Origin of the sequence: Nocardia ignorata NBRC 108230, from assembly GCF_001612905.1 — a bacterium.
In the GTDB taxonomy this organism is placed as follows: domain Bacteria; phylum Actinomycetota; class Actinomycetes; order Mycobacteriales; family Mycobacteriaceae; genus Nocardia; species Nocardia ignorata.
In genome coordinates, this window is the sequence record NZ_BDBI01000031.1 from 57672 (window position 1) to 115342 (window position 57671).

General features: G+C 68.0%; 51 protein-coding genes and 3 tRNA genes (2 of these 54 cut by a window edge). 27 read left to right on the forward strand and 27 right to left on the reverse strand.

Annotated elements, in window-relative coordinates:
* The 12 genes from dnaN to NI2_RS24975 all read left to right on the forward strand — a co-directional run.
* Nucleotides 1-1073: the 3' portion of a DNA polymerase III subunit beta gene (dnaN, locus tag NI2_RS24925; protein WP_067495127.1), read on the forward strand. It extends 103 nt beyond the left edge of the window; the window shows 1073 of its 1176 coding nt (coding positions 104-1176); its start codon lies beyond the left edge, outside the window; its stop codon occupies nucleotides 1071-1073.
* Between the two features lie 17 nt (nucleotides 1074-1090).
* Nucleotides 1091-2275 (forward strand): DNA replication/repair protein RecF, encoded by a 1185-nt coding sequence (gene recF / locus NI2_RS24930; protein ID WP_067495130.1) that lies wholly within the window; start codon nucleotides 1091-1093, stop codon nucleotides 2273-2275.
* Nucleotides 2276-2377: 102 nt separating this feature from the next.
* A complete protein-coding gene (locus NI2_RS24935) occupies nucleotides 2378-2944 on the forward strand; it encodes a DUF721 family protein (RefSeq protein WP_067495133.1) in 567 nt (188 codons plus the stop codon).
* A 397-nt stretch (nucleotides 2945-3341) separates the two neighbouring features.
* Nucleotides 3342-5375 carry a DNA topoisomerase (ATP-hydrolyzing) subunit B gene (gene gyrB / locus NI2_RS24940; protein ID WP_067495136.1) on the forward strand — a complete coding sequence of 678 codons (2034 nt, stop codon included), beginning with the start codon at nucleotides 3342-3344 and terminating at the stop codon, nucleotides 5373-5375.
* Nucleotides 5376-5429: 54 nt separating this feature from the next.
* A complete protein-coding gene (gene gyrA / locus NI2_RS24945) occupies nucleotides 5430-7940 on the forward strand; it encodes a DNA gyrase subunit A (protein WP_067495139.1) in 2511 nt (836 codons plus the stop codon).
* A 39-nt stretch (nucleotides 7941-7979) separates the two neighbouring features.
* On the forward strand, nucleotides 7980-9002 hold the full coding sequence (locus NI2_RS24950) for a DUF3566 domain-containing protein (RefSeq protein ID WP_067495142.1): 1023 nt from the start codon (nucleotides 7980-7982) through the stop codon (nucleotides 9000-9002).
* A gap of 137 nt (nucleotides 9003-9139) precedes the next feature.
* Nucleotides 9140-9213 (forward strand) — tRNA-Ile (locus tag NI2_RS24955).
* 29 nt (nucleotides 9214-9242) lie between these two features.
* Entirely contained in the window at nucleotides 9243-9350 is a 108-nt protein-coding gene (locus tag NI2_RS34785) for a DLW-39 family protein (protein ID WP_210740150.1), read from the forward strand.
* 31 nt (nucleotides 9351-9381) lie between these two features.
* Nucleotides 9382-9454, forward strand: a tRNA-Ala gene (locus NI2_RS24960).
* 5 nt (nucleotides 9455-9459) lie between these two features.
* Complete coding sequence (locus NI2_RS24965; RefSeq protein WP_067495145.1) at nucleotides 9460-10398, forward strand: acyl-CoA dehydrogenase middle domain-containing protein; 939 nt, start codon at nucleotides 9460-9462, stop codon at nucleotides 10396-10398.
* A 572-nt stretch (nucleotides 10399-10970) separates the two neighbouring features.
* Nucleotides 10971-11966 (forward strand): ATP-binding cassette domain-containing protein, encoded by a 996-nt coding sequence (locus NI2_RS24970; protein ID WP_067495148.1) that lies wholly within the window; start codon nucleotides 10971-10973, stop codon nucleotides 11964-11966.
* Nucleotides 11967-12025: 59 nt separating this feature from the next.
* Nucleotides 12026-12820: an ABC transporter permease gene (locus NI2_RS24975; RefSeq protein ID WP_067495430.1), complete on the forward strand. Its 795-nt coding sequence runs from the start codon at nucleotides 12026-12028 to the stop codon at nucleotides 12818-12820.
* Nucleotides 12821-12824: 4 nt separating this feature from the next.
* On the opposite strand, the gene NI2_RS34525 is transcribed toward NI2_RS24975, so the two are convergent.
* Nucleotides 12825-13001: a hypothetical protein gene (locus NI2_RS34525; protein WP_166655808.1), complete on the reverse strand. Its 177-nt coding sequence runs from the start codon at nucleotides 12999-13001 to the stop codon at nucleotides 12825-12827.
* A 99-nt stretch (nucleotides 13002-13100) separates the two neighbouring features.
* Here NI2_RS34525 and NI2_RS24980 point away from each other — a divergent pair, with 99 nt between their 5' ends.
* Complete coding sequence (locus NI2_RS24980; RefSeq protein WP_067495441.1) at nucleotides 13101-13628, forward strand: peptidylprolyl isomerase; 528 nt, start codon at nucleotides 13101-13103, stop codon at nucleotides 13626-13628.
* A gap of 76 nt (nucleotides 13629-13704) precedes the next feature.
* On the opposite strand, the gene NI2_RS24985 is transcribed toward NI2_RS24980, so the two are convergent.
* Together NI2_RS24985 and crgA are read right to left on the reverse strand one after the other, a co-directional pair.
* A complete protein-coding gene (locus NI2_RS24985) occupies nucleotides 13705-14163 on the reverse strand; it encodes a PH domain-containing protein (RefSeq protein ID WP_067495151.1) in 459 nt (152 codons plus the stop codon).
* 76 nt (nucleotides 14164-14239) lie between these two features.
* Complete coding sequence (gene crgA, locus NI2_RS24990; RefSeq protein ID WP_067495154.1) at nucleotides 14240-14503, reverse strand: cell division protein CrgA; 264 nt, start codon at nucleotides 14501-14503, stop codon at nucleotides 14240-14242.
* A gap of 95 nt (nucleotides 14504-14598) precedes the next feature.
* Here crgA and NI2_RS24995 point away from each other — a divergent pair, with 95 nt between their 5' ends.
* The 3 genes from NI2_RS24995 (at nucleotide 14599) to NI2_RS25005 (ending at nucleotide 16600) form a co-directional block, all read left to right on the forward strand.
* Nucleotides 14599-15261 (forward strand): aminodeoxychorismate/anthranilate synthase component II, encoded by a 663-nt coding sequence (locus NI2_RS24995; RefSeq protein WP_067495158.1) that lies wholly within the window; start codon nucleotides 14599-14601, stop codon nucleotides 15259-15261.
* Nucleotides 15258-16010, forward strand: a complete 753-nt coding sequence (locus tag NI2_RS25000; RefSeq protein WP_243750039.1) for a RibD family protein — start codon at nucleotides 15258-15260, stop codon at nucleotides 16008-16010. The genes NI2_RS24995 and NI2_RS25000 overlap by 4 nt, the downstream gene beginning before the upstream one ends.
* A 131-nt stretch (nucleotides 16011-16141) precedes the next feature.
* Nucleotides 16142-16600: a deaminase gene (locus NI2_RS25005; RefSeq protein ID WP_243750038.1), complete on the forward strand. Its 459-nt coding sequence runs from the start codon at nucleotides 16142-16144 to the stop codon at nucleotides 16598-16600.
* A gap of 6 nt (nucleotides 16601-16606) precedes the next feature.
* On the opposite strand, the gene NI2_RS25010 is transcribed toward NI2_RS25005, so the two are convergent.
* The 8 genes from NI2_RS25010 to NI2_RS25045 form a co-directional block, all read right to left on the reverse strand.
* Nucleotides 16607-17026, reverse strand: a complete 420-nt coding sequence (locus tag NI2_RS25010) for a CBS domain-containing protein (protein ID WP_067495164.1) — start codon at nucleotides 17024-17026, stop codon at nucleotides 16607-16609.
* A 65-nt stretch (nucleotides 17027-17091) separates the two neighbouring features.
* Nucleotides 17092-18981 (reverse strand): Stk1 family PASTA domain-containing Ser/Thr kinase, encoded by a 1890-nt coding sequence (pknB, locus tag NI2_RS25015; RefSeq protein ID WP_067495166.1) that lies wholly within the window; start codon nucleotides 18979-18981, stop codon nucleotides 17092-17094.
* On the reverse strand, nucleotides 18978-20465 hold the full coding sequence (locus NI2_RS25020; protein WP_067495169.1) for a serine/threonine-protein kinase: 1488 nt from the start codon (nucleotides 20463-20465) through the stop codon (nucleotides 18978-18980). Before NI2_RS25020 ends, pknB begins: the two co-directional genes overlap by 4 nt.
* 37 nt (nucleotides 20466-20502) lie before the next feature.
* Nucleotides 20503-21966 carry a peptidoglycan D,D-transpeptidase FtsI family protein gene (locus tag NI2_RS25025; RefSeq protein ID WP_067495172.1) on the reverse strand — a complete coding sequence of 488 codons (1464 nt, stop codon included), beginning with the start codon at nucleotides 21964-21966 and terminating at the stop codon, nucleotides 20503-20505.
* A complete protein-coding gene (locus NI2_RS25030) occupies nucleotides 21963-23435 on the reverse strand; it encodes an FtsW/RodA/SpoVE family cell cycle protein (RefSeq protein ID WP_067495175.1) in 1473 nt (490 codons plus the stop codon). The genes NI2_RS25025 and NI2_RS25030 overlap by 4 nt, the downstream gene beginning before the upstream one ends.
* Entirely contained in the window at nucleotides 23435-24877 is a 1443-nt protein-coding gene (locus NI2_RS25035) for a PP2C family protein-serine/threonine phosphatase (RefSeq protein WP_067495178.1), read from the reverse strand. Before NI2_RS25035 ends, NI2_RS25030 begins: the two co-directional genes overlap by 1 nt.
* The gene (locus NI2_RS25040; RefSeq protein WP_067495180.1) at nucleotides 24874-25350 is read right to left on the reverse strand and encodes an FHA domain-containing protein FhaB/FipA; all 477 of its coding nucleotides are present in this window, start codon (nucleotides 25348-25350) and stop codon (nucleotides 24874-24876) included. The genes NI2_RS25035 and NI2_RS25040 overlap by 4 nt, the downstream gene beginning before the upstream one ends.
* A gap of 165 nt (nucleotides 25351-25515) precedes the next feature.
* A complete protein-coding gene (locus NI2_RS25045) occupies nucleotides 25516-26907 on the reverse strand; it encodes an FHA domain-containing protein (protein ID WP_067495183.1) in 1392 nt (463 codons plus the stop codon).
* 218 nt (nucleotides 26908-27125) lie between these two features.
* On the opposite strand from NI2_RS25045, the gene NI2_RS25050 reads away from it, so the two are divergent.
* Nucleotides 27126-27208, forward strand: a tRNA-Leu gene (locus NI2_RS25050).
* 57 nt (nucleotides 27209-27265) lie between these two features.
* Here NI2_RS25050 and NI2_RS25055 read toward each other — a convergent pair.
* Nucleotides 27266-27904 carry a class I SAM-dependent methyltransferase gene (locus NI2_RS25055; protein ID WP_067495445.1) on the reverse strand — a complete coding sequence of 213 codons (639 nt, stop codon included), beginning with the start codon at nucleotides 27902-27904 and terminating at the stop codon, nucleotides 27266-27268.
* A gap of 702 nt (nucleotides 27905-28606) precedes the next feature.
* Entirely contained in the window at nucleotides 28607-29632 is a 1026-nt protein-coding gene (locus tag NI2_RS25060; protein ID WP_067495186.1) for a stage II sporulation protein M, read from the reverse strand.
* 18 nt (nucleotides 29633-29650) lie between these two features.
* Here NI2_RS25060 and NI2_RS25065 point away from each other — a divergent pair, with 18 nt between their 5' ends.
* Nucleotides 29651-30397, forward strand: coding sequence for an RDD family protein (locus NI2_RS25065; protein ID WP_067495189.1), 747 nt, complete (start codon nucleotides 29651-29653; stop codon nucleotides 30395-30397).
* Nucleotides 30398-30488: 91 nt separating this feature from the next.
* On the opposite strand, the gene NI2_RS25070 is transcribed toward NI2_RS25065, so the two are convergent.
* The 6 genes from NI2_RS25070 to NI2_RS25095 all read right to left on the reverse strand — a co-directional run bounded on the left by NI2_RS25070 (nucleotide 30489) and on the right by NI2_RS25095 (nucleotide 38170).
* Entirely contained in the window at nucleotides 30489-31784 is a 1296-nt protein-coding gene (locus NI2_RS25070; protein WP_067495192.1) for a DUF58 domain-containing protein, read from the reverse strand.
* A 2-nt stretch (nucleotides 31785-31786) separates the two neighbouring features.
* Entirely contained in the window at nucleotides 31787-32773 is a 987-nt protein-coding gene (locus NI2_RS25075; RefSeq protein WP_067495195.1) for an AAA family ATPase, read from the reverse strand.
* Nucleotides 32770-33786, reverse strand: a complete 1017-nt coding sequence (locus NI2_RS25080) for a DUF4129 domain-containing protein (protein ID WP_067495198.1) — start codon at nucleotides 33784-33786, stop codon at nucleotides 32770-32772. Before NI2_RS25080 ends, NI2_RS25075 begins: the two co-directional genes overlap by 4 nt.
* Nucleotides 33783-34643 (reverse strand): hypothetical protein, encoded by an 861-nt coding sequence (locus tag NI2_RS25085; protein WP_067495201.1) that lies wholly within the window; start codon nucleotides 34641-34643, stop codon nucleotides 33783-33785. The genes NI2_RS25080 and NI2_RS25085 overlap by 4 nt, the downstream gene beginning before the upstream one ends.
* Nucleotides 34644-34680: 37 nt before the next feature.
* Nucleotides 34681-36234 (reverse strand): adenylate/guanylate cyclase domain-containing protein, encoded by a 1554-nt coding sequence (locus NI2_RS25090; protein WP_243750037.1) that lies wholly within the window; start codon nucleotides 36232-36234, stop codon nucleotides 34681-34683.
* A 166-nt stretch (nucleotides 36235-36400) separates the two neighbouring features.
* Nucleotides 36401-38170, reverse strand: a complete 1770-nt coding sequence (locus tag NI2_RS25095; RefSeq protein WP_067495204.1) for a DUF4407 domain-containing protein — start codon at nucleotides 38168-38170, stop codon at nucleotides 36401-36403.
* 936 nt (nucleotides 38171-39106) lie between these two features.
* Here NI2_RS25095 and gltB point away from each other — a divergent pair.
* The 8 genes from gltB to NI2_RS25135 all read left to right on the forward strand — a co-directional run bounded on the left by gltB (nucleotide 39107) and on the right by NI2_RS25135 (nucleotide 49793).
* Nucleotides 39107-43759: a glutamate synthase large subunit gene (gltB, locus tag NI2_RS25100; RefSeq protein ID WP_067495207.1), complete on the forward strand. Its 4653-nt coding sequence runs from the start codon at nucleotides 39107-39109 to the stop codon at nucleotides 43757-43759.
* A complete protein-coding gene (locus NI2_RS25105) occupies nucleotides 43752-45221 on the forward strand; it encodes a glutamate synthase subunit beta (protein WP_067495211.1) in 1470 nt (489 codons plus the stop codon). Before gltB ends, NI2_RS25105 begins: the two co-directional genes overlap by 8 nt.
* 279 nt (nucleotides 45222-45500) lie before the next feature.
* Nucleotides 45501-46061, forward strand: a complete 561-nt coding sequence (locus NI2_RS25110; RefSeq protein WP_067495214.1) for a tetratricopeptide repeat protein — start codon at nucleotides 45501-45503, stop codon at nucleotides 46059-46061.
* 362 nt (nucleotides 46062-46423) lie between these two features.
* Nucleotides 46424-46810, forward strand: coding sequence for a hypothetical protein (locus NI2_RS25115; protein WP_243750036.1), 387 nt, complete (start codon nucleotides 46424-46426; stop codon nucleotides 46808-46810).
* Nucleotides 46807-47811 (forward strand): MarR family transcriptional regulator, encoded by a 1005-nt coding sequence (locus NI2_RS25120; protein WP_067495216.1) that lies wholly within the window; start codon nucleotides 46807-46809, stop codon nucleotides 47809-47811. The genes NI2_RS25115 and NI2_RS25120 overlap by 4 nt, the downstream gene beginning before the upstream one ends.
* On the forward strand, nucleotides 47808-48320 hold the full coding sequence (locus tag NI2_RS25125; RefSeq protein ID WP_243750035.1) for a roadblock/LC7 domain-containing protein: 513 nt from the start codon (nucleotides 47808-47810) through the stop codon (nucleotides 48318-48320). Before NI2_RS25120 ends, NI2_RS25125 begins: the two co-directional genes overlap by 4 nt.
* Nucleotides 48321-48330: 10 nt before the next feature.
* On the forward strand, nucleotides 48331-48702 hold the full coding sequence (locus tag NI2_RS25130; protein WP_067495219.1) for a hypothetical protein: 372 nt from the start codon (nucleotides 48331-48333) through the stop codon (nucleotides 48700-48702).
* 191 nt (nucleotides 48703-48893) lie between these two features.
* Complete coding sequence (locus NI2_RS25135; protein ID WP_084457544.1) at nucleotides 48894-49793, forward strand: cutinase family protein; 900 nt, start codon at nucleotides 48894-48896, stop codon at nucleotides 49791-49793.
* A 48-nt stretch (nucleotides 49794-49841) separates the two neighbouring features.
* On the opposite strand, the gene NI2_RS25140 is transcribed toward NI2_RS25135, so the two are convergent.
* From NI2_RS25140 to lysX, 3 genes are all read right to left on the reverse strand, one after another.
* Nucleotides 49842-50459 carry a histidine phosphatase family protein gene (locus tag NI2_RS25140; RefSeq protein ID WP_067495466.1) on the reverse strand — a complete coding sequence of 206 codons (618 nt, stop codon included), beginning with the start codon at nucleotides 50457-50459 and terminating at the stop codon, nucleotides 49842-49844.
* A 103-nt stretch (nucleotides 50460-50562) separates the two neighbouring features.
* Entirely contained in the window at nucleotides 50563-50883 is a 321-nt protein-coding gene (locus NI2_RS25145) for a hypothetical protein (RefSeq protein WP_133734150.1), read from the reverse strand.
* A 150-nt stretch (nucleotides 50884-51033) separates the two neighbouring features.
* A complete protein-coding gene (lysX, locus tag NI2_RS25150) occupies nucleotides 51034-54273 on the reverse strand; it encodes a bifunctional lysylphosphatidylglycerol synthetase/lysine--tRNA ligase LysX (protein ID WP_243750050.1) in 3240 nt (1079 codons plus the stop codon).
* A gap of 159 nt (nucleotides 54274-54432) precedes the next feature.
* On the opposite strand from lysX, the gene NI2_RS25155 reads away from it, so the two are divergent.
* Nucleotides 54433-54654 carry an RNA-binding S4 domain-containing protein gene (locus tag NI2_RS25155; protein WP_067495227.1) on the forward strand — a complete coding sequence of 74 codons (222 nt, stop codon included), beginning with the start codon at nucleotides 54433-54435 and terminating at the stop codon, nucleotides 54652-54654.
* 20 nt (nucleotides 54655-54674) lie between these two features.
* Here NI2_RS25155 and rraA read toward each other — a convergent pair whose 3' ends face one another.
* The 5 genes in view from rraA to NI2_RS25180 are tightly spaced (at most 30 nt apart) and all read right to left on the reverse strand, a layout consistent with a single transcriptional unit that may run on beyond the window.
* Nucleotides 54675-55163, reverse strand: a complete 489-nt coding sequence (gene rraA, locus NI2_RS25160; protein WP_067495230.1) for a ribonuclease E activity regulator RraA — start codon at nucleotides 55161-55163, stop codon at nucleotides 54675-54677.
* Between the two features lie 13 nt (nucleotides 55164-55176).
* Complete coding sequence (locus NI2_RS25165) at nucleotides 55177-55632, reverse strand: SRPBCC family protein (protein WP_067495233.1); 456 nt, start codon at nucleotides 55630-55632, stop codon at nucleotides 55177-55179.
* A gap of 30 nt (nucleotides 55633-55662) precedes the next feature.
* Nucleotides 55663-56583, reverse strand: coding sequence for a CopD family protein (locus NI2_RS25170; RefSeq protein ID WP_067495236.1), 921 nt, complete (start codon nucleotides 56581-56583; stop codon nucleotides 55663-55665).
* Nucleotides 56584-56589: 6 nt separating this feature from the next.
* Nucleotides 56590-57225 carry a copper resistance CopC family protein gene (locus NI2_RS25175; protein WP_084476743.1) on the reverse strand — a complete coding sequence of 212 codons (636 nt, stop codon included), beginning with the start codon at nucleotides 57223-57225 and terminating at the stop codon, nucleotides 56590-56592.
* Nucleotides 57225-57671, reverse strand: the 3' portion of a protein-coding gene (locus tag NI2_RS25180; protein ID WP_067495239.1) for a YcnI family copper-binding membrane protein. The gene runs 204 nt beyond the window's last position; 447 of the gene's 651 nt are visible here — the last part of the coding sequence; its start codon lies beyond the right edge, outside the window — the gene reads right to left on this strand; it ends in the stop codon at nucleotides 57225-57227. The genes NI2_RS25175 and NI2_RS25180 overlap by 1 nt, the downstream gene beginning before the upstream one ends.

A 57671-nucleotide genomic window follows, 5' to 3' on the forward strand; every position in this document is an offset into this window, starting at 1 on the left:
TCGGTGGCGTCCTGCTGGTGGCCGACGAGAACGGCCTGACGGTCTCCGGCTTCGACTACGAGGTGTCCGCGCAGATGCGCGTCGCGGCCGAGGTCGCCGGTCCGGGTCAGGTCCTGGTCTCGGGTCGTCTGCTGGCCGACATCACCAAGGCCCTGTCGAACAAGCCGGTGGACGTGTCCGTCGACGGCACCCGTGTCCTCATCGCCTGTGGCAGCGCCAAGTTCTCCCTACCGACCATGCCGGTCGAGGACTATCCCCAGCTGCCCGAGGTGCCCCAGCAGACCGGTGAACTCACCGTCGACGTGTTCGCCGAGGCCGTCGGTCAGGTCGCCGTCGCCGCCGGCCGTGACGACACGCTGCCCATGCTCACCGGTATCCGCGTGGAGATCGAGGGCAACGACGTGGTGCTCGCCGCCACCGACCGCTTCCGCCTCGCCGTGCGCCACCTGCAGTGGCAGCCAACCCGCCCCGACATCGAGACCGCGGTGCTCATCCCCGCGCGCACGCTCTCCGAGGCCGCCAAGACGCTCGGTACCGCCTCGGCGCCCGTGCAGCTCTCGCTCGGCAACGGCAACGGCGCCGACGGTCTGCTCGGCATCGTCAACGCGGGCAGGCGAACCACCACCCGCCTGCTCGACGCGGAATTCCCCAAGTTCCGCCAGTTGCTCCCCAAGGAGCACACCTCCATCGCCACCCTGCCGGTGTCGGCGCTGTCGGAGGCGATCAAGCGTGTGGCGCTGGTGGCCGAGCGTGGCGCCCAGGTGCGCCTCGAGTTCTCCACAGACGGTGTACTGCTGTCCGCCGGTGGGGACGACGCGGGCCGCGCCGAGGAATGGCTCGAGGCCGATTTCCGTGGTGAGCCGCTGACCATCGCGTTCAACCCCGGATACCTCACCGAGGGTCTGTCGGCGCTGCACGCCGATCGGGTCACCTTCGGCTTCACCACGCCGAGCCGTCCCGCCGTGCTGCTGCCCGCCTCCGACGAGGAACCCAAGGTGCTCGAGTCCGGTGCGTTCGCGGCGCTGGAGAGCCAGTACATCTACCTGTTGATGCCGGTCCGGCTGCCCGGCTGAGCGGGGCCGCGCCGCACATGTTCATCCGTGCGCTGTCGGTTCGTGATTTCCGCTCGTGGGAACACGCCGAGCTGGAGTTGTCCCCAGGTCGCACCGTCCTGCTGGGGGCGAACGGCAACGGCAAGACCAATCTGCTCGAGGCGGTCGGCTACTTGGCGACGCTCGGCTCGCACCGGGTCTCCGCCGACGCACCGCTGATCCGGATGGGCGCCACCCAGGCCGCGATCGGGGCGACCGTGGTGAACGCCGGCCGCGAGTTGCGGGTGGATGTGGAGCTCAAGCAGGGTGCCGCCAACCGCGCGCAGATCAACCGTTCGCCGGTGCGCCGGTCGCGCGAGATCCTCGGCATCCTGCAGACCGTGTTGTTCGCGCCGGAGGATCTCGCGCTGGTCCGTGGCGACCCGGGGGAGCGGCGCCGGTTCCTCGACGAGTTGTGCACAGCCCGCCTGCCCAGGCTGGCCGGTGTGCGCGCCGACTACGACAAGGTGTTGCGCCAGCGGTCGGCGCTGCTGAAAACCGCTGGGCGCCAGGTGCGTTCGCGCTCGGACTTGAGCACGCTCGACGTGTGGGACGGGCACCTGGCCGAGCATGCCTCGGTGTTGCTCACCCAGCGGCTGCGCCTGGTGCACGACCTGTATCCCTATCTCGCACAGGCATATCGGTCGATCGCGCCCGAATCACGCCCGGCCGCAATCGCTTACCGCTCCGGGTATCTTCCGCCGGACCTGCTCGATCCCGCGCGGGTACCCGAACCCGACGACGTGGACCAGGTGCGCGAGATCGTGCTGCGCGAACTGGCCGCCGCGCGCGGCCGCGAACTCGACCGCGGTGTGTGCCTGGTCGGCCCACATCGAGACGATCTCGAACTGCTGCTCGGCAGCGCGCCTGCGAAGGGGTTCGCCAGTCACGGTGAGTCGTGGTCGTTCGCGCTGGCGTTGCGGTTGGCCTCGTTCGAGTTGTTGCGCAACACCGGCGCCGAACCGGTGCTGCTGCTCGACGACGTGTTCGCCGAACTGGACCGGCGGCGCCGGACCGCGCTCGCGGAGGTGGCGGCCGGTGCCGAACAGGTACTCATCACCGCCGCGGTCGCCGAAGACGTGCCTGCCGAACTGGACGCCGCGCCGCTGCGGGTGCAGACCGAGGGCGACGCGGACCGGCGAACGTCACGGATCGTGGCCGAAGATATGCACAGCCAGCCATAGTTATCAACAGGCCCTGTGGAAAACCGTGGACATGCTGGACATATGCCGCATCGGTGCGCGACGGCGCTGTCGGGCACCCGGCGTAGACTCCCGAACCGACCGATGAGCCTCGAGACCGGAAGGTGGGACCGCGTGCAGGACGAGCCGGAAGCGGAACTGCGCGGGATCGATCTGGCCCGCCGCGCCCTCGAGGAAGCACGGGCCGCGGCCAAGGCCAGCGGCAAGTCGGTCGGGCAGGGTCGGGCGTCGCCGGTGCGCAAGCTGCGCGCGGGTGGACGCCGCCGCAGCGGCTGGTCCGGTGCGGGCCCCGACGCCCGCGATCCCCAGCTGTTGTCCGCGCTCGCGGGGTCGATCGCGAAGAATCGTGGCTGGTCAGGCAAGGTTGCCGAGGGAATGGTCTTCGGTCGCTGGCCGAGCGTGGTGGGTGAGGACATCGCCGCACACGCCACCCCGGTGACCCTCGAGAACGGCGTGCTCAAGATCGCTGCCGAGTCGACGGCCTGGGCCACCCAGCTGCGGATGTTGCAGAGCCAGATTCTTGCCAAGATCAACGCGGCGGTCGGGCAGGGCGTGGTCACCTCCCTGCGGATCACGGGTCCGGCGGCGCCGAGCTGGCGCAAGGGCGAACGCCACATCAAAGGCCGCGGCCCGCGCGACACCTACGGATAGCCGGGCGGTCACCGGTGCGAGTTCCGTTGTGGCACCGCCGCTTCGATCCCCAGATTCGCGACCTGTGGACAAAGCCTGTGGATAACTTTCGAAAGGCGATGACAGCACGCGCGAGAACATGGGTAACTCACCGGGCACGGGCCAACTTGCCCACTTCCCGAAGCTTGCCGCGTCATCGCGTCTCCACGCTTCCGAATCTGGCCAAGATACGCGGGGAGGCGGGCCAGCTCGAGTTCTCGCATTCACGGCGACGTCAGGGGTGTCGTAGGTGCACTGTAAGTTGGCCTTACCAGTAGGATGGTGACGTAACCAGCGGCGAACCCTCGACGCGCGTGTTGTGCAGCCGCTTGCGAGCTGTCCGCGCCAGGGATCAGCAAGTAAGGAGAGCTACCGACAAGTGGCTGCCAACGACTCCAACGCATCGGGCAACAATTCGGGCTACGGTGCCTCGTCCATCACGGTCCTCGAAGGCCTCGAGGCGGTGCGCAAGCGCCCTGGCATGTACATCGGTTCCACCGGTGAACGCGGTCTGCACCACCTGATCTGGGAGGTTGTGGACAACTCGGTCGACGAGGCGATGGCGGGCCACGCGACCAGGGTCGACGTGACGCTGCTGGCCGATGGTGGTGTCGAGGTCGTCGACGACGGCCGAGGTATCCCCACCGCCATGCACGCGCAGGGTATTCCGACCGTCGAGGTCGTCATGACCCAGCTGCACGCCGGCGGCAAGTTCGACTCCGACGCCTACGCCGTGTCCGGTGGTCTGCACGGTGTCGGTATCTCCGTGGTGAACGCCCTGTCGAGCAAGCTGGAAGCCGAGATCGACAACGACGGCTACCACTGGACCCAGGTCTACAAGGATTCCAAGCCCGGCAAGCTGGTCCAGGGCGAGCCGACCGACCGGACCGGCACCACCATCCGGTTCTGGGCCGATCCGGAGATCTTCGAGACCACCACCTACAACTTCGAGACGGTCGCGCGCCGTCTGCAGGAGATGGCGTTCCTCAACAAGGGCCTGACCATCACCCTGACCGACGAGCGGGTGAGCGATTCCGAGGTCACCGACGAGGTGGTCAGCGAGACGGCCGAGGCGCCCAAGCACGCCGACGAGGTCGCCGCGCAGGCGGTCGAGCACAAGGTGAAGACCCGCACCTATCACTACCCGGGCGGTCTGGTGGATTTCGTCCGCCACATCAACCGCACCAAGTCGGCCATCCACAACTCGGTCGTCGGCTTCACCGGCAAGGGCACCGGGCACGAGCTCGAGGTCGCGATGCAGTGGAACTCGGGTTACTCCGAGTCGGTCCACACCTTCGCCAACACGATCAACACCCATGAGGGCGGTACCCACGAAGAGGGTTTCCGCGCGGCGCTCACCACGGTGGTCAACAAGTACGCCAAGGAGAAGAAGCTTCTCAAGGAAAAGGACGGCAACCTCACCGGCGACGACATCCGCGAGGGCCTGGCCGCCATCGTGAGCGTGAAGGTCGGCGAGCCGCAGTTCGAGGGCCAGACCAAGACCAAGCTCGGCAACACCGAGGTGAAGTCGTTCGTGCAGCGCGCCTGCAACGAGCACCTCACGCACTGGTTCGAGGCGAACCCGGCCGACGCGAAGACCATCGTGCAGAAGGCCGTGTCCTCGGCGCAGGCCCGGATGGCCGCCCGTAAGGCACGTGAGCTGGTACGCCGCAAGTCGGCGACCGACCTGGGCGGGCTGCCCGGCAAGCTGGCCGACTGCCGCTCCAAGGATCCGGGCAAGTGCGAGATCTACATCGTCGAGGGTGACTCCGCCGGTGGCTCGGCCAAGTCCGGCCGCGACTCGATGTACCAGGCGATTCTTCCGCTGCGCGGCAAGATCATCAATGTCGAGAAGGCCCGCATCGACCGCGTCCTCAAGAACAACGAGGTCCAGTCGATCATCACCGCGTTCGGCACCGGTATCCACGACGAGTTCGATATCGCCAAGCTGCGCTACAACAAGATCATCCTGATGGCCGACGCCGACGTCGACGGTCAGCACATCGCCACGCTGCTGCTCACGCTGCTGTTCCGCTTCATGCGTCCGCTGGTGGAGCAGGGCCACGTGTTCCTGGCCCAGCCGCCGCTGTACAAGCTCAAGTGGATGCGTTCGGAGCCGGAGTTCGCCTACTCCGACCGCGAGCGCGACGCGCTGGTCGAGGCCGGTCTGGCCGCGGGCAAGAAGATCAACAAGGACGACGGCATCCAGCGCTACAAGGGTCTGGGTGAGATGAACGCCAAGGAGCTGTGGGAAACCACCATGGATCCGTCGGTGCGGGTGCTTCGTCAGGTGACGCTCGACGACGCCGCCGCGGCCGACGAGCTGTTCTCCGTGCTGATGGGCGAGGACGTGGAAGCACGTCGCAGCTTCATCACCCGTAACGCCAAGGACGTTCGCTTCCTCGATGTGTGAGCGGTGCTGCGCCACCGCGCGCCCGCGAACACATCAGCCCTCTAAGGAGATTCGATGACTGAGACCACGCTGCCACCGTCCGGCGGTGCGGGCGACCGGATCGAACCGGTCGACATCCAGAACGAAATGCAGAGCAGCTACATCGATTACGCGATGAGCGTGATCGTCGGCCGCGCGCTGCCCGATGTGCGCGACGGCCTCAAGCCGGTGCACCGGCGCGTGCTCTACGCCATGTACGACAACGGTTACCGCCCCGATCGCGGTTACGTGAAGTCGGCGCGTCCGGTCGCCGAGACCATGGGTAACTACCACCCGCACGGCGACTCGTCGATCTACGACACCCTCGTGCGCATGGCCCAGCCGTGGTCGCTGCGGTACCCGCTGGTCGACGGCCAGGGCAACTTCGGTTCCCGCGGCAACGACGGCGCGGCAGCCATGCGTTACACCGAGTGCCGTCTCACGCCGCTGGCGATGGAGATGCTGCGCGATATCGACAGTGAGACCGTCGATTTCGTGCCCAACTACGACGGTCGCTCGATGGAGCCGACCGTGCTGCCGGCGCGCGTGCCCGCGCTGTTGATGAACGGCAGCAACGGCATCGCCGTCGGTATGGCGACCAACATCCCGCCGCACAACCTGAACGAGCTGGCCGAGGCCATCTACTGGTCGCTGGAGAACTACGACGCCGACGAGGAATCCACCCTCGCCGCGTGCATGGAGCGCGTCAAGGGCCCCGACTTCCCGACCCACGGCCTGATCGTCGGCAGCCAGGGCATCCACGACGCCTACACCACCGGTCGCGGTTCCATCCGCATGCGCGGTGTGGTGGAGATCGAGGAAGACGCGCGTGGCCGCACCACGATCGTCATCACCGAGCTGCCGTACCAGGTGAACACCGACAACTTCGTCAACTCGATCGCCGAGCAGGTCAAGGACGGCAAGATCGCGGGTATCTCCGATATCCACGACGAGTCCTCCGACCGTGTCGGCATGCGCATCGTGGTGACGGTCAAGCGCGACGCCGTGGCCAAGGTCGTGCTGAACAACCTCTACAAGCACACCCAGCTGCAGACCAGCTTCGGTGCGAACATGCTCTCGATCGTCGACGGTGTGCCGCGCACGCTCCGCCTGGATCAGATGATCCGGCACTACGTGAACCACCAGCTCGAGGTCATCGTCCGGCGCACCCGCTACCTGCTGCGCAAGGCCGAGGAGCGGGCCCACATCCTGCGCGGCCTGGTGAAGGCGCTCGACCTGCTCGACGAGGTCATCGCCCTGATCCGCCGCTCGGCCAACACCGACACCGCGCGTACCGGCCTGATGCAGCTGCTCGACATCGACGAAATCCAGTCGACCGCCATTCTCGACATGCAGCTGCGTCGCCTCTCGGCACTGGAGCGGCAGAAGATCGTCGACGATCTGGCCAAGATCGAACTCGAGATCGCCGACTACAAAGACATTCTGGAGCGGCCGGAGCGCCAGCGCGCGCTCGTGCGCGACGAGCTGGCCGAGATCGTCGAGAAGTACGGCGACGACCGGCGGACCCGGATCATCGCCGCCGACGGTGACGTGGCCGACGAGGATCTGATCGCCCGCGAGGACGTGGTCGTCACGATCACCGAGACCGGTTACGCCAAGCGGACCAAGACCGACCTGTACCGCTCGCAGAAGCGCGGCGGTAAGGGCGTGATGGGTGCCGGCCTCAAGCAGGACGACATCGTCAAGCACTTCTTCATCTCCTCCACCCACGACTGGCTGCTGTTCTTCACGAACAAGGGCCGGGTGTACCGGGCCAAGGCCTACGAGCTGCCCGAGGCCAACCGCACCGCGCGTGGTCAGCACGTGGCCAACCTGCTGGCGTTCCAGCCGGACGAGAAAATCGCCCAGATCATCCAGCTCAAGACCTACGAGGACGCCCCGTACCTGGTGCTGGCGACCCGCGCGGGCCTGGTGAAGAAGTCCAAGCTCACCGATTTCGACTCCAACCGGTCCGGTGGCATCGTCGCGGTGAACCTGCGCGACGACGACGAACTGGTCGGTGCGGTGCTGTGCTCGGCCGACGACGACCTGCTGCTCGTCTCGGCGCACGGCCAGTCGATCCGCTTCGCCGCGACCGACGAGGCGCTGCGCCCGATGGGCCGCGCCACCTCCGGTGTGCAGGGCATGCGGTTCAACACCGACGACGAACTGCTCTCGCTCAATGTGGTTCGCCCGGACACCTATTTGTTGGTCGCGACCGCCGGTGGGTATGCCAAGCGTACGGCGATCGAGGAGTACACCGCGCAGGGTCGCGGCGGAAAAGGCGTATTGACAATCCAATACGATCCGAAGCGTGGCAGCCTGGTGGGTGCGCTCATCGTCGACGACGAGGACGAGTTGTACGCGATCACTTCCAGTGGTGGCGTCATCCGCACCGCGGCCAAGCAGGTCCGCAAAGCCGGACGCCAGACCAAGGGCGTGCGATTGATGAACCTCGCGGATGGCGATACCTTGCTAGCGATCGCGCGCAACGCCGACGAGCCCGATCCCGATCAGCTCATCGGCGACGCGGCCTCGGAGCAATAACCCAACCAGCGGCGGCAACGAACGGATCTGAGGATTCCATTGACCACACCGAATCAGTCGAACGACGATCGGAACCAGACCAACGGCGTCACCGAGCGGGTCGCCTCGTCTCCGATCCAGCCGCGGCCGATCCCACGTCAGGGTGCGGCCGAAGGCGCCAAGGCACCGGAATCCGGTGGCGCCGGGGACGAATCGTTCGACCAGGCCACCGTGCGGATGGGTACCGAGCCGAACGGGCCTGCCAACGGCTCGGGCAACGGCAAGGGTAAATCGCCCTATCAGGACGGCTGGGCGCAGTTGCCGCAGCGGGAACCGCAGTCCAACCTGTACCGACCGGGTGAGGCGCCGAGCCAGGGCCGCCCGTCCTCGGGTGGTCAGGGTGGCGGTGGCCTCAAGGGCAGCGGTCCGTCCAACGCGCGCACCACCGCCGACCTGGCGGCCAAGGCGGCGCGCAAGGAAGCCGCGATGGTGAAGTCCGTCGGTATCGATGGGCCGACCCGAAGCATCGCGCGTCCCGAACTGGTCAAGGACATGCCCGATCTATCGGATGTGCGTCATCCGGGGTCGGACCTGCCGATGGCCAACACCGGGCTGCCGATGGCTCCCCAGCAGCCGCAGAGCGGACCGTCGGCGCGGGCCGCGGCCGCCTCTGGCCCGGTGTCGCCCGCCGTTCCGGTGGCCATCGCGGCCGCCGCGTCGGGTGAGCCGCTGCGCGCGACGGTGCAGATCCGCCGCATCGATCCGTGGTCGACGCTGAAGATCACGCTGGTCATCAGTGTGGCGCTGTTCTTCGTGTGGATGGTCGCCGTCGGCCTGCTCTACATCGTGCTCGCGGGCATGGGTGTGTGGGACAACCTGGACAACTCGCTGGGCGAGATGTTCAACCAGGAGGGCAGCTCGGGCGGCCTGATCGACGCGGGCACGATCTTCGGGTACGCGGGCGTCATCGGGCTCATCAACGTGGTGCTGTTCACCGCGCTGGCGACGGTCGGTGTGTTCATCTACAACCAGTGCTGCGATCTGGTCGGTGGCATCCAGGTGACCCTGGCCGATCCGGACTAGGGACACGCGTTTTCCGGCACGGCCGGTCGGACCAGGAAACTGGCTCTGACCGGCCGTTTTGGTTATCGGCGGGAGGGTAAGGTAACCTCGTGTCTCGTTGCGGTTCACTGCTCCGGCAGGGGAACGGAATCGAGTTCGGGCCTATAGCTCAGGCGGTTAGAGCGCTTCGCTGATAACGAAGAGGTCGGAGGTTCAAGTCCTCCTAGGCCCACTCCCGAACATCACAGTAGGGTGGGAATCATGAAGATTGTCCTCACGGTCGGTGTTGTGATCGCGGTTCTCATCGGTATCACCAAATTCCGCAAGCGCGACGAAGCCGATCTCTGGCGTGAGGTCACCACCCGCTGATTCGGGTTGCCAGCCGGTACACCACCGGTAAGGGGCCTTAGCTCAATTGGCAGAGCACTGCCTTTGCAAGGCAGGGGTTAGGGGTTCGATTCCCCTAGGCTCCACTTCTGTGAATTCCTCGGTTTTCGATTTCCTGCTCACCGCCACCCCCGGTGCCGCCGATTCGGCGGATTTCGCGGCGGACTGGGCACGTCACCGCGCTCGCTGTGCGGATCTCGCCAATTCTGTCGACCGCGCCGCTGTCGCCGGATTCGACAGTGTCGCATTGGGTTCCGCGTTCCTCGGTGGGTATCAGGAAGCGCTGCACGCGCTGGTGCCAGTACTCGCCCCGGACGAGCTGAGTTCGATGTGCGCGACCGAGGCCACCGGAGCACGACCCTCGGCCATGACGACGGCCGTCACCGGCGACGGGATGGTGACCGGAACCAAATCGTTCGCCACCCTCGGCACCTCCGCCACCCGGTTTCTCGTGATCGCCCGCGCGGGCACACATTCCGACGGCAAGCCGGACCTGCGCGCCGTGCTCGTCGCGGGCGGACCGCAGGCGGAGGTGACCCCGCTGCCGCCGTTGCCGTTCGCACCGGAGATCCCGCACGCCACCGTCGGTTTCACGGACGCGCCGGGAGAAACGCTACCCGGCGACGGGTACGCCGACTACCTGAAGCCGTTCCGCACCGTCGAGGACCTGCACGTGCTTGCCGCTGTGCTCGGTCAGCTAGTGCGGGTGGCCCGACAAGCACAATGGCCCGCCGACGCGCTCACGGCCCTGCTGGCGCTGTTTGCGGCCGTCCGTGGCCTCAGCACCGAACCCGCCGCGTCGGCGGGCGTGCACATCGCGCTCGCCGGCGTCTTCGATCGCTGCACCGCGCTGCTCACCGAACTCGCACCGCACTGGGACCGGGTGGATCAGGAGATCCGGCAGCGCTGGGAGCGGGACGCGCCACTGCTCGGGGTCGCCGGGAAGGTCCGTGCGGCCCGGCTGGCTACCGCCTGGCGCACAGTGGCCGAACAGGGGGCCGGCGCGCCTGCGGGCCACGAGGATCACTAGCTGTTCTCGTGGCCGCGTCACGTGGCCTGAACCCGGCTGTCGGGCGATGGAACTGCACCTTGCCGGAAAATGGGGAGCGGGCCTCGGCGAAGGGGGGGAGTTAGCCGAGGCCCGCGTAGGGTCGGCCCGGGGGGGAGGGGCCGACGTGAACGATCCTACGCGATCCACGCGGAAATCGTGTACGCGCAACGGATCAGTTTCCGAGAATTTTTCGTGTCGCGGCCCGTCATGGGGCCGTCGGCCGCAGCCGCGGAGCGGTCGCCGCGGTGTTGTGAGACATCACAAACGTCTTATGAACACCCGAAGTGGCTGGTACGCAAGGTATTACGGCTCGCGCGAGCTGAACATGTTCTCGTCGGGGTCGCCGTGCGGCCACCCGCAATCCGGGCCGGAGCGCAGCCGCATCGCCGAAAAATCAGTCCGATTCGCCGCGTGTCGCATGCACTCGGCATGTCGAACAGATTTGTACATCTGACATGCGAACCACCCGAAATGAGGATGCGACTTGTCGGTGGGTGGGGCAATACTGAGGCCACCAAGGGTTCGCGAACTACGACATCATCAGGAGAATCATGCCCGACGCAATCGTCGCCGAGGGTCTGGTCAAACGGTACGGACAGCTCACCGCACTGGACGGGCTGGATCTCTCCGTCCCCGAAGGCACCGTCACCGCACTTCTCGGCCCGAACGGCGCGGGAAAGACCACGACTGTCCGTGTACTCACCACTCTGCTCGTTCCCGACGAAGGCCGCGCCACCGTCGCCGGGGTCGATGTCATCAACAATCCGCAGGCACTGCGCTCGCGCATCGGCGCGTCGGGCCAGTACGCCGCCGTCGACGAGTACCTGACCGGCTTCGAGAACCTCGAAATGGTCGGCAGGCTCTATCACCTCGGCACGCAGCGCAGCAAGGAACGGGCCCGCGAGCTGCTCGAACGCTTCCGGCTCACCGACGCCGCCGACCGCCCGGTGAAGGGCTATTCCGGCGGCATGCGCAGGCGCCTGGACCTCGCGGGCGCGCTGGTCGCCAACCCGCCGGTGCTGTTCCTCGACGAGCCGACCACCGGCCTCGACCCACGCGCCCGCCTGGATCTGTGGGACGTGATCGAGGAACTCGTCTCCGGCGGCACCACCCTGCTGCTCACCACCCAGTACATGGAGGAGGCCGACCGCCTGGCCGACTCCATCGCGGTGATCGACCGCGGCACCGTCATCGCTCGCGGCACCGCCGACGAACTCAAGGCACTCGTCGGTGGCGACCGCATCGAACTCACCGTCGCCACCGCCGACCAGCTCACCGACGCCAAACAGGTGCTCAGCGGCCTGGCCGACGGCGAAATCCACATCGAACCGGGGCTGCGCAAGATCACCGTGCCCGTGGCCGACGGTTCCCAGGACCTGGTCACCGCCATCGGCAGGCTCACCGAGCACAAGGTCGAGATCAACGACGTCGCCCTGCGCAGGCCTTCGCTCGACGACGTATTCCTCACCCTCACCGGGCACGAGGCCGAAGAACTCGTCGCCGGGGATGCCGAGAAGGCAAGCGTCAAGGAAGGACAGAGCCGATGAGCGTCTCGATCGACAAGACACCACCGGTGACCGAGCCGAGCCTGGAAGAACGGCTGGCGATGGTGGTCAGCGACAGCCTCACGATCGCCAAGCGCAATGTCATCAAGATCAAGCGCGTGCCCGACGTGCTGATCTTCACGACCATGTCGCCGATCATGTTCGTGCTGATGTTCGCCTACGTGTTCGGCTCGGCGATCAAGGTGCCGGGGCTGGAAGGCGGCTACCGCGAATTCCTGATCGCGGGCATCTTCGTCCAGACCGTGGTGTTCGGTGCCTCGTTCACCGGCGCCGGCCTGGCCGAAGACATGCAGAAGGGCATCATCGACCGGTTCCGGTCGCTGCCGATGGCGCCCTCGGCGGTGCTGTTCGGGCGCACCATCAGCGATGTGGTGATCAACCTGGTCAGTCTCGTTGTCATGTCGCTGACCGGGTTGATCGTCGGCTGGCGTATTCGTGGGTCCATTCTCGATGCGGTGCTCGCGTACCTGCTGATGCTGCTGTTCGCCTACGCGCTGTCGTGGATGATGGCCGTGGTCGGGTTGCTCGTGCGGGCGCCGGAGGTGTTCAACAACGCCAGCTTCATGGTGATCTTCCCGCTGACGTTCCTGTCCAACGCCTTCGTGCCGATCAACGACTTGCCCGGGCCGCTGCGCGTATTCGCCGAGTGGAATCCGATGTCGGCCGTCACCGAGTCGGTGCGTCAGTTGTTCGGCAACACCAGTCCGCTGGCCCCCACTTCGGAGGCATGGTCGATGCAGCACCCGGTGGCCACGTCGCTGATCTGGATCGTGCTGATCCTGCTGATCTTCGTGCCGTTGGCTCAGGTGCAGTACAAGAAGTCCGTGAGCCGCTGAGGGTTCAGCTCGCGCCGGTCTCCGCGACGGGGGCCGGCGCGGAGCCGTTGCGGGAGTAGCCGAGACGCGGCGGTTCGGCGGCGGGTTCGGGCAGCTGGGGGCGCTTGCTGCGGGCGATCCAGGCCAGCGCGCCCGCACCGGCGATCGCGAGGGAGGCGATGAGCGGGTTACGAAGCTTCATGCGACCACTGTGGCATAGAACGCCGCCGACGGCACAAACACGAAAACCACGCTTCACCAGGTGCCCGGCAGCGCGGTGACCGCGTGGCACCATTGCTGCGTGACCTCACCCCTTCAGACGGCCGTGGCGACGCTGCACACCAACCACGGCGATATCAAGATCGCGCTTTTCGGTAACCACGCGCCCAAGACGGTGCGCAATTTCGTCGGCCTCGCCGACGGCAGCGCGCCGTACACCACCCCGAACGCGGGTGGCACGGAAGCTGGCCCGTTCTACGACGGCGCCGTCTTCCACCGGGTGATCCCGGGATTCATGATCCAGGGCGGTGATCCGACCGGCACCGGCCGCGGCGGTCCGGGATACGAATTCGGCGACGAATTCCACCCCGAGCTGCGCTTCGATCGCGGATACCTGCTGGCCATGGCCAACGCGGGACCGGGCACCAACGGGTCGCAGTTCTTCATCACCGTCGGCCCGCAACCGCATCTGAACCGCAAGCACACGATTTTCGGCGAGGTGGTCGACCCGGATTCACGCAAGGTGGTCGATGCGATCGCGGCGGTGAAGACCGACCGCAACGATCGTCCGGTCGAGGAAGTCGTCATCTCGTCCATCACGATCGACTGATACCCGCGCCCCGAATAGAAGAACTCCCCGCCGCGATCGTCGCGGCGGGGAGTTCTTTGCTTCACGTGAAACAACGTCAGTCGGTGGCGACCTTCGCGAAGCCGTTGACGACCAGGGCGTCGAAGACGTCGGCGGGGTTGGCGCCCAGGTCCCAGCGGCCGAAGATCAGCAGGCGCTCGGAGTCGTTGTGGCGGACGTCGACCTCGAGCATGGTGTTCTTACGGCCGATGCGTCGGTAGGAGGTCACGCGGATCCGGTCGATGTGGTCGAGGGGGTATTCGTCGCGGCCGGTGAGAGTGCCGACGATCAGGCGCGGCGGGGAACCAGGGACCATGGTGAGCCGGGGGCGCTGACGCAGCGCGAGCACGGCCATGGCCAGCACCGCGACGGCGGCGACGCCGAGGAAGAGCCGCGAGGGACCGTCCTGGGCGAGAACGGCCGCTACGGTCAGCAGGAGGCCACCGCCGGTCACCGCGACCAGGGCGGCGGTCGGCGTGGTCCAGGACAAACTGGCGGCGGGTCGACCTGCGTTCACGCGGCTTGTTCCCTCATTGATCCTCGACTTGTCCACAGCTTCATCCACAGGTGTGCATGAATGACAACGGTGTAGTTCAGCGCCACCGCATGGTCATGATGAGCCCGATGACCATCAGACCGAAACCGATCAGGAAGTTCCAGGCGTTCAGGTCGTTCATCCAGCTGATCTTCTCGGCGGCCAGGTAGTACACGAGCAGCCAGAGCAGGCCGGCCAGCATGAAGCCGAGCATGATCGCGACGTACCAGACAGGCGACGGACCCGCTTTGACCTTCACCGGGGTACGGCTGGCAGGGCTCGGGGTGTAATCGGCCTTCTTACGGACCTTGGACTTGGGCATGACGTCCTCGTATTCTCCGGTACTGGTCGCCTCCTAGGCTATCCCACCAGGTAATGGATGCGACGACCTACCGGCCGGGCACGTACCCTCGTTGCATGCGTGTTCTGGTCGTCGACAACTACGACAGCTTCGTGTTCAACCTGGTGCAATACCTCGGCCAGCTGGGTGCCGACGCCGTCGTATGGCGAAACGACGACCCGCGCCTGGCCGACCTCGACACCCTGCTCACCCGTGGCGACGAAGGCGGCACTTTCGACGGCGTGCTGGTGAGCCCCGGGCCGGGCAGCCCCGACCGGGCGGGCGCGAGCATTCCGCTGGTGCACGCCGCCGCCGAGTACGAGAAGCCGTTGCTCGGCGTGTGTCTCGGACACCAGGCCATCGGCGAGGCCTTCGGCGGCACCGTCGACCGGGCACCGGAACTGCTGCACGGCAAGACCAGTTCGGTGTACCACCTCGGCTCGGGCGTGTTGGCCGGTCTGCCCGACCCCTTCACCGCCACCCGCTACCACTCGCTCACCGTGCTCCCGGAGACCATGCCCGCGGAGCTGGAAGTGGTCGGCCACACCGAGAGCGGCATCGTGATGGCCATGCGGCACCGCAGCCTGCCGATCCACGGCGTGCAGTTCCACCCGGAGTCGGTGCTCACCCAGGGCGGGCACCGGATGCTGGCCAACTGGCTCGAGGTCTGCGGCGAACGCCCGGCCGAGGCGCTGGTGTCGGCGCTCGAGGCGGAGGTCGCCGCGCTGGTGACCCCGTGAGCGAGGTGCCCGCGGCATCCGGCGGTGGCGACGGGAGCGCCGCCCCGCCGAGACGCCCGCGAGTGCTGTTGTCCGTGGCGACCAGTCTCGACGGCTACATCGATGACGCGAGCGCGCAGCGGCTGCTGCTGTCCAACAGCGCCGACTTCGACGAGATCGATCGCTTGCGCGCCGAGTCCGACGCGATCTTGATCGGCGCGGGCACCTTGCGGATCGACAATCCACGGCTGCTGGTCAACAGCGCCGAGCGGCGGGCAACACGCGTCGCGTCGGGGCGCCAGGAGTATCCCGTGAAGATCACGGTCACCGCATCGGGCGAGCTGGATCCGGCGCTGCGCTTCTGGCACACCGGTGGCGCGAAAATCGTGTACACCACCACGGCGGGCGCGGTCCGGCTCGGTGATCGACTCGCAGGCACGGCCGAGGTCGTGTGCCTGGGCGACCGGCTCGACCTGGCCGCCTTGCTGGACGACCTCACCGCGCGCGATATCCACAGGCTGATGGTCGAAGGCGGCACCGGGATGCACACCGCGTTCCTCGCCGCCGACCTGGTCGACGAGATCCGCTTGGCGATCGCGCCGATCCTGGTCGGTGACGCGGCCGCTCCCCGCTTCGTCGGTCCGGCCCTGTTCCCCGGCGGACCGCAGCGTCGACTCCACTTGACGGGTGTGGAACAACTTGGGGATGTCGCTGTCATGAACTACCTGGTCGGCGCACCGACAGACCCGGTTCATCCACCGGACCTGTGATCGGATTCCGGCTGCCGACCTCGGGAAATACCGCTGTTCACAGTTCATCCACCGGTGTACTGCACAACCTGAACATGACCGACTCCACAACTCCCACAGGCTGTGGACAACTTCCGAACCCAGGGGAAACCGTGCACACAGACAGCCTCGATCACCGCTTCATGCACAGGGCCATCGAGCTGGCCCGGCAGTGTCCGCCCAGTTCGACGGCCTACTCGGTGGGCGCGGTCATCGTCGTCGACGGTGTGGAGATCGCCACCGGCTACTCACGCGAGACCGACGAAAAGGTGCACGCCGAGGAATCGGCGCTGAACAAACTCGACGCCGACGACCCCCGCCTGGCCCGCGCGACGATCTACAGCACGCTCGAACCCTGCTCGACGCGCGCAACCGCGACCCGGCTGCCCTGCACCGACCGCATCCTGGCGGCGGGTATCCCCAGGGTGGTCATCGCCTGGCGCGAACCGAGCCTGTTCGTCGCGGCCTGCGAGGGTGTGGACAAACTCCGCACCAATGATGTGGAGGTCGTCGAACTCACCGACCTGGCCGAGGCGGCCAGGTCGATGAACGATCACCTCGACCTGAGCTGAGGGGAGTCAGGGCCGCCCGTAGATGGCGGTGACGAACTCGCCGAGCTGATTGTCGTCCAGGTGGCGAGCCAGATCGGCCTCGCTGATCATGCCGACCAGCCGCTTGTTCTCGATCACCGGCATCCGCTTCACTCGATGGTCTTCCATCTGGTCGAGCACGTCTTCCACATCGGCGTCCGCGCTGATCCAGCGCGGCGTCGCCTCGCACAGTTCGGCCGCGGTCGTCAGTTCCGGCGACAGGCCGCGCGCGATGCACTTCACGACGATGTCGCGGTCGGTGATGATGCCGCACATGCGTTCGTTGTCGTCGGCGACGACGAGCGAGCCGACACCGAGATCGGCCATCGCCGCCGCGGCCGTGGCCACGGTGTCGTCGCGGGTGATCCACTGAGCGCCGGGCTTCATGATGTCCCTGGCTGTGGTCATGGGCTACCTCCTCGTTCAGCAGTGCTGGGTGGGATGGAGCTAGCCCAAGTCTAGGCCCGTGGGCCTCACCGTGGAATGGGTGAGGCGCCTACCTGCAGGATCACGTTTCCGCTCATCGTCACCGAGGTGCCCGCCGGCGGGTTCTGCCCCACGACCTTGCCCGAGGCGCTGCCGTCGAGGGTGATGACCGTCGTCTGGCTGAGCTGACCGGTCCAGCCCTGCGCGCGCAACTTCTCCTGGGCCTGGGTGGGGGTGAGCCCGGTCAGGTCCGGAACGGTGATGCGGTCGCCGAGGGACACCTGCACGGTGATGGTCGAGCCCTTCTCCGCGTTGCTGCCGCCCGCCGGGCTCGTGGAGAGCACCTGGCCCTTCGGTTGGGGCGAGAGCACCTCCTTGACCTCCACCTTGAATCCGGCGCTCACGGTGAGGTTCGGTTCGGCGACGGAGATGTCCTGACCGACCACATCGGGTACCCGGACCTGTTCGGGCCCGCTGCCGATAACGATGACGATCGGCTGCTCGATGTCGATGCGCACGCCCGCGGTCGGTTCCTGCCCGATCACCCGGTCGGTGTCGGCGACGCTGGAGGCGCGCCGCTGCACGTTCGGATCCATCTGCAGTCCGGTCGAATTCAGCGCCTGCTCGGCCTCGGCCTGGGTCATCCCGAGGATGCGCGGCACCGCGACTTGCGCGGGTCCGGTCGACACCTGCAGGGTGACGGTGCTGCCCTCGTCGATGCGCGACCCGCCGAGCGGCTGGGTGGCGATCACATTGCCCGGCGCGACCTTGCCGTCCGGTTTCTGCTGCACGGCCACGCTGAAACCGGCCTTGACGAGCTCGGATTCGGCCTGCTGCGCGGTCTTGCCGGACAGGTCGGGCACCGCGACCTGGTCGGGCTTGCTGCCCGGACCGATCAGCACCCAGAACATGCCGAACGCGACGGCGAGCGCCGCGGCGACGCCGAGCGCGATCAAACCGGTGCGATTGCCCTGCTCGGCGGGCGGGCCGACGGCGGGGTGTTCGGAGGTGTCGTCGCGGTCGTGGAACCGGCGCGGCGCGGGCTCGTCGTAGCCGGCGTAGTCCTCGTCGTTCATCACCATCGGCGCGCTCGGCTTCTGCCCGCCGAGCACCCGAATCAGATCGGCGCGCATCTCCGCGGCGGTCTGGTAGCGGTTGGCCGGGTTCTTGGCCATCGCCTTGAGGATCACCGAATCGAGCTCGCGCGGGACCGCCGGATTCACCGACGACGGCAGCGGCGGGTCTTCTTTCACATGCTGATAGGCGACCGCGACCGGCGAATCACCGGTGAAAGGTGGCTGACCGGTGAGGATTTCGAACAGCACACAGCCGACCGAGTACACGTCCGAGCGCGCGTCGACGGTCTCGCCGCGCGCCTGCTCGGGGGAAAGGTATTGCGCCGTACCGATCACGGCGGCGGTCTGGGTCATCGGGTTGGAGCTGTCGGCGATCGCGCGCGCGATGCCGAAGTCCATCACCTTCACCGCGCCCGCGCGGTTGATCATGATGTTGGCGGGCTTCATGTCCCGGTGGACGATGCCCGCCTTGTGGCTGAAGTCGAGTGCGGCGCAGACATCGGCGACGATCTCCATCGCCTTGCGCGGCGCCAGCGGACCCTTGCCGCGCACGATGTCGCGCAGGGTGTCGCCTTCGACGTATTCCATGACGATGTAGGGCAGCGGCCCGTCGTCGACGGTGGCCTCGCCGGTGTCGTAGACGGCGACGATGGCCGGGTGGTTCAGCGCGGCCGCGTTCTGTGCCTCGCGCTTGAAGCGCAGGTAGAACGTTGGGTCGCGGGCCAGGTCGGCGCGCAGCACCTTGATCGCGACGTCGCGCGAGAGGCGCACGTCGCGGGCCTTGTGCACCTCCGACATGCCGCCGAACCCGATGATCTCGCCCAGCTCGTACCGCGAGGAGAGATTCTTCGGGGTGGTCATTGCTGTCCTATGTTCGGGCCTACGGCGTTGTCCTCATTCGGAAATGGTAGATCGAAGGTGGGGATACGCGGCTTGTCCCGGGTGGTGGTCGCCGCCGCCGGTTTCGTGGTGGTCGGCGCGGGTTTGGTCGTCTTGGGGACGGTGGTAGTCGGTTCCGGTTTGGTCGTCGTCGGTTCCGGCGTGGTGGTCGGCGGTTCCGTGGTCGTCGTCGGTTCCGGCGTGGTCGTCGTCGGGCGGTCGGGTTGCGTCGGCGCGGGTTCCTCGGAGGTGACCGGCGGCGGCAGCGGACGGGTGGTCGTCACGGGCGGGGCAACCGGGGCGGTGGTCTGCACGGTGGTTGTGGTCGGGCCGGTGTCGCGGTTGGGTTCGCCGCCGAACAGCAGCCAGATCACGCCACCGCCGAGCAGCAGCGCACCCACCCCGAGCGCGATCAGCCATTTCTGGTTGTTCTTGGCATCGTTGGTCGCGGCGACGGCGGCGGGCGGGGCGGCCTGCGTGGCCGGGCCCGCGTATCCGCCGGTCGGCGGCTGATTACCGAAACGCATGGTCGCGCCGTCGTAATCGGCGGCCGGAATCACGGTGGTGGGGCCGGGGGGCAGCACGCGGGTCGCCCCGGTCATCGACGCGGCGGCACCACCGGGTACGGGCGGCATGTGCCCGGCGCGCACGGCGGCCACGGCATCGGCGAACTCGCCACCGCTGCGGTAGCGCTGCGCCGGATCCTTGGCCATGGTGATCGCGATCAGCTCGTGCACATTGGCGGGCAGATCGGCGGGCAGCGGCGGCGGCGCGTCGCGCACGTGCTTCATGGCGACGGTGATCGCGCCCTCACCGGTGAACGGGCGGACGCCTGCCAGCGCCTCGTACCCGACCACACCGAGGGAGTACACGTCGGAGGCGGCGGTGGCGTCCTCGCCGACGGCCTGTTCGGGCGCGATGTACTGGGCGGTGCCCATCACCATGCCGGTCTTGGTCACCGGCGAAGCGTCGACGGCCTTGGCGATGCCGAAGTCGGTGATCTTCACCTGACCGGTCGGCGTCACCAGGATGTTGCCCGGCTTCACGTCGCGGTGCACCACACCCGCGGCGTGGGCCACCTCGAGCGCGCGTCCGGTCTGCTCGAGCATGTCGAGGCCCTGGATCACCGAGAGCCTGCCCATGCGGTTGAGCACGGCGTTGAGCGGTTCGCCCTGCACCAGCTCCATCACCAGGTAGGCGGTTTCGCCGCCGGACGGGTCGGTGGTCTCGCCGTAGTCGTAGATGCCCGCGATCCCCGGCGCGTTGAGCTGCGCGGTGGTGCGTGCTTCGACCCGGAACCGCTGACGGAACGTCGGGTCGGCGGAGAACTCGGTCTTGAGGACCTTGACCGCCACCCGGCGGTCGAGCCGGGTGTCCATCGCTTCCCACACCTGGCCCATACCGCCGGTGGCGATGAGCCGCTGCAGGCGGTAGCGGTCGGCGATCATGGCGCCGTTGTTCAGCATCGGGGCCCCCGTGTTGTCACTCGCACACTCATTTCGTTCAGCCCCCTGCCAGGCCCGCGTCCAGTACCGACCTGGCGATCGGTGCGGCCACCGAGCCGCCGGTCGCCGCCAGCGCCCGGTCGCCGCCGTTCTCGACGATCACCGCGATGGCGATCTTCGGGTTCTGCGCGGGCGCGAAGGCCATATACCAGGCATGCGGCGGGGTGTTACGGGGATTGCTGCCGTGTTCGGCCGTGCCGGTCTTGGACGCGATCTGGTACGGCGACCGGCCGCCGCCCGCGGTGTTGGCTTCGGAGGCGATCATCAGGTTCACCAGGCTCGACGCTACCTGTGGACTCACGGCCTGGCCCACCGAGAAGGGCTCGGTCACACTCAGCTCCGACAGGTCGGGAGCCTGTGTCTGGTCCACCAGGTACGGCTGCATCCGGGAGCCGCCGTTGGCGATGGTCGCGGCGATCACGGCGACGTCGAGCGGGGTCACCGCGACATCGCGCTGACCGATGCTGCTCTGGCCGAGAGCCGCGTTGTCGGGGATCGGCCCGACCGTCGACTCGGCGACCGGGATCGGGACACCGCGGTGCGGGCCGATCCCGAAGGCCGCGGCCTGGTCCTTGAGTTCGGCGGCGCCGACCTTCATCCCCAGCTCGACGAACGCGGTGTTGCAGGACCGCCGGAAGGCCTCGGTGAGCGAGGCGGTCGGCTGGTCGCCGCAGGTGGCGCCGTTGTAGTTCTCCAGCGTGGTCCTGGTGCCGGGCAGGGTGATGTTGGGGGCGGCGGTGAACTGGTCGTCCACACTCACACCGTTGGCCAGCGCGGCGGCGGTGACCACGGCCTTGAACGTGGAACCGGGCGGATAGGTCTGCGAGACCGCGCGATTGAGCATCGGCTGGGACGGGTCGTTCTTGAGCCGGTCCCACGCCGCCCGCCCGGCCGCGCCGTCGTGGCCCGACAGTTCGTTGGGGTCGTAGCTCGGGGTGGAGACCATCGTCAGGATCTTGCCGGTGCTCGGCTCGATCGCCACCACCGAACCGGTGTAGCCCTTGGCCGTCATCTCGTCGTAGGCCACCTGCTGCATCACCGGGTTCAAGGTGGTGATCACATTGGCGCCGCGCGGGTCGCGGCCGGAGAACATGTCGACGAGCCTGCGCCCGAACAGGCTCGAGTCGTTGCCCGAGAGCAACGGGTCCTCGGCCAGCTCGATCCCGGTCTTGCCGTACTGCATCGAGTAGAAGCCGGTGACGGGCGCGTAAGCCGGTGGGCTGCTCGGGTATTGGCGCAGGTACTTGTACCGGTCGTCGGTGGCCACCGACCCCGCGAGCACGGTGCCGCCCGCCGAGATCTGGCCGCGCTGGCGCGAGTACTCGTCGAGCAGCACGCGCACGTTGCGCGGGTCGGCGCGCAGGTCGTCGGCCTTGACCACCTGCAGATAGGTGGCGTTCACCAGGAGCGCGACGACCATCACCATCACGGCGACGGCGACCCGGCGTAGTGGAGTGTTCATGCGCTCGCCCTGCCTTCCGACCTGCGCAACAACTCGGTCGACGCCTCGGCGATCGGCGCCGGTGCGCGTTTGCGGGTCGGCGCGGGCGCGCGGGCGGCGTCGGAGATCTTGATCAGCAACCCGAGCAGCGCGTAGTTGGCCAGCAGCGAGGAGCCACCGTAGGAGATGAACGGTGTGGTCAGACCCGTCAGCGGGATCAGCTTGGTGACGCCGCCGACCACCACGAAGATCTGGATGGCGATGGTGAACGACAGACCCGCCGCGAGCAGCTTGCCGAAACTGTCGCGCACGGCGAGCGCGGTGCGCAGCCCACGCACGATGAAGATCAGGAACAGCATCAGCACGGCGGCCAGACCGATCAGGCCGAGTTCCTCACCGATGGTCGTGACGATGAAGTCGGTCTTGGCGAACGGCACCTGCTGCGGGCGCCCGCTGCCGAGACCCGTGCCCGCCAGGCCGCCGGTGGCGAAACCGAACAGCGACTGGGAGATCTGGTAGCCGGTGTTGTGGTAGTCGTCGAACGGGTGCAGCCAGGTGTCGACGCGCACGCGCACATGCCCGAACAGCTGGTAGGCGAACACGAAGCCGAGCGCGAGCAGGCCGCCGCCGATGAGCAACCAGCCCACCCGTTCGGTCGCGATGTAGAGCATCACCAGCACCGTGCCGAAGATCAGCAGCGAGGTGCCGAGGTCCTTTTCGAGCACGAGCACACCGATGCACACGACCCACACGATCAGCACCGGACCGAGGTCGCGCGGACGCGGGAACTCCATGCCCAGGAAATGCTTGCCCGCGGCGGTGAACAGGTCACGCTGGGCGACGAGCACACCCGCGAAGAAGATGATGAGCAGGATCTTGGCGAATTCGCCCGGCTGCACACTGAATCCGGGGAGCTTGATCCAGATCTTGGCGCCGTTGACTTCGGAGAACCGGCTCGGCAACAGTGCCGGAATCGCCAACGCGATCAGTCCGACCAGGCCTAGTGTGTAGGTGTAGCGCGCCAGCGTGCGGTAGTCACGCAACACGATGAGCAGGCTGATGAACACCACGATGCCCAGGCCGGTCCACATGATCTGCTGGTTGGCGTCCGGGGACGGGATGGGGCTCGAGTCGTATGCCGCCTGCTGCGCGTCGGCGAGGTCGAGGCGGTGGATCAGGACGAGACCGAGACCGTTGAGCAGCGCCACGATCGGTAGCAGTAGTGGGTCGGCGAACGGCGCGAACCGGCGAACCGCCAGATGCGCCACCCCGAACAGCGCGAGGAACGCCACACCGTACTTGGCGATGTCCCAGGTGATCGACTGTTCCTGGCTCGCCTCGACGATGAACAACGACACCGTCGTGATACCCGCCGCGCCCGCCAGCAGCAGCAGCTCCTGATTCCGCCGCGTCGAGGGCGGCGGTGCGGGCGCGAATCCGCCTGGGGGACTCGGGAAAGCCCCCGCCGACGGTGGTGCCGGTGCGGACATCAGTCCGTCACCCGGCAGTTCTCCCCTGAGATCTGCGGGGAAGGTGTCGGGGCGGGCGTAGTGGTCGGGGCAGGCGTCGGTGTCGCCGTGGCGGGCTGGTCACCGGGGCCGGGCGCGGGTGCCGGGGTGGCAGGGGGAACCTCGGTGGGCAGCACACCCGGCTGCGGCACCGATTCCTTCTTGGGGCACGGGTCGAGGACCTCGCCGGTGAGTCGGCGCATGCTTTCGCGGGCCTGGGCCAGCGAATCCGGCGGCAGGCTGCGCTCCACCTGGTCGCGGCCGGTCTGCTTGAGATCGCTGACCATCAGCTTCTTGCAGCCGTTGGGGGCGGTGGCGCCGACCTCGAGCAGCGTGATCTCGTTCTTGCTGTTCACGCAGGCGGTGAGCTCCACGTCGTGGATGGCGTAACCGAGGATCGAACCGGGCAGGCCGCGCATCACGACCACCTGATCGTTGTCGGCGCCCACATAGTAGTTGCTGCGAATCATCTTGTAGCCCACCACGAGTCCCACCGCGACGGCGACGATCAAGGCGACCGACAGCAGCAGCCAGCGCAGCTTGTGCGACTTGGTCTCGGGCGGCGGGGGAGCGGCGGCGGCCCGGCGCGGCTGGGCGCGCGGCGGACGCATGGCGGCGGCGCGACCGGCCGCGGTGTTCGGCGGCGGCGCGTCTTCCTCCTCCTCGGTGGAGGCGGCACCGGCGACGATCGGATGACTCTGCCCGTAGTCGAGGTCGATCACATCGGCGACGACAACGGTGACGTTGTCGGGACCGCCTGAGCGCAAAGCCAATTCGATGAGCCGGTCGGCGCACTCGTCGGTATTGCCCTCGCGCATGGTGTTGCCGATGGTCTCGTCGCTCACCACGTCGGAGAGTCCGTCGGAGCACAGCAGATACCGGTCACCGGCGCGGGCTTCGCGCATGATGAGCGTCGGCTCGATCTCGTTGCCGGTGAGGGCACGCATGATGAGCGATCGTTGCGGGTGGGTGTGTGCCTGCTCGGGCGTGATCCTGCCCTCGTCGACCAGCGACTGCACAAAGGTGTCGTCGCGGGTGATCTGGGTGAGTTCGCCGTCGCGCAGCATGTAGGCGCGCGAGTCGCCGATGTGCACCATGCCGAGCTTGCGACCCGCGAACAGGATGGCGGTGAGCGTGGTGCCCATGCCGTCGAGTTCGGGTTCGGCCTCGACGTGGTCGGCGATGGCGGCGTTGCCGGAACGGGTGGCGCGGTCGAGCTTGCCGAGGATGTCCTCGCCGGGTTCGTCGTCGTCGAGATGCGCCAGCGCGGCGATCATCAACTGGGAGGCGACTTCACCGGCGGCGTGTCCACCCATACCGTCGGCGAGGGCCAGCAGGCGAGCGCCCGCGTAGACCGAATCCTCGTTGTTGCCCCGGACGAGTCCGCGGTCGCTTCGCGCGGTGTAGCGCAGAACAAGTGTCACGATCGCAGCTCGATCACTGTTTTGCCGACCCGGACAGGAGTGCCGAGCGGAACACGGACGGCGGTGGTGACTTTCGCGCGGTCGAGATACGTGCCGTTGGTGGAACCGAGGTCTTCCACGTACCAGTCGTCACCACGCTGAGACAGTCGCGCGTGCCTGGTCGAGGCGTAGTCGTCGGTGAGTACCAGCGTCGAATCGTCGGCGCGGCCGATGAGGACCGGCTGCGTGCCGAGAGTGATCCGAGTGCCGGCTAGTGAACCATGAGTCACCACTAGATACTTGGCGCCCTTCTGGCCTCGGCTCAGGGATGGCAGACCGATGGAACCACGCGCTCCGCGTGCGGCCCTCGGCTGTATCCGGATGCCGGATGCCGCGTAGATATCGCTGCGCAAGGTCCGCAGAACGGCCCAGACGAACAACCAGAGCAGCAGCAGGAACCCCGCGCGGGTCAATTGCAGGATCAATCCCTGCACGGCGTTCCACCTCCTGTTCGCCCGGGTACGTCGGTACGGCAGGGGACGAAGTGACCCCCACCAGCGTGCTGGCTTGCGGGCCCCGAGGTCGGGGCCGTGCGTGTGATGGCAGCATCATAGGGCCGACGGCGTCGACACGTGACCTGCACCGCGCAGCTTACGGGATCAGACGATCCTGATCAGGATCTCGGAATGTCCGGCCCGGATGACGTCACCGTCGGCGAGCTGCCAGTCCTGTACCGGCGAGCCGTTGACCAGCGTGCCGTTGGTGGAACCCAGGTCGGAGAGCATGGCGGTCTGGCCGTCCCAGCGGACCTCGATGTGGCGGCGCGACACACCGGTGTCGGGCAGCCGGAAGTGCGCGTCCTGGCCGCGGCCGATGATGTTGGAACCCTCACGCAGCTGGTAGGTGCGGCCGCTGCCGTCGTCGAGCTGCAGCGTGGCCGAGTAGCTGGACTGGGCGGGGGCACCGTAACCACCCGCGGGCTGGCCGTAACCGGCTTGCGGCTGGGCGTAACCACCCTGCTGGCCGTAACCGGCCGGCTCCTCGTAAGCGGGCTCGGCGTAACCGGCCGCCTGGGCGCCGTAACCGGAGGACTGACCGTAGCCGGGCTCGGCGTAACCGTTCTGGCCGTAGCCGCCCTGCTGGTCGTAACCGGGTTCGGCGTAGCCCTGCTGGCCGTACCCGGGTTGCTGGCCGTAGGCCTGCTGCGGATCGGCGTAACCCTGCTGACCGTAACCACCCTGCTGGTCGTAACCCGGCTCGGCGTACCCGGGCTGGCCGTACCCGCCCTGCTGGCTGTAGGCCTGCTGGCCGTACCCGCCCTGCTGGTCGTAACCGGGTTCGGCATAGCCCTGCTGGCCGTACCCGGGCTGACCGTAGCCCGGCTGCGGGGCCTGGTCGTACCCGTTGTGGTACTCGCCGCCCTGCTGGCCGTAGGCGGGGTCGTAGCCGGGCTGGCCCTCGGGCGCGCCGTAGCCACCGCGGCCGTAGTCGTCGGCAGGCGGATAGGGAGCCCCAGGCGCGGCGGGCGGCGGTGCGTACCCGCGGTTGCGTGGATCGGACTCCGCGGGCTCTCGGCTTGGCTCGTAGCCTGAGTTGTGCGTCATGGGGCCAGCTCCTGGTTGCGGGTGTGCGGGTCGTTGTGGCGGTCCGGGGCGAGGTGGGACGGTCCCGCGACCGGCGTCGGGGTCGACGCGGCCGCTCGCTCTGAACATTCCGGTGTGCAGCGTAGGTGATGCCTCGAACGCCACGTGCACTTCGCCGTAGGTCTGCCAGCCCTGCTCGCGGATGTAATCCTGCAGATGTTTGGCGAACGCCTTGGTCGTCAGGTCGTGATCTGCGTCGAGTTTCCCGAAATCTGATTCGTTGATCGTGATCACATAACTGTTGGGTGCGAGCTGATGCCCGCCCTCCAGTTCCTGGATCCGATCTGCGGCTTCGCGCTGCAGCGCGGCCTCTACCTCCTGGGGAACGACGCTGCCGCCGAACACCCTCGCGAACACGTCACCGACGGCGCTCTGTAAGCGACGTTCGAATCTCGACACGATGCCCATCACAGCCCTCCCTTCGGTGCGCGTGTCCGTCCTGTCGGAGTGCCCTTTACGGCGTGTCCGAACCCGACCACGTTCCTTGCATGATATCCACGATCCTCCTACCAGGTAACTCCCGGCGCGGCGCCCCGGTTCCCGAGCCGAACGCGTTCGCATCACCGCAGGTCAGGGGCCCGATTTTATTTTCAGCCGGAGGGCATGTTAGATTTTTCGAGTCGCTCGGGCGAGTGGCGGAATGGCAGACGCGCTGGCTTCAGGTGCCAGTGTCCGTAAGGACGTGGGGGTTCAAGTCCCCCTTCGCCCACAGAGAGCAAAAGGCTCGATCCCACGGGATCGGGCCTTTTGTCGTTTCCGGCGATGCTCACTCCTTGCGCGCGACGAGTAGATGGAAGGGGAAGGGCGGGCCGGGAAGGGTGCGCTGTTCGACCGTGAAACCGGCACCGGTGAGCGCGCCCGTCACCTCGGCCACCGGGCGCAGCGTGAATCCATAAGGGGTGAAAGGCATCCGGGCCATGCCGTCCGGATCCCCGATACCGATCACGGCCGTGCCGCCGGACCGGAGCACGCGGTCGAGTTCGGCACACGCGGCGGGCAGATCGTCGAGGAAGTAGATGGTGTTCACCGTGATCGCCGCGTCCAGGCTCGCATCGGGCAGCGGCAGGGCGGCGAGGGTGCCCTCGGCGAGCACGAGCCGGTCCTCGGCCACCTCCATGGCATAGGTGCCACGGGCGCGGGCGAGCATGTCGGGCGAGGGTTCGATGCCGTGCACCACGCCGTCCGGGCCCACTCGCTCCAACAGCATCGCCAGGCCCGCGCCGCCGCCGAAACCGATATCGGCCACATCCGCGCCCGCGGCGGGGGCAGCGCCGTCGACGGCACCCGCGATGGCGCGTTTGTTCCCCCGATTGAGGAGCAAGGCCACCACCTTGCCGAGTGGTCCGTGCGGATTACCGAGCTGGCCGGCAACGATGGTGAGCAAACGGTCCTTGACCCCGGTCATCTCGTCATCGTAGGGCTTCGGCATTCCGGGGCGGTGAGGCGAAGATCACAGCGCGGTAATCCGGCCGTCTCCCAGCTGTTTCACTGCCCGTCTCGCGCCGTTCGGGAGGCTCTGCGCAACTTGTCAGCCGTGCAGTAAGTAGCTGCATGGCAGGTGATTCGACCTGATTGCTAGTTGTTGATCATGTTTGCAGCCTTGTAAACAAACTTAAGGTTTCTTTTAAGGCCCCGAGTATCGCGCAAACCGAAATCCGGTTGCCGTTGTCGCAGGTTATCGGCTATGCGCGGGGTGCGGTCGGGGGTGTGGGCAATGGGCGGCAATATTCCCTGGACCGCCCCTTCGGACGTGTGGGACAGACGGTCCCAGGTTTGCCGAAGGTGAATTCCCGGTGTGTGCAATTGCCGTACCGGCGGCGCGCCAGGAGTTAGCTGTAGTTGTGGAGAGTGGGCGCTTCACACGTCTTCGCAGACCCGCACTCGATACCCCTAACCTGCGCGTTGGGGGTTGCATGGGCATAACGATTGTGTACAGTTAACGGCAACGCTGGCCGCAGCTCGAGCTCGACTCGCTGCGGCCAGCGGAACTCAAATCGGGGGGAGTTCACCAACTCGTAACCTCATGTAGCTGTCGATTGCCCAGTGGGCTCACAGCCGGGGTGTGCTCGGAGTTGCCTGCCGCACAAATGCACGTGCAGATGCGTGATCACACCCGCGTGGGAACCTTCGGAAGCCATCGCAGGGCCGGATCGGGCATGGCCTCGGGCAGCGCGGAAGCGGCGTCCTGTTCTTCGGCGACCCGGCGGCCCACCACGAACACATAGGCGAGGAACAACCCCTCGGCCAGGAAGCCCAGAGCGATGCGCACGGGCGCGGGCAGGCCGCTCGGCGTCACGAAGCCCTCGAGCAACCCACACACCAGCAGCACCGCGACCAAACCGAGCGCGACAGTGGCAGTCGCCCGGCCCTGCCGGGCCATCGCGGCGGCCCGGCTCGACCGACCGGGATCGACCAGCGTCCAGCCGAGCTTCAAACCGACGCCGCCCGCCACGAACAGCGCCGTGAGCTCGAGCGTTCCGTGCGGAAGGATGAAACCGAAGAACGAGTCGAGCCGGTCGGCGTCGGCCATCAATCCACCGGTTATCCCCAGATTCAGCGCGTTCATGAACAGGGCATACACAGCCGGGAGGATCAGCACGCCGGTGAACAAGGCGATGGCCGAGACCCAGGAATTGTGGGTCCACACCTTGGCGGCGAAGGCGTCGTTGGGGTGTTCGGAATAGTAGGTCTCGAACGAACCCCCAGGTCCGGTGATGATCGAGTGATCGCCCTCGGGAATCCCCAGGGCTTCGCGGGCGCCCGCCGAGTTGTCCACAAGCACCGCGATCACCGTGCTGACGAGCAGGAAGATCGCGGTTGTCCCCAACCACCACGGCCACGCTCTGTACACAGCCGCCGGAAAGCCCCTGGTGAAGAATCTGCCCATCTCGCGCCACGGCTGTGCGCGCGCCGCGAGCACGCGCCCACGCGCGCGGGCGAGCAGCGCGCTGAGCCCGGCGAGCAGCTCGGGATCGGCCCGATGGCCCTGCAGCTTGGCCAGCTGCTGGGACGCCGAGCGGTACAGGGCGATCAGTTCGTCGGCCTCGGCCCCGGTGAGCCTGCGCTGACGGACCAGCTGATCCAGCCGATACCACGACCGTTGACGCGCCCAGCTGTAGGCATCGGTGTCCATATCGGGAATGCTAGCCACATGGCCGAATTCACCACCGGCGAAGCGGTGGCGCTCGAACTTCCCATCGCGCGCATCCCCAGCCGTGCGGGCGCTTTCCTGCTCGACCTGATGCTGCAGCTGACGCTGGCCTTCGGCCTGTTCTACGCCGGGATGCTGGTGCTGCTGTGGAGCGCCGCCGACGAGGCGTGGATGTCGGTGCTCGCGGTGGTCACCATCGTGACCGTGCTGGTCGGCTACCCGGTGTGCAGTGAAACCCTCACGCGCGGACGTTCCCTGGGGAAGATGGCGTTCGGGCTGCGGGTCGTTCGTGCCGATGCTGGCCCGACGGATTTCCGGCATGCGCTCACCCGTGGGTTGGCGGGGGCGATCGTCGACTTCTGGATGCTCGGTGGCTTCGGCGCGGTCGCGGTGATCACCTCGCTGTGCTCACGCGAGGGCAGGCGCGTGGGTGACGTGCTCGCGGGCACGGTGGTTGTGCACACCCGTCAGCAGCTTCCCCGGCCCGCGCTGGCGGCCGCACCACCGTGGCTCACCGGCTGGGCGGCGCAGCTCGACCCGACCGGCCTGTCCGACGACCTCGCGACGGCCGCACGGCAGTACCTCACCAGGCTGCGCACCCTCACCCCGGCCGCCCAGCACCACCTGGGGACGAAGCTGGCCGAGTCGATGTGCGCGGCGGTCCGCACCCAGGTGCCCGCCGGTTATCCCCCGTATCACGTGATCGGCGCGATTCTGTCTCGGCGCCAGCAGCTTTCGCTGCGCTGAGAAGTTGTGCACAGGCTCGCCCTGTGGACAACCTGTTGGTGAATCGGTGCATGAACTGTGAGTGCCGGTGGAAACTCCGGCTGTCCACAACTCAGAGCGAACCGGACCGCTTGAGCTCCAGATACTCGTCGGCCAGCGCCTCCGGCAGCTGATCCGGCGCCGCGGTGACCACCGCGACCCCGCGCCTGCGCAGGGATTCCCGCACCACCGCGCGCTCGGCCAGCACAGTCTCGGCGGCGGCCGAGGTGTAGACGGCATCGGCGGTTTCCCGGTCGCGAGCGGCGGCGGCGATGTCGGGGTCGGTCACCGAGACGATGAGCACCCGGTGTCGTCGGGTGAGCGTCGGTAGCGCGGGCAGCAGGTGTTCGGTGACTGTCGGTCCGTCCAGACTGGTGAACCACACGATCAGGGCGCGCCTGCGTACCCGGGCGAGCACGGTGCGAACCAGGCCGTCGGTGTCGGTATCCACAAGCTGCGGCGTGACCCCGGCAAGGGTGTGCATAAGTTTCATCGGCAGGCCCGCACCTCCGGCGCCGGTCACCTCCGCGCGCACCGTTCGGTCGTAGGCCAGCAGGTCGACGGTGTCGCCCGCCGCGCCGGCCAGTCCGCCGAGCAGCAGGGAGGCTTCGATCGCGCAGTCCAGCCTGGTGCCGTCGCCCACCCGGCCCGCGCTGACCCGGCCGGTGTCGAGCACCATCAGCATGTGCCGGTTGCGTTCGGGCCGCCAGGTGCGCACGAGTACATCGGTGGCGCGCGCGGTGGCCCGCCAGTCGATGCTTCGCACGTCGTCGCCTGCCACGTACTCCCGGAACGAATCGAATTCGGTGCCCTGACCACGGGTATTGGCGACATTGCGGCCCTCGAGGTGGTGCAGCCGCTTCACCTTCGACCGCAGCAGGCGCTCGCTGCGGAAGGCGGGCAGCGCGCGGACGCGGGCGGGGGCGTCGACGCGAGTCTGCCGTCCGGCCATGCCGAGCGGTCCGAGCAGGCGCAGTGTCACCGGACCCGCCACCCGGTCACCGCGATATACCGGATTCAGCCTGGTGCGGAACCGGATCCGGGTGTTCGGTGCCAAAGCCAGTCGGCGCGTGCGATATTCGGCGCGAGCACTCTCGGGCCACGCGTCCCAGAGCAGCCCACGAACCGTGGTGGTGCCCGTATTGGTCACGGCCAGTTCCACTTCCGTCTCCCGGCCCAGCCGGACGACGGTCAACGGATCGCGCGTCACGGTCAACGTGTTCGGGCGGGCGGCCAGCGCCACATCGATCAGCAGCACGACGAGCAGCAGCGAACTCGCGCCGAGCACACCGCCGAACGACGGAACGGCGAACATCACCAGCGCGCCCGCCATCGTGGCGAGCAGCGCGAACCGGCCTGTGACGACCACCGCTACACCGGAACCGGCACCGAGCCGAGCAACGACGCGAGCACACCCTCGGCACTCACCCCGTCCAGCTCGGCCTCCGGACGCAACTGCAAACGGTGCCGAAGCACCGGGACCGCAACGGTTTTCACATCATCGGGGGTCACGTACCCGCGCCCGTTCAGCCAGGCGAAGGCGCGGGCGGCGGCGAGCAGCGCGGTGGCGCCACGGGTCGACGCACCGTGCGCGACGGCGGGCGAGGACCGGGTGGCCCGGCACAGGTCGACGATGTAGGCGAGCACCTCGGGACTCACCGTCACCTGGCCCACCGCGGCCCGCGCGGCCGCGATGTGCGCGGGCCCGGCGACCGGCTGCAGCCCGGCCGCACCGAGGTCGCGTGGGTCGAAGCCGTTGGCGTGGCGCTGCAGGATGCGGAACTCGTCGTCGCGTTCGGGCAGGCGGATGTCGACCTTGAACAGGAACCGGTCGAGCTGCGCTTCGGGCAGCGGATAGGTGCCCTCCTGCTCGATCGGGTTCTGGGTGGCGATCACCACGAACGGGTCAGGCAGCGGCCGGGGCTGCCCGTCCACCGAAACCTGACGCTCCTCCATCGATTCCAGCAGCGAGGACTGGGTCTTCGGCGGGGTGCGGTTGATCTCGTCGGCCAGCAGCAGGTTGGTGAACACCGGCCCCTGCCGGAAGGTGAACTCGGCCGAATGCGGGTCGTAGATCTGCGACCCGGTGACATCGCCCGGCATCAGATCGGGGGTGAACTGCACCCGCGCGTGCTCGAGGTCGAGCGAGGTGGCCAGCGCGCGCACCAGCAGCGTCTTCGCCACGCCCGGCACACCTTCCAGCAGCACGTGCCCCCGGCACAGCAGCGCGAGCACCAGGTACAGCACGGCCTGATCGTTCCCGACCACCGCCTTACCGATCTCGGTACGCAAGGCGGCCAGCGCCGCCCCGGCCTCGGCCGCGGTCGGCGTCTTCTGCAGGACAGTGTTGTCGGTCATCCGAGCTCCGTCTCGATCCATTCGAGGTGTGCGGCAACGTGGTAGAGGGTCGGTTCGTCGGGCACCGGGCCGAACAGTACGGTGCCGATCCGGGGGGCGGGGGTGTTGAGGCGGGTGGCGATGGTCGCGACGAGTTGGTCGTCGGTTCGGGCGCCGAGGCGTGGCCGGATCCGGCGCAGGGTCGCCGAGCGCAGGATGTGGGCGACGTGGGCCACGTCGCCCGAGCGGCGGTACAGCCCGGCTCGGCCGGTGAGCAGTTCGTTGGCGGCCACTTCCACCGGGCGCGGTTCGCCGACCAATGCGCCGCGTCTGCGGGCCCGCCACCACACCACGACGGCGAAGGCGATGAGCAGTTGCAGGCCGCCGTAGGCCAGCCAGCCGGGCAGGGTGCTGAAGATCGAGTCGCCGCCGACGGGGTCGGGGAGGTCGTCGGGCCGGTCCGGCGGGCTGTCGATGTTCGGTGGCGGGTCGGGCGGGGTCGGTGCGTTGGGTGCGCCGCAGGATTGCAGGCCCGCGTACAGGAGCACGCCCAGGAACAGGATGCCCGCGAGGACGGCCCAGAACCGTGGGTTGCGCAGGATCGCCGGAAGCGGCGGAAGTTGCCGGCGCGGTGCGGGCTCGGTGTCGACGATCTCGATGTCGACCGGCTCCGCGGCCGGCGGTGGCGCGTGCTGGGAGTAGCGGTCGGCGTATTCGAGGTGGCGGTATTCGTCCTCGGTGGCGCGGCGGCCGCCGTACACGACCTCGTCGAAAGTGCTTGCCGCCGGATGCAATTCGGCGGACTGTTCGGGTGGGAGGGCGAGGGTGGCGTCGTCGGCCGTTTCCTGTGCGGTGCGTGAGCGGCGCACCGGCAGACTGCCGTTCTGTTCCAGTCCGCGCAGGACCGCACGGAAGCGTTCCCGTACGGCACGGTCGAAATCGCGGCGGCCCGCGGCGTTCTCGGCTTCGGCGCGATGGTCGGCGGCCGGGCCGAGCCGGGGCGGTGGCGGGGGACCGAACTGGTTGTCGTTCATCGGTTCTCACCCGGAATGCGGATGTCGAGCCCTTCGCGGACACAACGGCGGTCGATGTAGCAGAGCACCCGGCTGGTGGATTCCACGATCTCGGCGACCGTCACCACCAGCAGCAGGCCACCGACCACCAGCGTGATGAAGGCCCATCGGTGGGTGCCGGAGAAGTCCGACAGGAAGAAGGGGATACCGAAGGCGGGCACCGCGAGCACGGCGAACAGCACCCGCTGGGTGAGCCAGAGTCCGCCGATGCTCCAGTTCGCGCCTTCCACCAGTTCTTTCGAGCGGGCGACGGCCTGCCGGTAACCGGCGTTCTCGGCGATGATCGCGGGTTCGGTGACGAGCCGGCGGGCACGCAGATTCGACAGCCAGATCAGGGCGAGCGGGTAGGTGATGACGAGCAGGCTGCCGACCGCCAGTACGCCGATTCCGATGAGCGAGAACATGATCTGCGCGAGCACGAGCGGTCCGCCGTGGTGTGCGGCGGTCCGGATGCCCGCCCGCAGGCCGATGCGCGCGCCGGCGAAGTCGGCCAGCGCCAGGGCGACGGTCGTGCCACGCAGCACCAACCGCGACAACCACCCGAACGCGGCTGTTGCCAGCACCACCGCCCACGCGGTACCCGCATCCGAGCCGTCGGTGAGGTGCGAGACCAGGCCGGTGATGCCGAGAACACCGAGTACGGCGAGGGTGAGCGTTGCCCCCGCGAGCGCGGCCAGCGGCCGAATATGGGCCTGGATCAGGGCGAACGGCTCGTCGAGCAGTTCGCGAAATCGCAGGGGGCGGATCGGGACCGTCGGCGTTTGTGCCGGATCGATGCCCGCCCCGACGGCGCCGACCGTGGTCACGACGGGGCGCACGGCCCGAGTCTAGCGGGGCCCGACCGGGGGAGTGGGTTCACGGAGTGTGCGGAAGGGCTAGGTGGGTGGGTTGCAGGCGGCCACGCAGCGTGACCTGCTCGCCCAGGGTCCAGTGGTTCGCTTCGGTCGGCGCGGACTTGGTGAGGGTGGTCGCGGAGGTGAGCAGGCGTTGTTCGTACTGCTTGGACAGTTCGCACAGGCGGGCCGCCTCGTTGACCGCATCACCGATGACGGTGAACTCGTAGCGGTTGTGGGTGCCCACATTGCCCGCGACCACGCGCCCGGCGGCGACGCCGATGCCCGCGTCCAGATCGGAGGTGTCGCGCAGGCGGCGCTGGATGGCCCGGGCACACGAAAGGGCTTGCCCCGCCGCGTCTTCCAGCGGCGCGGGAGTGCCGAAGATGGCGAGGGCCGCGTCGCCTTCGAACTTGTTGAGCAGGCCGCCGTGGCGTTCCACCTCGTCGACGACGATGTCGAAGAAGCGATTGAGGATGCCGACGATCTCGGGCGCGGGGAGAGTGGCGGCCATGGTCGTCGAGCCGATGATGTCGATGAACAGGGCGGCGGCCTCGGTTTCGGTCCCGCCGAGGACGGGGCGCGAGGCGATGGCCGCCATGGCGACATCGTGGCCGACGTGTTTCCCGAACAGATCTTCGATCATGGCGCGTTCACGCAGGCCGTGCACCATGTGGTTGAAACCGCTCTGCAGCTCACCGAGTTCGGTGCCGTCGTAGAGCGTGATCTCGGCGTCGAGGTCGCCGTTCTCCACCCGGCGCAACGCCTGGCGCACACCACGGATCGGCGCGACCGTCGCGGCGACGACCTGCGCCATGAGCACCATGCCGAACAGCAACGCCGACCCGCCGAGACTGAGCACGCACACCGCCAGGCGCGCCTTGCTCACCTGGGGATCGGCCAGCGCCCAGATGGCGACGACCATCGCCAGCGCCACCGGTACACCGACACCGACCAGCCACGACAGCATGGTGCGCCCGAACACGCCGATGCCGCGACGGCGTTGCGGATCGGCTTGCAGCACCCGCGCGGTGACGGGCCGCAGAGCGAATTCGACGATCAGATAGCTGTTGGCGCACACCACGATCGCGGCCGACCCGATGGCGAGGATGAGCTTGGGAATCAGCCTCGGCTCGATCACGCCGTACACAACGGTGAGCACGATGAGCGCCAGGGTCCACAGCATCGCCTGCTGCAGCACCATCCAGCGGGGCGCAGAGACGGTGACGCGCTGTTCGGCCGGTGTCGGCACGTGGTCGGGATCGGTGGCCCAGCGCATGGTGCGCAGCCCGGCGACGGTCCCCCACACGGTGCCGATCGCGAGCGCGACCACCGCGCACAGCGGCGTGAAGACGGCGTTCACCAGCAGCAGCCGCCCGGTGAACATGCTCGGCCCCGGCAGCACGAACCCCGCGAGCACGATCGTCATCGCGATACCGATGAGGTTGGCGATGAGCAGGGGAGCGGTGAGCAGCAACTGCACCCGCACCCGGCGGATGGCCGCCTTCTCCTCGGCGGGTCCGAGCAGGGGTGAACCCCAGGGTGAAGACGTCCCGGAGCGTACGTCGCTGATCACATTCGAACTGTAAACCGAACCGACCTGAACAGGCGAACCTGTTAGCTAGGTCACTGAGTATTCAGGTGAGTATAACAACCGTTGACCGAGCATTTTGTCGTTCACATTCGGATCTGATCGGTGCGATCGATCACCGCTGACGCCCAGTGAACAGATGTCCACTGATCTATCGAGCAGGCGGCAGCTGACGCTGCTGACCGCCCGGCAGCTCGTGGGCGTCCGACCCGGCCAGCTCGCCCTGACCGGCGGCGGGCAGCGCCGTGCCCTGTCCCGCGGGCAACGCGGTGTAGCTCGGCTGCCCAGGGTACTGACGCGGATCCGGGTGGTAGTTCCGGCCGGGCGCGTCCACCACATTCGACGCGATCTGCTGCGCGTACGGGTTGTACTGCGGCTGTGGATAACCCGCGGGCAGGTAACCCTGCTGCCCGGGCGCCAGCTGGTACGGCTGCTGCGGCGCCTGCTGGAACTGCTGCTGCGAGTCCTGGGTATCGACGGTCACCTTACGGCTGCGGCGCAGCGTGAAGGTCACCTCCTCGACCTCTTCGAACGCCTGTCGCGCCGTCCGCAGCGGATGCGTGGCCGAGTCGATGGCATTGGCGACGAACGACGGGACCAGCGGCCGGATCCAGCGCGCGGCGGTGTCGGTGAACGGCACGGTCCCGATGATCGGCAGCTCCAACCCGCCCCCGCCGGTCGGCGCCTGCGGCGGTGCCTGCTCGGCGGGTACCAGCGCACCGGCCTGGCCGTGCGGCAGGGCGTGCGGGAGGTATCCGGCGGGCAGCTGCTGCTGCGAAGTCGGCTCCAGAGCCACGGACTCGTCCTTTCGATGCGGCTCGGTGTACCCGAGCTCGAAACCGCCGATCGCGGCGATGATCCTGGTTCGCTGACGTTCTCGATCGATCACGCCGTCGGCCTCGATGGCCAGTCGTTGCGAGTCGAGTTCCTGCTCGGCCCGCAGCACCGCCGTCTCGGTGCGCACCTCGGCCTGTTTCACCGCGATGGCGGCGTCGGCGGCGCGTTCGGCCCGGTCGGCGATCTCGTCGGCGGCGACCTTGCGGTCCAGCGCGGTCTCCCCACGCCACCAGCGCAGCAGCAGCGGCGACAACGCCAGCGCGATTCCCGCGACCAGCATCAGCAGGCGAAGCGCGGCGCCGCCGAGGTGATCGGCGGTGTAGCCGTTCATGGCCAGCCAGCGGGCGCCGATCCCGCGATCGCCCTCGGCGAAGGCGTCGGCGCGGGCCGCGGCCAGCTCGGCCGTTTCGGCGCGCACGCGCTGGTCGAGGCCGTCGGTGCGGGCCTGTGCGGCGGCGAGCTGCTTGCGGGCGTCGTCGAGCATCTCGTTGGCGGTCTGGGCCTCGGGTCCACGACCGGGGACACCGGTGATGCGGGTCTGCGGGCACTCCGGGGTCGGATTGAACTCGCAGCGCGCGATGACGAGGTTGCGGTCGATGTCGGCCTGCGCGGTCGCGATGGACGCGTCGAGGGCGGCGCGGTCGGCGACGGCGAGGTCGTACTCGGCGCGCGCGGTGACGACGGCAGGCGCGTGTTCGGCATCGGCGTGGGCGCGCACGTCCAGCTCGCGGTCGACGGTCCCGCCGAGCAGCACGGTGGTGGCCAGCTCGGCCACGAACACCCCGGCCAGCACGCCGATTCCGACGCGCGCGGCGGTGCCGCGCCGGTCGTCGGTGGTGTTCCTGGTGGCGAGCGCCCGTCCGATCGCACCGGCTGCCACGGCGGCGAGCAGCGCGAGCACGGCGACGAAGAAGAACCCGATCCCGTCGGCGGCGGCGAGCGCGACGGCGGTGACCAGCCCTGCGACCACGGCGAACACCGCCACCGCGGCGCCGGTGACGACATATCCGGCGTGTTCGGGCCCGATGTCGTCGCGCGAAGGCGTGGCGAGGCCGCCGCCGAGCCAGGCGAGTGTGCCGGTCATACCTTCTCCCCGGTTCTTTCGCGTGGCGAAACTGTCATGTATTCGTGGTGTCAGCGTGACAGGCCCGGCGCCGCCACACCGAGCGGCGAAGCGGTATTTGTGGTCAGCCTCACAGATCCGAACTCCCGGCATCGCGCCGGCAGTCGGTGTGGGCCGCCGACCTCGGCGTGTCGGTCCCGGCGAGCCGCATCGGCGCCCGTTCCGGGGACCTCGTGTGGCGAACGACACTGCCGCGCGTTAGCTGGATATGTGCTGTGAAGAGCGTCTCACTCGCAGACCGTACGGTCGGCTGGCTACCAGGGCATGTCGGGGCGCTGTCGGGAATATCTCACCGCCGACGGCCCTGGTTAGCGGGAAACCATAGGTTTGACCTGCGCTTTGCTGGGGAATCCTGCTGCGATGCAGGTGAGTTCGGTCGAAGGTCACACGCCTCCGGCCGGTACCCACTCGCCCGTCGACGATGTTCGCGCAGGTCGGCGCCGGTTCTGCGGGATCGATCCGGCCTCGTGCCTGCTTTACACTGGACGACGCGCGTGACGATACGGGCTGCCGTTACAAACCCCAGCTAGACAGGGTTACTAAGCCCAACCTTAGTTGGTTGGGCCTGCGGTCTGACTTATCGTTTGCTCTTACGCCGAACGCACCCTTGTTCGGCACAACCACCTGTTCGGGGTCCGGTGAAACCGGGCCAAGAGTAGCGGGTGAAACCCCGCGCGGAGGTAAGGGACATGTAAGCGTCCCGTTACCTCTGAGCACCCCCACTACGTCAACGAAGCGGGTGGACAACTGGAGACGTGACTGCACGCCGCAAACCATCATCGCCGCTGGTTTCGGATCGTACGGACGCAGTCTTGACGGAGGCGAAACGACGAAGGGTCCACGCTCAGCTTGCTGGGTGGCCGATCATCGACAGCCGACTTTCTTGAAGGCAGAGGCATGACGCAACTTCCTGGCCACAGGTCACCCGGTGTCACCGGGCTCTACGATCCGGCATACGAGCACGACGCCTGCGGCGTCGCATTCGTCGCCGACATGCACGGACGACGCAGTCGAGACATCGTCGACAAGGCCATCACGGCACTGCTGAACCTGGAGCACCGAGGTGCCGCCGGCGCGGAGCCGAACTCCGGCGACGGCGCGGGCATCCTGATCCAGCTCCCGGACAAGTTCTTCCGCGCGGTTGTGGACTTCGAGTTGCCCGAGGCGGGTTCCTACGCCACCGGTATCGCCTTCCTCCCGCAGGCCCGCCGCGAAGCCGCGCGCGCCGCCTACGGCGTCGAGAAGATCGTCGCCGAAGAGGGCATGGCCGTGCTCGGCTGGCGTGCGGTCCCGATCGACGAGTCCTCGCTCGGCGCGCTGGCCCGCGACGCCATGCCGACCTTCCGTCAGCTGTTCATCGGCTCGCCCAAGAACTCGGCCGAGCAGCTCTCGGGCATGGACCTGGAACGTCGCGCCTACGTGATCCGCAAGCGCATCGAGCACGAGCTCGGCAACGCGGGTCCCGGTGAGGGCGCCGTCGGCAAGGAGTCGGTGTACTTCCCGAGCCTGTCCGGCGAGACCTTCATCTACAAGGGCATGTTCACCACGCCGCAGCTACGCGCGTTCTACCTGGACTTACAGGACGAGCGCGTCGAGTCGGCCATCGGCATCGTGCACTCGCGCTTCTCCACCAACACCTTCCCCTCGTGGCCGCTGGCGCACCCGTTCCGCCGGGTCGCCCACAACGGTGAGATCAACACCGTCACCGGTAACGAGAACTGGATGCGCGCGCGTGAGGCGCTGCTGCGTTCGGACGTGTTCGGCAAGGACGAGGCGGGCAACAACCGCCTGAACAAGATCTTCCCCGTCTGTACCCCCGGCGCGAGCGACACCGCGCGCTTCGACGAGGTGCTCGAACTGCTGCATCTCGGCGGGCGCGACCTGCACCACGCGATCATGATGATGATCCCCGAGGCGTGGGAGCGTAACGAGAACATGGACCCCGCGCTGCGGGCGTTCTACGAGTACCACTCGATGCTGATGGAGCCGTGGGACGGCCCGGCCTCGGTCTGCTTCTCCGACGGCAAGAAGATCGGCGCCGTGCTCGACCGCAACGGTCTGCGCCCGGGCCGTATCTGGGTCACCGAGGACGGCCTGGTCGTGCTGGCGTCCGAGGTCGGCGTGCTCGACATCGATCCGTCGACCGTCGTCCAGAAGATCCGCCTGCAGCCGGGCAAGATGTTCCTGGTCGACACCGAGCAGGGCCGCATCGTCACCGACGCCGAGATCAAGTCGGAACTGGCCGCCGCCGAGCCGTACCAGGAATGGCTGGACGCGGGCGTGAGCCGCCTGGCCGACCTGCCCGACCGCCCGCACGTGCACATGTCGCACGACCGCGTGCTCATTCGTCAGCAGATCTTCGGCTACACCACCGAGGACCTGAGTCTGCTCATCACCCCGATGGCCAAGACCGGTGGTGAGGCGCTCGGCTCGATGGGCACCGACACCCCGATCGCGGTGCTGTCGAACCGGTCGCGCCTGCTGTTCGACTACTTCTCGCAGCTGTTCGCGCAGGTCACCAACCCGCCGCTGGACGCCATCCGCGAGAAGGTCGTCACCAGCCTCAAGCGCAACATCGGCCCCGAGGCCGACCTGCTGCACCCCGGCCCGGAGTCGTGCAAGCAGATCGCGCTCGAGCAGCCGATCCTCGACAACGACGAGCTGGCCAAGCTGGTCCACATCAACGACGACGGCAGCCACCCCGAGCTGCGTTCGGTCGTGGTCCGTGGTCTGTACCCGGTCGCCGAGGGCGGCGAGGGTCTGCGCAGGTCCCTGGCGGCCATCAACACCCAGGTCTCGGCCGCGATCGACGGCGGCGCGCGCATCATCGTGCTGTCCGACCGCGAGTCCAACGAGAAGCTGGCGCCGATCCCGTCGCTGCTGCTCACCTCGTCGGTGCACCACCACCTGGTGCGCGAGCGCACCCGCACCATGGTCGGCCTGGTTGTGGAGGCCGGTGACGCCCGCGAGGTGCACCACATGGCCGCCCTCGTCGGCTTCGGTGCCGCCGCGATCAACCCGTACATGGCCTTCGAGTCCATCGAGGACATGCTCGAGCGCGGCTCGCTCTCGCTGCCCGCGAGCACCGGCGACCTGGCCGCCGACTACCGCAAGGCCGTCGCGAACTACTGCACCGCGGCCAGCAACGGCGTGCTCAAGGTGATGTCGAAGATGGGCATCTCCACCCTCGCCTCCTACAACGGCGCCCAGCTGTTCCAGGTCATCGGCCTGGCCCAGGACCTGGTCGACGAGTACTTCACCGGCCTGCGCTCGCCGCTGGGCGGTATCGGTCTCGACGAGATCGCCGAAGAGGTGGCCATCCGCCACCGCACCGCGTTCCTGGAGAACCGCAACGAGCGCGCCCACCGCGAGCTCGAGGTGGGCGGTGAGTACCAGTGGCGTCGCGAGGGCGAGTACCACCTGTTCAACCCGGACACGGTGTTCAAACTGCAGCACGCCACCCGCACCGGCCAGTACTCGATCTTCAAGGAGTACACCAAGCTGGTCGACGATCAGTCCGAGCGCCTCGCCGCGCTGCGTGGTCTGTTCAAGTTCAAGAAGGGCGTGCGCGCGCCGATCTCGATCGACGAGGTCGAGTCCGCCCGCGAGATCGTGAAGCGGTTCTCGACCGGCGCGATGAGCTACGGCTCGATCTCGGCCGAGTCGCACGAGACCCTCGCGATCGCGATGAACCGTCTCGGTGCCCGCTCCAACTCCGGTGAGGGCGGCGAGAGCCCCGCTCGCTTCGAGGTCGAGGAGAACGGCGACTGGCGTCGTTCGGCGATCAAGCAGGTCGCGTCGGGTCGCTTCGGCGTCACCGCGCACTACCTGACCAACGCCACCGACATCCAGATCAAGATGGCCCAGGGTGCCAAGCCGGGTGAGGGCGGTCAACTGCCCGCGCACAAGGTGTACCCGTGGGTCGCCGAGGTGCGGCACTCCACGCCGGGCGTCGGCCTGATCTCGCCGCCGCCGCACCACGACATCTACTCGATCGAGGATCTGGCGCAGCTGATCCACGACCTGAAGAACGCGAACCCGCAGGCTCGGATTCACGTGAAACTTGTCGCGGAGCCGGGTGTCGGCACCGTCGCCACCGGTGTGTCCAAGGCGCACGCCGACGTCGTGCTCATCTCGGGCCACGACGGCGGTACCGGTGCTTCGCCGCTCACCTCGCTCAAGCACGCGGGTGGACCCTGGGAGCTCGGCCTGGCCGAGACCCAGCAGACGCTGCTGCTCAACGGCCTGCGTGACCGCATCGTGGTCCAGGTCGACGGTCAGATGAAGACCGGCCGCGACGTGATGATCGCCGCGCTGCTGGGCGCCGAGGAGTTCGGTTTCGCGACCGCTCCGCTGGTCGTCTCGGGCTGCGTGATGATGCGCGTGTGCCACCTCGACACCTGCCCGGTGGGTATCGCCACCCAGAACCCGGTGCTGCGCGAGCGTTTCACCGGCAAGCCGGAGTTCGTCGAGAACTTCATGCTCTTCATCGCCGAGGAGGTGCGTGAGCTGCTCGCCGAGCTGGGCTTCCGCACGCTCGACGAGGCCATCGGCCGGGTCGACCTGCTCGACACCGCCAAGGCCAAGGAGCACTTCAAGGCAGCCAAGCTCGACCTGTCCCCGATTCTCGACATGCCGGAGACGGCGTTCATGAACCAGGACACCCGCTGCACCGGCACCCAGGACCACGGCCTGGACAAGGCGCTGGACAACGAGCTGATCGCCCAGGCCGCGCCCGCGCTCGAGCGTGGCAAGGCCGTGAAGATCGAAACCAAGATCACCAACGTGAACCGCACGGTCGGCACCATGCTCGGCCACGAGGTGACCAAGCTCTACGGTGGCGCGGGCCTGCCCGACGACACCATCGACATCACCTTCAACGGTTCGGCGGGCAACAGCTTCGGTGCGTTCGTCCCGGCCGGTATCACGCTGCGCGTGCAGGGTGACGCCAACGACTATGTCGGCAAGGGCCTCTCGGGTGGCCACATCGTGGTCCGCCCGTCGCTCGACGCGCCCGCCGGCTTCGTCGCCGAGGACAACATCATCGCGGGCAACGTGATCATGTTCGGCGCCACCAGCGGCCGCATCCTGATCAACGGTGTCGCGGGCGAGCGCTTCGGCGTGCGTAACTCCGGCGCCACCGCGGTCGTCGAGGGTGTGGGCGACCACGCGCTCGAGTACATGACCGGTGGCCGCGTGGTCATCCTCGGTGGCACCGGCCGCAACCTCGGTGCAGGCATGTCGGGTGGTGTGGCGTTCGTCTACGACCCGGAGGGCACGCTCGCCGAGCGGGTCAACCCGGATCAGGCCGATGCGATCGAGCAGCTCTCCGGTGACGACTTCACCTGGCTGCGCGACATCATCAGCACCCACCGCGACGAGACGGGTTCGGCTGTGGCCGAACGCATCCTGAGCGACTGGTCCCAGCAGGTGAACCACTTCGTGAAGGTCATGCCCCGCGAATACAAGAAGGTTCTGCTCGCCATCTCCGAAGCCGAGAAGAGCGGCAAGGACGTTGACGAGGCGATTATGGAGGCGGCTCGTGGCTGACCCACAAGGATTTCTGAAGCACACCTCGCGGGAACTCCCGGCGCGTCGACCGGTCGAGCTGCGTCTGCTCGACTGGAAAGAGGTCTACGAGGACAAGTTCTCCCACGAGACCCTGCAGAAGCAGGCCAGCCGCTGCATGGACTGCGGTATCCCCTTCTGCCACAACGGTTGTCCGCTCGGGAACCTGATTCCCGAGTGGAACGACCTGGTGTACAAGGACTCGTGGCGCGAGGGCATCGACCGGCTGCACGCCACCAACAACTTCCCGGAGTTCACCGGGCGGCTGTGCCCGGCGCCGTGTGAGGCGTCGTGCGTGCTCGGCATCAACCAGCAGCCGGTGACCATCAAGCAGGTCGAGGTCGAACTCATCGAGAACGCCTTCGACGAGGGCTGGGTCACCCCGGTGTACCCGACCCGCCTGACCGGCAAGAAGATCGCCGTCGTCGGTTCGGGCCCGGCCGGTCTGGCCGCCGCCCAGCAGCTCACGCGTGCCGGTCACACCGTCACCGTGTTCGAGCGCGACGACCGCATCGGTGGTCTGATGCGCTACGGCATCCCGGAATTCAAGATGGAGAAGTCGGTCATCGACCGCCGTCTGGCGCAGATGGAGGCCGAAGGCACCATCTTCAAGACCGGCGTGAACGTTGGTGTCGACATCACCGCCGAGCAGCTGCGTGAGCGTTTCGACGCGATCGTGCTCGCCGGTGGCGCCACCATCGCCCGTGACCTGCCGATCCCGGGCCGTGAGCTCGACGGCATCCACCAGGCGATGGAGTTCCTGCCGCTGGCCAACCGCGTGCAACTCGGCGACGACATCACCGACTCCGAAGGCCTGCCGCCCATCCACGCGAAGGGCAAGAAGGTCGTCATCATCGGTGGTGGCGACACCGGCGCCGACTGCCTCGGTACCTCGCACCGCCACGGTGCCGAGTCGGTGCACCAGTTCGAGATCATGCCCCGTCCGCCGGAGGAGCGCGCAGGCTCCACCCCGTGGCCGACCTACCCCCTCATGTACCGGGTCTCCTCGGCGCACGAGGAGGGCGGCGAGCGCGTGTTCTCCGTGAACACCGAGCGTTTCGTCGGCAAGGACGGCAAGGTCACCGGCCTCGAGGCCCACGAGGTCACGATGGTCAACGGCCGTTTCGAGAAGGTCGAAGGCACCGACTTCACCCTCGAGGCCGACCTGGTGCTGCTGGCCATGGGCTTCGTCGGCCCGCAGAAGCCGGGCCTGCTGACCGACCTGGGCGTCGGCTACGACGGCCGCGGCAACGTCCAGCGCGACAAGAACTGGGCCACGAACATCCCCGGCGTCTTCGTCGCAGGCGACATGGGTCGCGGCCAGTCGCTCATCGTCTGGGCCATCGCCGAGGGCCGCGCCGCCGCGGCCGCCGTCGACAAGTACCTCGAGGGCGAAACCGCGCTCCCCGCGCCGATCCCCCCGACCGCTGTCGCCCAGCGGTAATCAGTTCGACCCGAGGCGCCCACGGACCAGCCGGTCCGTGGGCGCCTTTGTCGTCGCACCGCAGGTGACGCCGGAGTTTGCCAGGGATATGCGTCGGGTATGAATCCTTATGGCGCTCAAAGACTTAGGGGTGCCGATAATGGACGTGGCCGATCTTCCTTGCAGCACATAGACTTTCCGTGACGAGGTGTACGGGAGATCCGAGGGGGAGCTGTGCCGTTGCCGCCGGGAACGTTGGCGTATCTGCGCCGCGCAGCAGAGCGCGGTGACGGTACCGCTATGCACAACCTTGCCCACTTCTACCACGATCACAGCGATTACGAGGGTGCCCAGTACTGGTTCCGGCGGGCGGCGGCGGCGGGGCATACGCGCTCGATGAACAATCTCGCGGTGTTGCTCGATCAGTTCGGGGAGCTGGCCGAGGCCGAGATCTGGTATCGGCGGGCGGCGGCGGGCGGCAACGCCAACGCCATGTACAACCTGGCGACCATGCTGTATCAGAGCGGCGATATCGCCGAGGCCGAGACCTGGTACCACCACGCGGCACTCGCGGGGCACGTGGACGCCATGTACAACCTGGCGCGCTTGCTCGAGGACGACAACCGGCTCGACGACGCCGAAGCGTGGTACGACGAGGCGGCCGCGGCGGGCGACATCGACTCGATCAACAATCTCGGTCTGCTGCTGCGCCGTCGGGGCGCGATCACGGCGGCCCGGCGCTGCTTCCGGCGCGCCGCCGATCTCGGTCATCCGAAGGCGATGGCCAATCTCGCCGCGCTGCTCGAATCCGAAGGGGCGCATCGGGAAGCCGAATCCTGGTATCGCCGCGCGGCCGGCTGATCCAGCCTGCCCCGAACACAGCTCTTCGACACGGTTCTGTCCTGTCATCGACTACCACTCGAGTTGGGGCACCCGCTGAGTGGCGCTGATGTGCATTCGCACTATGGCGAGTTCTGCGAAGACTATTAAAACGGAAGTTCGCCACCGGGTCGCTGAACGATGGAAACCGGGCTTGACCATGGGCTTCGAGCGATGTCGGCGAACCAGTCCGGAGGTTACCGAAAAGTATTGATACCGAGCGGTTTTCCAGCAACCATCAGCAAACTTCGGGGACGCAGTAATTTTCCCGCGTTCGGGATGCGGAAATTTGCGGGCGGGTATAGCGTCTCGTGCTGTCGAACATTTTCGAGGACAGACCGGGGGTGCGGGTGAATTCTCTCGACGGCTGCCTGAAACGCATCATGGAGATTCCCGGTGCGTGCGGCGTGACGCTGGTGGACGGTGCCAGCGGGCTGGCGGTGGCCGCCGTCGGTGCGCACGACATTGTCGACGAGCACGAGGACGCCGCGGGAACCACCGACGTCATGCGGACGGTCCTCGCGTGCACCGCGCTCTCGAGCACCGCCGCCGACGACGATGTCCGTGAGCTGATCGTCTGCCGCGACAAGGGCTTTCACCTGCTGCACCTGCTCGACGGCGATTTCGAGGGAAGACTCTTCGTCCACGCGGTATTCGACGGCGCCGCCGCCAATCTGGGAATGGCGCGCTACCAGCTCAAGGCCGCGCTGGAAGAAATGGCGGGCCGATGAGCGCGGCCCTCGCCGAAGAACTCCAGCGGCTCGAAGAACAGGGCTCCACCGGGATATTGCGGGCGGGCGACGGCGAATTCCATTTGGCCCGTGGCGCTATCGCCTCGGTCGGTTGCCGGCGCACCATCGGTCTCGACCGGCTGGCCGTCGAGGCCGGTGTCGCGACCGACGAGGACCTGCGCCGTGCCCGCGCGGGCGAGCCGGGTGCGCTGCTGCGCCGCCCACGCCTGGAGACCCTCGCCAGGCTCTCGGCCTACGACGCGGCCTACTTTCTGCTCGAAACCGAAGCGGAAGCGGAATTCGTTCCGACGGAGGAGCACTGGCTCGCTCCGGTGTGCCGGATCGCGCCGCACGCACTGGTGAGCGAATGCGCGCGGCGCCGACGCCCTGACGCCGGTCCGTGGACCGCCGACATGGTGTCGACGGTCCCCGTCTCGCCCGCGCACCGGCCACGTCGCAAACGCACGGTCCTCACCGTCGGCCAGGCCGAAGTGCTCGCCGCCGCCGACAACCATCGGACCATCGCCGACATCGCTCGCGAGCTCGGCCGCACCACCTACGGCTGCCTCGTCGCGGTCCGCGACCTGACCAGAGCCGGGTTGATCGAGGCCCCGGAGTCGGTCCACACCGAGCCCGAGCGTCGCACCCGCCACCTCCCCGCGGCGTCGCTGCCCGCGCGCGGCCGCCACGCGGCACGCTCAGGCGCCGGTTATGCCGCAGCACAGCAGAACTCAGGCACCGGACCGCCGCTTCCGCGCCGCGTCCCCGCACCGGTTGCCCCACCCACTTCGGGCAGGCACGCGCTCGTCGAGGAAGCGAGCGCGGCCGCCCGGACCCACGACGCGACAACTCCGACTCCGGGCACGACCGCCCGGACCGCGGACCGGAACTCCCGCGGCGCGGACACCTACTCCTGGTCACCCCCGGTAGACCGAACCTGGCAGCAGGTGGATCGCGCGCTCCTGATCCGCATCAGGACGGCGTTGGCGGAGCTGGCATGACCGGGCGCAGGAAGCTGCTCGGCGAGTGGAGGGGAAAGTTGACCAAAATGCCGCTGCCCGAACGTGAGCCGACCGGTTCGGAGCTCACGGGGCCCACCCCGTACGGCCAGGACCAGACCACACGACCGCTGCCGCAGAGCTACCCGGCCGTCCAGGCCGAGCTCACCGCCCTGCGCGAGCGCGTCCCACACCTCACCGGCACGGTCGTCGCCTCGAGCGACGGCCTGCTCATCGAACACGACCTACCCGCCCATATCGAACCGGCCGGGATGGCGGCGCTGGCCGCCGCACAGCTGTCGCTGTCGTACCGGTTGGCGAGCACCGCGCACGGTGGTGGTTTCAACGAGGTCGTCGTGCACGGCAGCGACGGGCAGGTGGTGATCTACGCCGCCGGGTACACCGCGCTCACCGTGGTCGCGGGCCCGGATGTGAACGTCGGCCGGCTCCACCTGGAGTCGCGTCCGGTAGCTCGCGCCATCGCCGCTCATCTGGCGGCGGCGCACGATTGAAAGGTACGACATGTCGAATATGGATCTGGCGCTCAAGGACATGATGGTGATCGACGGCGCGATCGGCGCCGCGGTCGTCGACTACAGCAGTGGCATGGCCCTCGGAATGCTCAGCAGCAGCAAGTCGTTGGACCTGCAGGTCGCGGCGGCGGGCAACACCGAGGTGGTGCGCGCGAAGCTGCGGACCATCGAGCAGCTCGGTCTCAACGAGGAGATCGAGGACATGCTCATCACCCTCTCGGGCCAGTACCACGTGATACGGCCGATGACCGGCCGCAAGTCCAAGGGGCTTTTCCTCTACCTGGCGCTGGATCGCACCCGCGCCAACCTCGCCCTGGCCCGCCACCGGCTCAAGGGTATCGAGGAGGACCTCGAGGTCTAGGCCGACGCGGGCCGGGTGAGCGCGGGGCTCACTCGGCCGAAATGAATTCTGTCACAACGATCGGACAAGCTCGTCATACTCGTGTGGCACAGGCGTGGCGGTACCTCTATTGTGATTCGCGGCGAGGTCTGGGAGCCACACGTAAAACGGGGTTTGCTCTCCAGCGGCGAGCAAGGTGGAACTGGAGCGGTATGCAGGTGAAGAAGATTGTCGCGGCGCTCGGTGCGTCCGCGGCGATGTTGTCCGGAATCGTTGTCGGCAGCGGGAGTGCCAGCGCGGCGCCTGCCTGCCCGAGTCTCTACGTCGTCGCCATTCCCGGCACATGGGAGACCGGCATCGACAAGCCGCCGGGGCCCGGCATGCTGTCCGGCGTCACCAACGGGTTGCCGCGCAATGTCGACGTCGACTACGTGACCTACGCGGCGACCGCCTTCCCGTGGGAGGGCGATGTCTACGGCAATTCCAAGAAGCAGGCGGTGAATTCGGCGCGCGGCCTCATCTCGGCCAAGCTCGCGCAGTGCGGTGACACCAAGGCGGCCCTTGTCGGCTACAGCCAGGGCGCCGACGCCGCGGGTGATCTCGCGGCCGAGATCGGCACCGGGCTCAGCACCATTCCGGCCGATCGGGTGGCCGCGGTCGGCCTGATCTCCGATCCGCGCCGCGCGCCGGGCGACGTGCAGGTGGGCCCGCATGCCCAGGGCGCGGGCGCCGGTGGCGCGCGGCCGGGCGGCTTCGGCTGGCTCAGCGACCGCACCCGCACCATCTGCGCGGTCGACGATCTGTACTGCGCCACCGCGACCGACGATTTCGTCACCCGGTTCGCGGGCTTCCTGGCGCAGAGCTCGGACGCCAACCCGGCGAACATGTGGCGCTACCAGATCGAGGCGGGCGCGATCATGCAGGATCTGATGGCTCACGGCGGTGTGCCGGTGCTGCAGGCGCAGCTCTCGGACGCGGCGAACCAGAAGCGGGCCAAGGATCTCGAGCAGTTCTACAAGTCGCAGGCGCACCACCTGTACGGCAGCTACTCGGTGGGTGGCGGACACACCGCCATCACCTGGATGCGCGACTGGATCGCCTCGCACGCCTGAGTTTTCGCAGGTGAAGCCGGGTGCGGGAGTTTCTCGCACCCGGCTTTTCTATGTCGTGCGGGCGAGGTTGCGCGGCAGCAGATCCCACACGTGGCCGGACTCGTTGATCGTCGCCGCCGTTCGGGTGCCGCTGCGCGAGTAGAGGATCCGGGTGATCGAGCAGTAGTCGACAGGGAAGGTGAGCGGACGGGCCAGGCCGAGGATGTCGGCGAGCAGCACGTTGACGACCCCGCCGTGGGCGAAGGCGACGACCGTCTCGGTGTGCGGGGTGGCGGCCACGAGTTGTTCCACGGCGTTCAGCACGCGACGGGTGAAGGCGGGTCCGTCGATCTGCTCGGGCAGCAGACCGGCCTTGATCCGGGTGTAGGCGTCGGCGAATTCGGTCTTGGCGTCTTCGATCGGGATGTAGGCGGGCAGATCCCGGTCGTATTCGGCGAGGTCGTCGATGATGTCGACGGGCAGGTCGCGGGCGAGCGCGGTCGGTGCGGCGGTATCGCGGGCACGGCGCTGGGGGCTCGACACGATGCGGGTGATCTCGTGGGCGGCCAGCGCGGCAGGGACCCGCTCGGCCTGACGGCGACCGATATCGGTGAGACCGGGATCGGCGGCGGTGGTACTTGTGACGACCTTGTCGGGCTGGGCATGACGCACGAGAATCAGCTGCACGTCACCCACTGTGCCCCATGACGGGGCGTCTTGTCCGTCCAGGGCGGCCGAGTGCGGAACCGCGGCGGCGCGTGTGCGCTGCCGCGAGCCCGGCGACATCAGATCATGGCTGGCCGTACGGGGGCTGACCGTAAGGCGGCTGACCACCCTGACCCGGCCCACCGCCGTAGGGCGGCTGGTTCGGCGGCTGGTCGTTCTTCTTCTTGTTCTTGAGCATGAAGACGAGGCCGACGATGGCGAGGACGACCAGCAGGCAGCACACGCCGCCGATGATGAGACCCTTGCTGCTCTTCTTCCCCTTCTTCTTCGCGGCCAGTTCGGTGACCAGGTCCGAGCCGGCGAGCGTGTCGATGCTGCCCGCGAGCACCTGTGGGTCGACCAGTGCGGCCGATGTCAGCAGGTCAAGGTACATATTCTTCCCCATCCGATGGTGTGTTGTCCCGGCATCCTCCCGGTGCCGGAACATCCGAGAGTACTGCTGTCGCTGCGAGTTTCGTTCGGAATACCGCAGGACGCAGTGGTTCATCGCTGTGTCGCGCAAGATCGTTTACAGCCGAGGTCCGTGTACCCGATTTCAGCGCGGTTTCACCAACGGAAACGGCAGAGTCTCGCGGATGCCGCGTCCGGTGATGAACATGACCACCCGGTCGACCCCGATACCGAGGCCGCCGGTCGGCGGCATGGCGTGCTCGAGGGCCTGCAGGAAGTCCTCGTCGAGCTCCATCGCCTCGGGGTCGCCACCGGCGGCGAGCATGGACTGTTCGGTGAGGCGGCGCCGCTGTTCGACCGGGTCGGTGAGCTCGCTGTAGGCGGTGCCGAGCTCGACTCCCCAGGCCACCAGATCCCAGCGTTCGGTCACGCCTGCGGTGCTGCGGTGGGACCGGGTCAGGGGTGAGACCGAGGTGGGAAAGTCCAGGTAGAACGTCGGCTCGGTGGTTTTCGCCTCCACCAGGTGCTCGTACATCTCCAGCACCACCTGGCCGGTGTCCCAGCCGCGCTGATAGGTGACACCGGCGGTGTCGCACAGCTCCCGCAAGCGAGTGAGGTCGGTCGCGGCGGTCACCTCGGTGCCGAGGGCCTCCGACAGCGCGCCGTGCACCGTGCGCACCCGCCATTCGCCGGAGATGTCGACCTCGGTGCCGTCGGGGCGCAGCACCACCTCGGCGCCGTTGGCCGCGACCGCCGCGTCCTGGATCAGACGGCGGCACAGCTGCATCATCCGCAGATAGTCGCTGTGCGCCTCGTACGCCTCGAGCATGGTGAATTCCGGGTTGTGGCTGTAGTCGACGCCTTCGTTGCGGAAGGTCCGCCCGATCTCGAACACCTTCTCGATGCCGCCGACGCACAGCCGTTTGAGGTACAGCTCGGGCGCGATGCGCAGGTACAGGTCCAGGTCGTAGGCATTGATATGGGTGCGGAACGGAGTGGCGTTGGCGCCGCCGTGAACCTGCTGCAGGATCGGTGTCTCCACCTCGAGGAAACCCCAGTCGTGCAGTGACTCACGCAGCGAGTGCAGGACGGCGCTGCGTTTGGCGAGCAGTTCGCGGCTGTCGGCGTTGATCGCCATGTCGACGTAGCGGCGCCGGACCTTGGCCTCCGGATCGGTGAGGCCACGCCATTTGTCGGGAAGCGGGTGCAGGCACTTGCCGTTCATCCGCCAGTCCTGGGCCAGCAGCGACAGTTCGCCGCGTCTGCTCGTGCCGATCCGGCCGCTCACCTCGATGAGGTCACCGAGGTCGAAGTCGGCGCTGAATTCGCCCGCGCGGGCACCGACCCGTTCGCGGTCGATGAGTAGCTGGATATCACCGGTCCAATCGCGGACCACCGCGAAGATCACCCCGCCGTAGTCGCGGATGCGGGTGATCCGACCGGCCACCCGAACAGTTGTCCCGTGCGGGCAGCGGCGTGCGTCGGCGATGGTGTGGGTGGGTGGATAGGCGGCGGGGTAGGGGTCGACGCCGCTCGCGGTGAGGCGGTCGAGGGTGGTCATCCGCACGCGGACCTGTTCGGGACGGCGTGGTCCGGACTCCTCGTCGGCGTCGATGTCGTCGGGGGCGCTGCCGTCGGCGTGCAGGCCGGTGACCGTCGCCGGAACGGCGGGCGTGGTCCCGGTGTGGACAGCCGGGTCGGGTTGTGGGCCCAGGCGCGGCAGGAACCCTTCGGCCAGTCCGCTCGCCATCGCGACCCGTGGCAGTTGCCTGCGGTCCTCGTACAGGAAGAACCGTGGCACCCAGCGCGGGTGGTACTTCACGTTCGAGCGGTACAGCGCCTCGAGCTGCCACCAGCGCGAGAAGAACAGCAGCACACCGCGCCACGCGCGCAGCACCGGTCCGGCACCGATGCGGCCGCCCTCGGCGAACACCGAGCGGAACACCGCGAAGTTCAGCGAGATCCTGGTGATGCCGTACTGGTCGGCATCGAGGGCGAGCTGCGAGATCATCAGCTCCATCACGCCGTTGGGGCTCGCGGGATCGCGGCGCATCAGTTCCAGCGACACCCCCGTGCGTCCCCACGGCACGAACGAGAGCATCGCGTGGATCCGTTCGTCGTGGTCGATGGCCTCGACCAGCAGGCAGTCGCCGTCGAGTGGGTCGCCGAGGCGGCCGAGCGCCATCGAGAAACCGCGTTCGGTCTCGGTGTCGCGCCAGGCGTCGGCGCGTGCGATCACCTCGGCGAATTCGGCAGGCGATATCTCGCTCGCCCGGCGCACCCTGATTCCGAAGCCGTTCTTGCGCAATCTGTTCGCGGCTTGGCGCACGGGCTTCATGGCGGGGCCTGCCAGCGAAAATGTGCGGGTGTCGAGCACGGCTTCGTCGCCGAGGCGCAGCGCCGACAGACCCGCCTGCTGATACGTCAGCGCGCCCTGCTCACTGGCACCCATCACCGCCGGCGCCCAGCCGAATCGGTCGGCCTGCTCGAGCCAGGCCCGGACGGCTTGCGGCCAGCCCTGTTTCGGCCCGATCGGATCACCGGCCGCCAGACAGACGCCGAGCTCCACGCGATAGGTGATGGCCGCCTTGCCGTTCGGGGCGAAGACCACCGCGCGGTCGCGGCGGGTGGCGAAGTAACCGAGCGAGTCGTCCACGTCGCCGGTCGCGAGCAGGCCGCGCAGCGCGGACTCGTCGAGCGCGGTCATGGCGTTGCCTGCCCGTTGTGACCGCAGCAGCACGATCACGGCGGCGATCAGCGCGAGGGCGCCGAGCAGGCCGAGCACGAAATCCACCCAGCTCGGCGGGTGCCCGTCGAAGTGTTCGTTGTCGACCAGGACGGCCGCGGTCACCCGCGACACCGCCCACAGCGGTCGCTGCGCACCACGCGGCAGCGAACCGGGGAACAGCTCGACCAGACCCCAACCCAGCAGGCACCCGAACGCACAGCCGCCGACCAGCACGGCGAGCGCCTTGCGCACCGCACCCGGGCGCACCCGGGTGTAGAACTCCGCGCGGGCGGCGATCAGGATCGCCAGCACCACACCGTGCACGAGGAACGCCACCAGCGGATCCAGCTCCCGCGTGCTCGCGTAGTCGACGATGTTGGTGATCGCGTACAGCGTCAAGTAGATGACGAGTAACCACCACGCCACCCGTTTGCGGCTCGCCGCCGCACCGGCCAGCAACCCGACGACCAGCGCCCACACCAAGCTCGTGTCGGGCGCGTCGAAATAGTGGGTGTCCACATAATCGCGCGGCACCTCGGTGAGCTGCCGCAACCCTGGTGACAGGCTCCAGAGCGCGCACAGCACCGCGAACACACCGAGCACCAACCCGGTGATGTGCGGTACCTCCGAGAACCTGCCATGCGCGCGATGGGGCACTCGGTCGACAGAGCTGCTGGGGTGTTGCTCGGCCCGCGTGGAAGTCACCGATCCAGTGTGCGTGCCCGCGGGTGTGAACCGCAGGGGGTCGCCGACGGCGTGTTCGTCACCGTGGGCCCGGTGGACGACCGGATTTCCCGACGGGGTAAGTATTAGCGCATGTCGGAACCAGTGGACGTGCCGATCGATGACGAGGTCATCCGGCTCGGGCAATTCCTCAAACTGGCCAACCTGATCGATTCCGGTTCGGAGGCCAAGTCGGTGATCGCCCAGGGTCTGGTCCGGGTCAACGACGAGGTGGAACTGCGCCGCGGCAGGCAACTGCAGGTCGGCGACGTGGTTGTCCTAGCAGGTCACAAGGTGCGGGTCAGCGAGGGCTGACCCGCACCCTCTGCGAGTTCTCAGTCCTCCGCGCGGACGACGACGCCGTCGTGGTCGCTGTAGAGCATCTCGCCCGGCACGAAGGTGATGCCGCCGAACTCCACCGGCACGTCGCGTTCGCCGCTGCCGGTCTGGGTGCTCTTGCGCGGGTTGGTGCCCAGCGCCTTCACCCCGATGTCGAGGGTGCGCAGGATGGCCGAGTCGCGCACGGCGCCGTTGACGACGACGCCCGCCCAGCCGTTGTCCACGCCGCGGCCCGCGATGATGTCGCCGACCAGCGCGGTGTGCACGCTCGCCCCGCCGTCGACGACCAGCACCTTGCCCTCGCCCGGCTCGCCGAGGGTCTGCTTCACCAGCAGATTGTCCTGGAAGCAACGGATCGTGGTGATCCGCCCGGCGAACGCTTGACGGCCACCGAACTGGATGAACTGGGTATCGCAGCTGCGGATCTCGGGGCCGATCTCATCGGCCAGATCGGCGGTTGCCACTACATTCGCTGATTCGGTCATGACGCCGATTGTGTCAGGTGGTCGGACGGTGGGCCTTCTCGATCTCGCTGATGAGGGCCTCGGTGGTGTGTTTCACGGCGATCTTGATGAACGGTTCGATGGTCCGGCCGAGCATCTTGCCCGCGATACCGCCGGGCACGAAGTACTGGATGTGCGCGTCGATGGTGCTGGTGTCGGTGCCCTTGGGCGTGAAGACGAACGTCGAGAGGATCTCGAATCCCTTGATCGACTTGGTGCCGATCACCGAGCCCTCCTCCCAGCGCACCACTTCGATGCGGGAGGTGAGCGAGGCGGGGCCGAGTTTCATCTTCCCGTCGAACTTCGCGCCCACACCTTCGGTCTGTTCGGTGACCGGGGTGAAGGACTCGATGCCGTACCAGAATTTCGGCAGGTTGCGATAGTCGTTGACAAAGGCGAATGCCGTCTCGGCGGGCGCTGCGCAGTCTTCGACAATCCTCACGTCGCTCATACCGGCAACTGTAATGCGTTTGTATGGCGTCTAAGCGGTCACGGCCAGTGTGGCGGCCAAGCCGAGCGCCACCGCCATGAGCGTCACCTCGATCGCCGCGTTGCGGACCGACACGTCGGCGGTGACGCGGTGCTCGGCGGCCCGGCCCACCCAGGTGCGCCGCCACCACCAGCCGAGCCCGGCGAGCATCGCGAGCACGACCACCTTGGCCAGCATGATCCGTCCGTAGCCGGTGGTCACCAAAGCAGGGACCGAGCCGAGGCGGACGAGGCCGTCGATGAGCCCGGTCACCGCGATCACCGCGACCAGCGGCGCGGCGGCGGTCGAGTAACGGGGCAGCGCGTTCGCCCAGCCGCCGCGCGTGCGCACCACGAGTGCCAGCGCGAGCAGCAGCCCGAACCACGCCGCCGCGGCGAGGGCGTGCACCGCGACGAGCACCGATCCGAGCACCTGCTGCGACATGTGCCCGGTGATGGGTCGCAGGGCGAGCGCGACCGCCGCGAACACCAAGACCAGGTCGGCCGAGGCGTCGTCGGGCCTGCGGAACGCCCACGCGGCGTAGCAGGCGACGGCGGCGGTGCAGAACAGGATGGCGATCCCGATCTGCCCGCCGCTGAGCCTGCCGAGGAACGTGCCGAATTCGCCCGCGGCGAGTTCGTGCACCGGCACGCCGACGATGCCCGCCGCCTCGCACACCAGCACGGTGAACTCGGCGCCCAGCCAGATCGTGGCCAGCACCGCGACCGACCGCCACGCCACCGCGAGCCGGTGGTCGAGGCGGGGCAGCGCGGCCAGCCCGAGCACCGTCGCGCCCGCGCCGTCGGCGATCACCCGCGCACCCGCCGCCGCCGGGAAACCGCCGGTCCGGCGCAGTATCCAGGCGAGCATCACCCCGGCGAGCGCGGCGACGACGACCGGACCAAGCACTCGCCACCGGCGTCCGGTCGTCATCGGCGGCTACTTCTTGCGGCCGGTACCGAGCAGCGCCACCGCGAGACCGACGCCGAACAGCACGACACCACCGGCGACGAACACCCACACGGGCACGCCACCGGACTCCTCGCCGTCGGAGCCCTCGTCCTCGCCCGGCTTGGCGCCCGGTGTCCCGGTGCCTTCCTCGGTCAGGGTGAAGGTCCGCGTCCCGCTGACGGGATGACCGTCGGCGGAGGTCACCCGGAACGCCATGGTGTATTCGCCGACCGGCCCGAGTTCACCCACTTCCACGCTCACCGTGCGACCTTCGACCACCGGCTTGCCCTTGGACCACAGCCGACCGTCCGGACCGACCACCGTCAGCGACGGAAACGTCTGCTGCAGTTCCTCGTTGAAGGTGATGCTCGCGCGTGCCGGGCCTGCCTCGATCGACGAACCGTCCTCGGGAACGCTGCTCACGGCACCGGAGTGCGCGTTCGCGATGCCGGTCGCGCCGAAGATCAGGGCGAACAGGCCGGCGACCAGGGTGACGGCGAACCGCCGCGCCAGGCGCCGCCGCGCCGAGCGATTGATCTCGGCCACAACCTCGTTCGGCACGACGGTCTGGGGCGGGGTCTGTCGCGAGCGCCCGGACACCGCAGGAGTCTGACAGCGTTCCATCACGACTTCCTCGACCGCGCGACGAGTCCGAGACCGAGCGCGGCGGCGAACAGGCCGAGTGCCAGGCCGATACCGCCGGTCCAGCGAGCCACCGAGTCGGACTCCGCTTCGGCGGGCTCGTCGGTGGCGACGTGGTGGTCACCGCCGTCGGAACCACCCGATTCGCTGAGTGCCAGTGTGGGCGCCGGGTATTCGGGCTCCGCGCCGTTCGTGCTCGGCTGGTCCCAGGCGACGACCTTGCCGTCGCTGTAGGTCTGCCGCGCGGGGAAGGTCACCTCGTCCTGGGTGGGCAGCGGTCCGAGCGAGAGCACGAAACGCTGGAACTGACCCGGTCCGACACCGGGGTTGCCCGGCTCGGCGGTCCAGGCGACGGCCACCGCCTCGCCCTTGTCGTTGCGTTCGATGCGCGAGGACCAGCCCGGCATCGGCTCGGTGCGAACGCTTTT

Coding starts and splice junctions, on each gene's coding strand:
- recF (WP_067495130.1), top strand. CDS start 1,091: ATGTTCATCCGTGCGCTGTCGGTTCGTGATTTCCGCTCGTGGGAACAC.
- NI2_RS24935 (WP_067495133.1), top strand. CDS start 2,378: ATGAGCCTCGAGACCGGAAGGTGGGACCGCGTGCAGGACGAGCCGGAA.
- gyrA (WP_067495139.1), top strand. CDS start 5,430: ATGACTGAGACCACGCTGCCACCGTCCGGCGGTGCGGGCGACCGGATC.
- NI2_RS34785 (WP_210740150.1), top strand. CDS start 9,243: ATGAAGATTGTCCTCACGGTCGGTGTTGTGATCGCGGTTCTCATCGGT.
- NI2_RS24970 (WP_067495148.1), top strand. CDS start 10,971: ATGCCCGACGCAATCGTCGCCGAGGGTCTGGTCAAACGGTACGGACAG.
- NI2_RS24975 (WP_067495430.1), top strand. CDS start 12,026: ATGGTGGTCAGCGACAGCCTCACGATCGCCAAGCGCAATGTCATCAAG.
- NI2_RS34525 (WP_166655808.1), bottom strand. CDS start 13,001: ATGAAGCTTCGTAACCCGCTCATCGCCTCCCTCGCGATCGCCGGTGCG.
- crgA (WP_067495154.1), bottom strand. CDS start 14,503: ATGCCCAAGTCCAAGGTCCGTAAGAAGGCCGATTACACCCCGAGCCCT.
- NI2_RS24995 (WP_067495158.1), top strand. CDS start 14,599: ATGCGTGTTCTGGTCGTCGACAACTACGACAGCTTCGTGTTCAACCTG.
- NI2_RS25010 (WP_067495164.1), bottom strand. CDS start 17,026: ATGACCACAGCCAGGGACATCATGAAGCCCGGCGCTCAGTGGATCACC.
- pknB (WP_067495166.1), bottom strand. CDS start 18,981: ATGACCACCCCGAAGAATCTCTCCTCGCGGTACGAGCTGGGCGAGATC.
- NI2_RS25020 (WP_067495169.1), bottom strand. CDS start 20,465: ATGCTGAACAACGGCGCCATGATCGCCGACCGCTACCGCCTGCAGCGG.
- NI2_RS25025 (WP_067495172.1), bottom strand. CDS start 21,966: ATGAACACTCCACTACGCCGGGTCGCCGTCGCCGTGATGGTGATGGTC.
- NI2_RS25030 (WP_067495175.1), bottom strand. CDS start 23,435: ATGTCCGCACCGGCACCACCGTCGGCGGGGGCTTTCCCGAGTCCCCCA.
- NI2_RS25045 (WP_067495183.1), bottom strand. CDS start 26,907: ATGGGCATCGTGTCGAGATTCGAACGTCGCTTACAGAGCGCCGTCGGT.
- NI2_RS25055 (WP_067495445.1), bottom strand. CDS start 27,904: ATGACCGGGGTCAAGGACCGTTTGCTCACCATCGTTGCCGGCCAGCTC.
- NI2_RS25060 (WP_067495186.1), bottom strand. CDS start 29,632: ATGGACACCGATGCCTACAGCTGGGCGCGTCAACGGTCGTGGTATCGG.
- NI2_RS25065 (WP_067495189.1), top strand. CDS start 29,651: ATGGCCGAATTCACCACCGGCGAAGCGGTGGCGCTCGAACTTCCCATC.
- NI2_RS25075 (WP_067495195.1), bottom strand. CDS start 32,773: ATGACCGACAACACTGTCCTGCAGAAGACGCCGACCGCGGCCGAGGCC.
- NI2_RS25080 (WP_067495198.1), bottom strand. CDS start 33,786: ATGAACGACAACCAGTTCGGTCCCCCGCCACCGCCCCGGCTCGGCCCG.
- NI2_RS25095 (WP_067495204.1), bottom strand. CDS start 38,170: ATGACCGGCACACTCGCCTGGCTCGGCGGCGGCCTCGCCACGCCTTCG.
- gltB (WP_067495207.1), top strand. CDS start 39,107: ATGACGCAACTTCCTGGCCACAGGTCACCCGGTGTCACCGGGCTCTAC.
- NI2_RS25110 (WP_067495214.1), top strand. CDS start 45,501: ATGCACAACCTTGCCCACTTCTACCACGATCACAGCGATTACGAGGGT.
- NI2_RS25120 (WP_067495216.1), top strand. CDS start 46,807: ATGAGCGCGGCCCTCGCCGAAGAACTCCAGCGGCTCGAAGAACAGGGC.
- NI2_RS25125 (WP_243750035.1), top strand. CDS start 47,808: ATGACCGGGCGCAGGAAGCTGCTCGGCGAGTGGAGGGGAAAGTTGACC.
- NI2_RS25130 (WP_067495219.1), top strand. CDS start 48,331: ATGTCGAATATGGATCTGGCGCTCAAGGACATGATGGTGATCGACGGC.
- NI2_RS25135 (WP_084457544.1), top strand. CDS start 48,894: ATGCAGGTGAAGAAGATTGTCGCGGCGCTCGGTGCGTCCGCGGCGATG.
- NI2_RS25145 (WP_133734150.1), bottom strand. CDS start 50,883: ATGGGGAAGAATATGTACCTTGACCTGCTGACATCGGCCGCACTGGTC.
- NI2_RS25155 (WP_067495227.1), top strand. CDS start 54,433: ATGTCGGAACCAGTGGACGTGCCGATCGATGACGAGGTCATCCGGCTC.
- rraA (WP_067495230.1), bottom strand. CDS start 55,163: ATGACCGAATCAGCGAATGTAGTGGCAACCGCCGATCTGGCCGATGAG.
- NI2_RS25165 (WP_067495233.1), bottom strand. CDS start 55,632: ATGAGCGACGTGAGGATTGTCGAAGACTGCGCAGCGCCCGCCGAGACG.
- NI2_RS25170 (WP_067495236.1), bottom strand. CDS start 56,583: ATGACGACCGGACGCCGGTGGCGAGTGCTTGGTCCGGTCGTCGTCGCC.
- NI2_RS25175 (WP_084476743.1), bottom strand. CDS start 57,225: ATGGAACGCTGTCAGACTCCTGCGGTGTCCGGGCGCTCGCGACAGACC.